47 protein-coding genes (2 of these 47 running past the window's edge) are annotated in these 57,174 nt (G+C 66.4%); 28 read left to right on the top strand and 19 right to left on the bottom strand.

The window, feature by feature from the left end; genetic code table 11:
- From N911_RS0109310 to N911_RS0109300, 3 genes are all read right to left on the bottom strand, one after another.
- A protein-coding gene (locus tag N911_RS0109310; RefSeq protein WP_029896486.1) for a malate synthase G crosses the window boundary here: on the bottom strand, nt 1–1,697 show its 5' portion. 472 nt of this gene lie to the left of the window's left edge; the window shows 1,697 of its 2,169 coding nt (coding positions 1–1,697); the start codon lies at nt 1,695–1,697; its stop codon lies beyond the left edge, outside the window.
- A gap of 984 nt (nt 1,698–2,681) precedes the next feature.
- A complete protein-coding gene (locus N911_RS0109305) occupies nt 2,682–3,059 on the bottom strand; it encodes a gamma-glutamylcyclotransferase family protein (RefSeq protein ID WP_029896484.1) in 378 nt (125 codons plus the stop codon).
- Nucleotides 3,056–4,648, bottom strand: a complete 1,593-nt coding sequence (locus tag N911_RS0109300; protein WP_051694138.1) for a glycosyltransferase — start codon at nt 4,646–4,648, stop codon at nt 3,056–3,058. The genes N911_RS0109305 and N911_RS0109300 overlap by 4 nt, the downstream gene beginning before the upstream one ends.
- A gap of 139 nt (nt 4,649–4,787) precedes the next feature.
- Between N911_RS0109300 and N911_RS0109295 the strand changes: the two genes are divergently transcribed.
- From N911_RS0109295 to N911_RS0109280, 4 genes are read left to right on the top strand one after another with little or no spacing between them, the layout of a single operon-like run.
- On the top strand, nt 4,788–5,963 hold the full coding sequence (locus N911_RS0109295) for a pyridoxal phosphate-dependent aminotransferase (RefSeq protein WP_029896480.1): 1,176 nt from the start codon (nt 4,788–4,790) through the stop codon (nt 5,961–5,963).
- Between the two features lie 12 nt (nt 5,964–5,975).
- Complete coding sequence (locus tag N911_RS0109290) at nt 5,976–7,427, top strand: sensor histidine kinase (protein ID WP_029896478.1); 1,452 nt, start codon at nt 5,976–5,978, stop codon at nt 7,425–7,427.
- Nucleotides 7,428–7,433: 6 nt separating this feature from the next.
- On the top strand, nt 7,434–8,807 hold the full coding sequence (locus tag N911_RS0109285) for a sigma-54-dependent transcriptional regulator (RefSeq protein WP_029896476.1): 1,374 nt from the start codon (nt 7,434–7,436) through the stop codon (nt 8,805–8,807).
- 7 nt (nt 8,808–8,814) lie between these two features.
- Nucleotides 8,815–11,724, top strand: a complete 2,910-nt coding sequence (locus N911_RS0109280; protein WP_029896475.1) for a DEAD/DEAH box helicase — start codon at nt 8,815–8,817, stop codon at nt 11,722–11,724.
- A gap of 120 nt (nt 11,725–11,844) precedes the next feature.
- Here the strand turns inward: N911_RS0109280 and N911_RS16820 are convergent, their stop codons facing one another.
- Nucleotides 11,845–12,987, bottom strand: a complete 1,143-nt coding sequence (locus N911_RS16820; protein ID WP_035104635.1) for an NAD(P)/FAD-dependent oxidoreductase — start codon at nt 12,985–12,987, stop codon at nt 11,845–11,847.
- 99 nt (nt 12,988–13,086) lie between these two features.
- Here N911_RS16820 and N911_RS0109270 point away from each other — a divergent pair, with 99 nt between their 5' ends.
- A complete protein-coding gene (locus N911_RS0109270) occupies nt 13,087–13,761 on the top strand; it encodes an HAD family hydrolase (protein ID WP_029896473.1) in 675 nt (224 codons plus the stop codon).
- A gap of 3 nt (nt 13,762–13,764) precedes the next feature.
- Here the strand turns inward: N911_RS0109270 and N911_RS0109265 are convergent, their stop codons facing one another.
- Nucleotides 13,765–14,532, bottom strand: coding sequence for an SDR family NAD(P)-dependent oxidoreductase (locus N911_RS0109265; protein WP_029896472.1), 768 nt, complete (start codon nt 14,530–14,532; stop codon nt 13,765–13,767).
- 41 nt (nt 14,533–14,573) lie between these two features.
- Here N911_RS0109265 and N911_RS0109260 point away from each other — a divergent pair, with 41 nt between their 5' ends.
- Nucleotides 14,574–17,495 carry an insulinase family protein gene (locus tag N911_RS0109260; protein WP_029896470.1) on the top strand — a complete coding sequence of 974 codons (2,922 nt, stop codon included), beginning with the start codon at nt 14,574–14,576 and terminating at the stop codon, nt 17,493–17,495.
- A 75-nt stretch (nt 17,496–17,570) separates the two neighbouring features.
- A complete protein-coding gene (locus N911_RS0109255; protein ID WP_029896468.1) occupies nt 17,571–18,593 on the top strand; it encodes a lipid A deacylase LpxR family protein in 1,023 nt (340 codons plus the stop codon).
- 245 nt (nt 18,594–18,838) lie between these two features.
- Here the strand turns inward: N911_RS0109255 and N911_RS0109250 are convergent, their stop codons facing one another.
- Nucleotides 18,839–19,945 carry a LeuA family protein gene (locus N911_RS0109250; protein WP_029896466.1) on the bottom strand — a complete coding sequence of 369 codons (1,107 nt, stop codon included), beginning with the start codon at nt 19,943–19,945 and terminating at the stop codon, nt 18,839–18,841.
- A gap of 296 nt (nt 19,946–20,241) precedes the next feature.
- On the opposite strand from N911_RS0109250, the gene nifH reads away from it, so the two are divergent.
- The 7 genes from nifH to N911_RS0109215 all read left to right on the top strand — a co-directional run bounded on the left by nifH (nt 20,242) and on the right by N911_RS0109215 (nt 26,473).
- On the top strand, nt 20,242–21,066 hold the full coding sequence (gene nifH / locus N911_RS0109245) for a nitrogenase iron protein (RefSeq protein WP_029896464.1): 825 nt from the start codon (nt 20,242–20,244) through the stop codon (nt 21,064–21,066).
- 27 nt (nt 21,067–21,093) lie between these two features.
- Nucleotides 21,094–21,444 carry a P-II family nitrogen regulator gene (locus N911_RS0109240; RefSeq protein WP_029896462.1) on the top strand — a complete coding sequence of 117 codons (351 nt, stop codon included), beginning with the start codon at nt 21,094–21,096 and terminating at the stop codon, nt 21,442–21,444.
- The gene (locus tag N911_RS0109235; RefSeq protein ID WP_029896460.1) at nt 21,444–21,818 is read left to right on the top strand and encodes a P-II family nitrogen regulator; all 375 of its coding nucleotides are present in this window, start codon (nt 21,444–21,446) and stop codon (nt 21,816–21,818) included. The genes N911_RS0109240 and N911_RS0109235 overlap by 1 nt, the downstream gene beginning before the upstream one ends.
- A gap of 30 nt (nt 21,819–21,848) precedes the next feature.
- Entirely contained in the window at nt 21,849–23,507 is a 1,659-nt protein-coding gene (gene nifD, locus N911_RS0109230; protein WP_029896458.1) for a nitrogenase molybdenum-iron protein alpha chain, read from the top strand.
- Nucleotides 23,508–23,524: 17 nt separating this feature from the next.
- The gene (gene nifK, locus N911_RS0109225; protein WP_029896456.1) at nt 23,525–24,910 is read left to right on the top strand and encodes a nitrogenase molybdenum-iron protein subunit beta; all 1,386 of its coding nucleotides are present in this window, start codon (nt 23,525–23,527) and stop codon (nt 24,908–24,910) included.
- 77 nt (nt 24,911–24,987) lie between these two features.
- Entirely contained in the window at nt 24,988–26,115 is a 1,128-nt protein-coding gene (locus N911_RS0109220) for a NifB/NifX family molybdenum-iron cluster-binding protein (RefSeq protein WP_029896454.1), read from the top strand.
- A 43-nt stretch (nt 26,116–26,158) separates the two neighbouring features.
- Nucleotides 26,159–26,473, top strand: coding sequence for a (2Fe-2S) ferredoxin domain-containing protein (locus N911_RS0109215; protein WP_029896452.1), 315 nt, complete (start codon nt 26,159–26,161; stop codon nt 26,471–26,473).
- Nucleotides 26,474–26,560: 87 nt separating this feature from the next.
- Here the strand turns inward: N911_RS0109215 and N911_RS0109210 are convergent, their stop codons facing one another.
- From N911_RS0109210 to aroE, 7 genes are all read right to left on the bottom strand, one after another.
- Nucleotides 26,561–29,740 carry an efflux RND transporter permease subunit gene (locus N911_RS0109210; RefSeq protein ID WP_035104631.1) on the bottom strand — a complete coding sequence of 1,060 codons (3,180 nt, stop codon included), beginning with the start codon at nt 29,738–29,740 and terminating at the stop codon, nt 26,561–26,563.
- A 3-nt stretch (nt 29,741–29,743) separates the two neighbouring features.
- Nucleotides 29,744–30,796: an efflux RND transporter periplasmic adaptor subunit gene (locus N911_RS0109205; protein WP_051694134.1), complete on the bottom strand. Its 1,053-nt coding sequence runs from the start codon at nt 30,794–30,796 to the stop codon at nt 29,744–29,746.
- Nucleotides 30,796–31,407, bottom strand: coding sequence for a TetR/AcrR family transcriptional regulator (locus tag N911_RS16815; protein ID WP_051694133.1), 612 nt, complete (start codon nt 31,405–31,407; stop codon nt 30,796–30,798). The genes N911_RS0109205 and N911_RS16815 overlap by 1 nt, the downstream gene beginning before the upstream one ends.
- 772 nt (nt 31,408–32,179) lie before the next feature.
- Nucleotides 32,180–34,591, bottom strand: coding sequence for a glycosyltransferase (locus N911_RS0109195; RefSeq protein ID WP_029896443.1), 2,412 nt, complete (start codon nt 34,589–34,591; stop codon nt 32,180–32,182).
- Between the two features lie 321 nt (nt 34,592–34,912).
- Nucleotides 34,913–35,482, bottom strand: a complete 570-nt coding sequence (locus N911_RS0109190; protein ID WP_029896441.1) for a flavin reductase family protein — start codon at nt 35,480–35,482, stop codon at nt 34,913–34,915.
- A gap of 25 nt (nt 35,483–35,507) precedes the next feature.
- Nucleotides 35,508–36,014 carry a hypothetical protein gene (locus tag N911_RS16810; protein ID WP_035104629.1) on the bottom strand — a complete coding sequence of 169 codons (507 nt, stop codon included), beginning with the start codon at nt 36,012–36,014 and terminating at the stop codon, nt 35,508–35,510.
- A 450-nt stretch (nt 36,015–36,464) separates the two neighbouring features.
- Nucleotides 36,465–37,289 carry a shikimate dehydrogenase gene (aroE, locus tag N911_RS0109180; RefSeq protein WP_029896437.1) on the bottom strand — a complete coding sequence of 275 codons (825 nt, stop codon included), beginning with the start codon at nt 37,287–37,289 and terminating at the stop codon, nt 36,465–36,467.
- A 1,192-nt stretch (nt 37,290–38,481) separates the two neighbouring features.
- Between aroE and N911_RS0109175 the strand changes: the two genes are divergently transcribed.
- A complete protein-coding gene (locus tag N911_RS0109175; RefSeq protein WP_138774370.1) occupies nt 38,482–38,709 on the top strand; it encodes a hypothetical protein in 228 nt (75 codons plus the stop codon).
- 362 nt (nt 38,710–39,071) lie between these two features.
- On the opposite strand, the gene N911_RS0109170 is transcribed toward N911_RS0109175, so the two are convergent.
- Genes N911_RS0109170 through queA form a run of 5 tightly spaced genes read right to left on the bottom strand, consistent with a single transcriptional unit; the run spans nt 39,072 to nt 42,845 of the window.
- On the bottom strand, nt 39,072–39,623 hold the full coding sequence (locus N911_RS0109170; protein ID WP_425266020.1) for a 2-oxoacid:acceptor oxidoreductase family protein: 552 nt from the start codon (nt 39,621–39,623) through the stop codon (nt 39,072–39,074).
- On the bottom strand, nt 39,623–40,384 hold the full coding sequence (locus tag N911_RS0109165) for a thiamine pyrophosphate-dependent enzyme (RefSeq protein WP_029896434.1): 762 nt from the start codon (nt 40,382–40,384) through the stop codon (nt 39,623–39,625). The genes N911_RS0109170 and N911_RS0109165 overlap by 1 nt, the downstream gene beginning before the upstream one ends.
- A gap of 2 nt (nt 40,385–40,386) precedes the next feature.
- A complete protein-coding gene (locus tag N911_RS0109160; protein WP_029896432.1) occupies nt 40,387–41,448 on the bottom strand; it encodes a 3-methyl-2-oxobutanoate dehydrogenase subunit VorB in 1,062 nt (353 codons plus the stop codon).
- Between the two features lies 1 nt (nt 41,449).
- On the bottom strand, nt 41,450–41,683 hold the full coding sequence (locus tag N911_RS0109155) for a 4Fe-4S dicluster domain-containing protein (RefSeq protein WP_029896430.1): 234 nt from the start codon (nt 41,681–41,683) through the stop codon (nt 41,450–41,452).
- A gap of 34 nt (nt 41,684–41,717) precedes the next feature.
- Nucleotides 41,718–42,845, bottom strand: coding sequence for a tRNA preQ1(34) S-adenosylmethionine ribosyltransferase-isomerase QueA (queA, locus tag N911_RS0109150; RefSeq protein ID WP_425266019.1), 1,128 nt, complete (start codon nt 42,843–42,845; stop codon nt 41,718–41,720).
- Nucleotides 42,846–42,971: 126 nt separating this feature from the next.
- Here queA and N911_RS0109145 point away from each other — a divergent pair, with 126 nt between their 5' ends.
- The 7 genes from N911_RS0109145 (at nt 42,972) to N911_RS0109115 (ending at nt 49,754) form a co-directional block, all read left to right on the top strand.
- Complete coding sequence (locus tag N911_RS0109145; protein WP_138774369.1) at nt 42,972–43,493, top strand: hypothetical protein; 522 nt, start codon at nt 42,972–42,974, stop codon at nt 43,491–43,493.
- Nucleotides 43,494–43,500: 7 nt separating this feature from the next.
- Nucleotides 43,501–44,715, top strand: a complete 1,215-nt coding sequence (gene coaBC, locus N911_RS0109140) for a bifunctional phosphopantothenoylcysteine decarboxylase/phosphopantothenate--cysteine ligase CoaBC (protein ID WP_029896424.1) — start codon at nt 43,501–43,503, stop codon at nt 44,713–44,715.
- A complete protein-coding gene (locus tag N911_RS18285) occupies nt 44,691–45,470 on the top strand; it encodes a hypothetical protein (RefSeq protein ID WP_138774368.1) in 780 nt (259 codons plus the stop codon). The genes coaBC and N911_RS18285 overlap by 25 nt, the downstream gene beginning before the upstream one ends.
- Nucleotides 45,471–45,511: 41 nt before the next feature.
- Nucleotides 45,512–46,855 (top strand): NfeD family protein, encoded by a 1,344-nt coding sequence (locus N911_RS0109130; RefSeq protein ID WP_029896421.1) that lies wholly within the window; start codon nt 45,512–45,514, stop codon nt 46,853–46,855.
- Complete coding sequence (locus tag N911_RS0109125) at nt 46,852–47,616, top strand: slipin family protein (RefSeq protein WP_051694129.1); 765 nt, start codon at nt 46,852–46,854, stop codon at nt 47,614–47,616. Before N911_RS0109130 ends, N911_RS0109125 begins: the two co-directional genes overlap by 4 nt.
- Before the next feature lie 129 nt (nt 47,617–47,745).
- Nucleotides 47,746–48,753 carry an NAD-dependent epimerase gene (locus N911_RS0109120; protein WP_029896417.1) on the top strand — a complete coding sequence of 336 codons (1,008 nt, stop codon included), beginning with the start codon at nt 47,746–47,748 and terminating at the stop codon, nt 48,751–48,753.
- A 224-nt stretch (nt 48,754–48,977) separates the two neighbouring features.
- On the top strand, nt 48,978–49,754 hold the full coding sequence (locus N911_RS0109115; RefSeq protein WP_029896415.1) for a ParA family protein: 777 nt from the start codon (nt 48,978–48,980) through the stop codon (nt 49,752–49,754).
- Here N911_RS0109115 and N911_RS0109110 read toward each other — a convergent pair.
- The gene (locus N911_RS0109110; RefSeq protein ID WP_035104625.1) at nt 49,751–50,203 is read right to left on the bottom strand and encodes a hypothetical protein; all 453 of its coding nucleotides are present in this window, start codon (nt 50,201–50,203) and stop codon (nt 49,751–49,753) included. The two genes, N911_RS0109115 and N911_RS0109110, sit on opposite strands and share 4 nt — an antisense overlap.
- Before the next feature lie 103 nt (nt 50,204–50,306).
- Between N911_RS0109110 and N911_RS0109105 the strand changes: the two genes are divergently transcribed.
- From N911_RS0109105 to N911_RS0109080, 6 genes are all read left to right on the top strand, one after another.
- Entirely contained in the window at nt 50,307–51,236 is a 930-nt protein-coding gene (locus tag N911_RS0109105; protein WP_029896411.1) for a ParB/RepB/Spo0J family partition protein, read from the top strand.
- Nucleotides 51,233–52,522, top strand: a complete 1,290-nt coding sequence (locus tag N911_RS0109100) for a PP2C family protein-serine/threonine phosphatase (protein ID WP_051694125.1) — start codon at nt 51,233–51,235, stop codon at nt 52,520–52,522. Before N911_RS0109105 ends, N911_RS0109100 begins: the two co-directional genes overlap by 4 nt.
- A gap of 72 nt (nt 52,523–52,594) precedes the next feature.
- Entirely contained in the window at nt 52,595–52,978 is a 384-nt protein-coding gene (locus N911_RS0109095; RefSeq protein ID WP_029896406.1) for a DnaJ family domain-containing protein, read from the top strand.
- A gap of 196 nt (nt 52,979–53,174) precedes the next feature.
- Entirely contained in the window at nt 53,175–54,968 is a 1,794-nt protein-coding gene (locus tag N911_RS0109090) for an SLC13 family permease (protein ID WP_051694124.1), read from the top strand.
- A 31-nt stretch (nt 54,969–54,999) separates the two neighbouring features.
- On the top strand, nt 55,000–55,962 hold the full coding sequence (locus N911_RS0109085) for a calcium/sodium antiporter (protein ID WP_029896403.1): 963 nt from the start codon (nt 55,000–55,002) through the stop codon (nt 55,960–55,962).
- Nucleotides 55,963–56,020: 58 nt separating this feature from the next.
- A protein-coding gene (locus N911_RS0109080) for a ferredoxin reductase family protein (protein ID WP_029896401.1) crosses the window boundary here: on the top strand, nt 56,021–57,174 show its 5' portion. Its footprint extends 271 nt past the window's final position; the window shows 1,154 of its 1,425 coding nt (coding positions 1–1,154); its start codon is at nt 56,021–56,023; its stop codon lies beyond the right edge, outside the window.

Genomic DNA, 57,174 nt, shown 5'->3' with positions numbered 1-57,174 from the left:
CGCCGCCCGGCCAGCCCGTCCTGCACTTCGGCCACGTCCACCTGGTGATAGTGGGTGGCGTGCAGGGTGGCGGCGGTCGGCGAAGGCACCCAGGCGCAGTCCGCACCGGCCAGGGGGTGCTCCATCTTGGTCTCCACCATCTCCCGCATCTTGGCGGGCTTGGGCCACATGCCCTTGCCGATCTGGGCGCGGCCCTTGAAACCGCAGGCCAGGCCCACGTCCACGTTCCAGTCCTCGTAGGCCTTGATCCAGGGCTCGGCCTTCATGGCCGCCTTGCGCACCATGGGCCCGGCCTCCATCACGGAGTGGATCTCGTCGCCGGTGCGGTCCAGGAAACCGGTGTTGATGAAGATGATGCGGTCGCGGGCCTGCCGCACGCACTCCTTGAGGTTGAGCGTGGTGCGCCGCTCCTCGTCCATGACCCCGATCTTGAGGGCGCCCTCGTCCAGGCCCAGGGCCTGCTCCACGCGGGCGAAGAGCTGGCAAGCGAAGGCGGTCTCCTCGGGGCCGTGCATCTTGGGCTTGACGATGTAGACGTTGCCCTCGGCGCTGTTGGTGTAGCGGCCGTTGCCGCGCACGTCGATGAGGGAGATGTAAGCCGTGGCCAGGGCGTCGAGGATGGTTTCGGAAATCTCATAGCCGTCCGGGCCGATGACCGCGTCTGTGAAGAGCAGCGAGCCCACGTTGCGCACCAGCATCAGGGAACGGCCGGAAAGGGTGAGGGTGGAGCCGTCCGGGGCGGTGTATTCGCGATCGCCGTGCAGGCGGCGAGTTACGGTCTCGCCGCCCTTGGGGAAGGTGGTTTCCAGATCGCCGCGCAGCAGCCCGGCCAGGTTGTCGTAGGCGTGGGCCTTGTCGTGGGCGTCCACCACGGACACCGAGTCCTCCAGATCGAGGATGGTGGTCACGGCGGACTCCAGGACGACATCGCGCACACCGGCGGGGTGCGCCTTGCCCACGGGATCCTCGCGGTCGATGGACAACTCCATGTGCAGGCCGTTGTTGCGCAGCAGAATTGCCGATGGCTCGGCATCGCCGCCCTGGTGGCCCGCGAACTGGGCTGGATCGGCCAAAGCGGCGGTGGAGCCGCTGGACAGCTTGGCCACCAAGTGCCCGTTCTCCACAGCGTAGGCGGTCGCGTCGGCGTGGTCCGCGTCCTCCAAAGGCACCGCCCGGTTGAGGAAAACGGTGGCGTGCTGCATCACCCGCTGGCCACGGGCGGGATTGTACTCCGGCCCCTTCTCCAGGCCGGTCTGCTCGGGCAGCACGTCGGAGCCGTACAGGGCGTCGTACAGGCTGCCCCAGCGGGCGTTGGCCGCGTTGAGCACGTACCGCTCGTTGGTGATGGGCACCACAAGCTGCGGACCGGCCACATGGCTGATCTCCGGATCCACCCGGCCGTTGTCTATCTCGAAATCCTCGCCCTCGGGCGCTAGGTAGCCGATTTCCTGGAGAAACGTCTTGTAGTTGGCCGTGTCCGGGCGGCCGGGATTCTCGCGATGGAACCGGTCCAGCTTCTCCTGGATGGCGTCGCGCTTGCGCAAAAGCTCCAGGTTGCGCGGCCCCAACTCGGCCACCAGCTTCTCCAACTCCAGCCAGAATGTCCCGGCCTCCACCCCGGTGTGCGGGGCGGCCTTGGCGATGACATCATGCAGCGGCTTGGCCACCTGCAGTCCGGCTTCCTGAACGTATTCCATCTCGAGCTCCTGTCCGGTTGCGGTTTGCTACCTGCCCATCAATTGGGCGGACAATAGCACAGCCCAATTGCAACGCAATCGGACCGGAAGGGGGGAGGATTTCGCCCTTCAGGCGACCAGGGGGCTGCGCGCCCCCTGGACCCTGCGGCAAACTCACTTTGCATGTGTATTCGCGGGTGGGCGCGCGTCAGGGGGATAGGCGGGAGCACCCCGGCGCACCTGTAGTTGGTGAACGCGTCTACCAGGGAATCCGCTACGCCGTTTGGCTGCCCATGCGTGGGACGCGAAATTGGGCTGTGGTTTCTCGGCTACCCCGCCGACCATCCTTTATTCACGGAGAAAAGATTTCGCCCTTCAGGCGACCAGGGGGCTGCGCGCCCCCTGGACCCTGCGGCAAACTCACTTTGCATGTGTATTCGCGGGTGGGCGCGCGTCAGGGGGATAGGCGGGAGCACCCCGGCGCACCTGCGGTTGGTGAACGCATCTACCAGGGAATCCGCTACGCCGTTTGGCTGCCCATGCGTGGGACGCGAAATTGGGCTGTGGTTTCTCGGCTACCCCGCCGACCATCCTTTATTCACGGAGAAAAGATTTCGCCCTTCAGGCGACCAGGGGGCTGCGCGCCCCCTGGACCCTGCGGCAAACTCACTTTGCATGTGTATTCGCGGGTGGGCGCGCGTCAGGGGGATAGGCGGGAGCACCCCGGCGCACCTGCGGTTGGTGAACGCGTCTACCAGGGAATCCGCTACGCCGTTTGGCTGCCCATGCGTGGGACGCGAAATTGGGCTGTGGCCCCCTGGCTACAACGTATTCGCTCCTCGCCCCCGAGCGAAGCGAGCGATAAAGAGTTTTGTGGAAGGATGGAGGGAGCTTGGGGGAGGAAGGGAACCACTTTTGAAAAAGTGGTTCCCTTCCTCCCCCAATGCCCTGAACTCTCACCCCCCGGCTGCCACCTCGCATTCCCTTCCACATACCCCCCTCTTCCTACGCCTTGGCGAAGTCGCCGTGCTCAATGAGTTTTCCTTGTGGTTTGGGGAAGAAGTAGACCCAGGCTGTGGTTTTGTGGCCCGAGTCCACGAGGACTGGGGCTGGTTCGCGTTTGTAAACGTTGGGGTGTTCTTCCAGCAGGTCGAGTTCGCGGAGGGTGGTTTCGGTGACGCGGTAGAGTTCCCCGCGCACGCGGCTGACGGGATTGTGCGGATAGAGGTAGGGCACGTCCTCCAGATGGAGGGCGTAGCGGTGTTTGGTGGTGGCGGTTCCCAGGAACTCGGCCTGGACCAGCAGGGGGTGGTTGTGGAAGCCCCGCCGCAGGGTGCCGTAGACGAATACGAGGTGGTGGGCCTGGCGGTCGCTGGCGGTCATAGCTCGTCGAGTTTCTTTCGCAGGTCGGCCCAGGCGCGCCGCATGTCGTCCTCGGCCAGGTCGCGGAGCTGCTGGTCGGTGAAGAGGCCTTCCAGCTTGACGCGGTTGCCCAGCACGTTGCCCACGGCGGTGGGGCTTTGCGATTTGGCCAGGGAGGAGTGGCCCACGTGGGGCACGGCCAGGGAGCCCTCGAAGAAGGCGGGCTGCCCGGCCAGGCAGGCGCGCATGTCGCGTTCCAGGTCGTCGAACTGGGTGGGGGTGAAGCGCACGTCGAAGCGGCCGGTTTCCTCCAGGGCGCTGGTGCGCAGCAGGTGGCAGCAGCCGGACACGGAGAGGCAGGGTCGGGCGTATGTGAACAGCCCCAGGTCAGGTTGGCCCGAGGCATTGTCGAACACGGCGATGCGCTCCTCGCCCGCGTCTGGCCGTGGCGAAAAGAGGTGGTAGTCCGCGGATTGCAGGCTGGCCGGCGGCGTGGCGGCCACAATGCGGCAGCCGATGGCCGAGGCGTCCGGGTTGTCGCGGGCCGCGGCCAGCAGTTTGGGCAGCCAGTCCTCGGGGGGAAGCACGTCGTCGTCCAGAAAGGCGGCGAAGCGGCGGGCGCGGACCTCGGGCAGGGAGAGCAGCCAGTTGCGGGCCGCGGGCGCGCCCACGTTGACCGGCAGTTGCACCAGCGTGACCCGGTCCGGGCCGAGCCGCCGGGCGAAGCGGTTCATGACCTCCCAGGTGTCGTCGGTGGAGCCGTTGTCCAGCAGGGCCACGTGGGCTTCGCCGAGCTCGCACGCGGCCAGGGCGTCCAGGGTCTGGGAGAGCAGTTCCGCCTTGTTCCAGCAGTAGAGCAGCACGGCCGCGGCGTCGCCGTCCGCCAGGGAGGCCGGAGCCCGGCGCGGGAAGCGCAGCTCGTGCAGCAGGTGGGGAAAATGGGGGTGTCCCGGCAGGTCGCGGCACAGGGATTCGGTCAGATCGGCGGCCTTGTCCCGCTCGCCCAGGCCGCGCAGCAAATGGGCCTCCAGCCAGCGCCGCCAGGGGTCGAAGGCGGGGTGGGTGCACTCCCGCACCACGGGCAAAGCCTCTTCCGGAGGCAGGCACAGGGCGGCCCACTCCGCCCGCAGCCGGGCGGCCATGGGCTCGGCTTCCGCAGGGAAGGGGGTCTCGTCCAGCAGGGCGCGGGCGGCCGGGGTTTCCTCCAGGGCCAGCAGCAGGGGCCAGGCGCGCAGCAAGGGGCCGGGGCCGCTTTCCCGAACAGCCGGGATGAGGGCGCGGGTCAGCAGCCGCACGTCGGCCGCTTCCAGGGCCTCTTCCAGGTCGGACCGCGCGCCGGGGGGTTCGGGCTGGCAGTCCCGGGCAAGCCCAGCCGCCGGGCCGTCGGTGAGAAGTTCAGCCGCCTCGGGCCGCCATGGCCGCCGCTGCCAGGCCCACCAGGCCAAGCCGTCGGCCGCGCCGGTCAGCCCCAGGCCGCGCATTTCCGGGGATTGGGCCAGGGCGCGCATGGCTCGCACCAGGGCCAGTTGGGCGCGGGGTTCCTCGGCGCCAAAGACCCACACGGGCAGCCGGGCGGCCAGGGCATCGAGCAAATGGGGGGAAGCGGGCATGGGCGCTATGGTACGGCCTCCCCCGGAGCTTGGCAACGGGCGGGGCTGTTGCCGTCCGGCGGAAAGTGTTCTACACAAGCCCAGCTTCACAAGGAAACAGCCACAACCCCGCAAGACCCGCAACCCAAGGGTTCCCGTCATGCGACTCGCCAGCCGCCTTTCCCGCATCCAGCCCTCCGCCACCCTGGCCATCAACGCCAAGACCCAGGCCCTGCGCGCCGAGGGGCGCGACGTTGTCTCCCTGGCCGTGGGCGAACCGGACTTCGACACCCCGGACCACGTCAAGGAAGCCGCCAAGCAGGCCATGGACGCGGGCAAGACCCGCTACACCCCGGTGCCCGGCCTGCCCGAACTGCGCGACCAGGTGGCCCGCTACTTCGAGCGCTTCTACGGCGCGTCAGCCGAGCGGGAGAACGCCATCGTCACCAACGGCGGCAAGCAGGCCCTGTTCAACCTCATGTTCGCCCTGCTGGAAGAGGGCGACGAGGTGCTGCTGCCCACGCCCTATTGGGTGTCCTACCCGGACATGGCCGCCATGTGCGGGGCCTCCTGCGTGCAGGTGCGCGCCACGGCCGAGGCCGGATTCAAGGTCACGGTGGACGACCTGGAGCGCGGCCTGTCCCCCCGCACCAAGATGCTCGTCTTCAACTCGCCCTCCAACCCAACGGGCGCGGTCTACTCCCAGGCCGAGGTGGACGCCATCGCTGAGTGGGCCGTGAAGCGGAACGTCTTTGTCGTCGCCGACGAGGTCTACGACCGCTTGGTCTTCCCCCCGGCGGAGCACGGCACCTTCGCCCCCTGGTGGCAAAAGGCGCCGGAGCACATCGCCATCGTGGGCGCGCTGTCCAAGACCTTCGCCATGACCGGCTGGCGGGTGGGCTTTGCCCTGGCCCACGCCGACCTGGTCAAGGCCGTCTCCAAGATCCAGGGGCAGTCCACCTCCAACGTCTGCTCCATCGCCCAGCACGCCGCCCTGGCCGCCTTCACCGGCCCCTGGGACCTGGTGGACGAAATGCGCGAGGCCTTCGCCCGCCGCCGCGACCTGGCAGTGGGCATCATCTCCGGCTGGAAGGGCGCGGTCTGCCCCCGTCCCGAGGGCGCCTTTTACGTATTCCCGGACATCTCCGCCATGTACCGCGAGGGCATGGCCGACTCCCAGGCCGCCTGCGCCAAGGTGCTGGACGAGGCCCAGGTGGCCCTGGTGCCCGGCTCCGCCTTCGGCGACGACGGCTGCATCCGCGTCTCCTTCGCCGTGGCCGACGACGTGCTGGAAAAGAGCCTCGCGGCGGTTGGCCGCGTGCTGCTGGGGAGCTGACCGGCGGAGGCCATGAGCAGGGAGAGCGCTTCCTCCGGGCCCTTTCACGCGGCCAAGCTCCTGTCCTGGAGCATCTTCGTCATCATCCTGGGCACCAACCTGGTGCTGGCCGTCTTTCTGGCGGACTACGCCCGGCGGTCGCTGCTGGAAAAGCAGGAACAGTACGCCCTGCTGCTGGCGGAAAACCTCAACCACCAGATATTCCAGCGCTTCACCCTGCCCACGGTCATGGGCTTCGGGGAGATCGACCTGGACGACGAGCGCCAGTACGAGCAGTTGGAGAAGGTGGTCAAGACCACCATCCATTCCTTCAACGTGCTGGACCTGCGCATCTACGGCTTCCAGCGCGACGTGGCCTTCTCCCTGGATGAGGGAGAGGTGGGCGACCTGGAAATGGCCGGGCAGTCCGTGGAGCGCGCCCTGGAGGAAGGGCAGAACTCCTACGAGCTCGTCTCCCGCTACTCCTCCTGGACGGCCCTGTTCGCCTTCGATTTCAAGCCGCAGAGCGTCATCCTGCGCACGGTCTACTCCCTGCGGGCGGACCGCCGCATGGACCCCGCAGACCCGCGCGGCCCCATCACCGGCGCGCTTGAGATCACCCAGGACATCACCGAGGACTACCGCAAGGTCATCAATCTCGAGCGCCTCATCATCCTCTCCTCCACCGTCACTTCCCTGGCGCTGTTCTTCGTCATCATCGTGGTGCTGCGCCGGGCGGACCGCATGGCCGCGGAGCGCGCCCGCGAGAAGGAGCAGCTGGAGCGGGAACTGATGCAGTCGGAGAAGCTGGCCTCCATGGGCCGCATGGTGGCCGGGGTGGCCCACGAGATCCGCAACCCCCTGGGCATCATCCGCTCCTCGGCCGAGCTGCTGCTCTCCAAGCTCAAGCGGGAGGAGAACCCGGACTCGGCCAACGTGCGCATCCTGCAAGCCATCTTCGACGAGTCCAAGCGCCTCTCCCGAACGGTTGGGGACTTCCTGGACTACGCCAGGCCCCGCCAGCCGCGCCAGGACCCGGTGGACCTCTCCCGCGTCCTCAACCAGGTCGCGGTCTTTTTGGAGTCCACCGCCCGCGAGCGCGGCGTGACCCTGGAGACGGATCTGGACGAAGGCCTCACGGTCCAGGGCGACTCCGACCTGCTCTACCGCGCCTTCTACAATCTGGTTGCCAACTCCCTGGACGCCCTGGCCGAACTTGACGGCGGCGGCCAAGAGCATACCATCACCGTGGCGGCCCACGGGGCCGAGGACGGGGTGAGCGTGGTGGTGCGCGACACCGGGCCGGGCTTCCCGGACGAGGTGCTGGAGCAGGCCAAGGACCCCTTCTTCACCACCAAGGAGCACGGCACCGGGCTGGGGCTGGCCATCACCGACACCATCCTCCAGAGCCACGGGGCCAGCCTGGACCTGGAGAACGACTACGAAGGCGGGGCGCGGGCCACCGTCGTCTTTCCCGGAGCGTAAGACCGCATGGCAGACCACATCCTCGTCATCGACGACGAACAGAACTACCTGCTCATCCTGGAGGCGCTTCTCCAGGACAAGGGCTACCACGTGACCGCCCTCAACGACCCCGAGACCGCGGTGCAGTTTCTGGACGAGTCCGAGGTGGACGTGGTCATCACCGACATGAAGATGCCCAAGCTGTCCGGCCGCGAGGTGCTGGAACGGGTGCGGCGCGACCTGCCCCACGTGCCGGTGCTCATCATGACCGCCTTCGGCTCCATCGAGGGCGCGGTGGAGGCCATGAAGATCGGGGCCTACGACTACATCACCAAGCCCTTCTCCAACGAGGAGCTGCTGCTCTCGGTCTCCAAGGCCTGCCAGTACGCCGCCGCCCAACGGCAGAACCGCCTCCTGCGTGAATCGCTGGAGGACCGCTACGGCCTGCACAAGATCATCGGCAAATCGCGGGCCATCTCCAAGGTTATGGACATGGTGGACAGGGCGGCGCCCTCCAAGTCCACGGTGCTCATCACCGGCGAGTCCGGCACGGGCAAGGAGCTGGTGGCCCGGGCCATCCACTACGCCTCCCCGCGCCACGAGTCCCCCTTCGTCTCGGTGAACTGCATGGCCTTCAACCCCGGCGTGCTGGAGTCGGAGTTGTTCGGCCACGAGAAGGGCAGCTTCACCGGCGCGGTGGCCCAGAAGCGCGGCCGCTTCGAGATGGCCGATCAAGGCACCCTCTTCCTGGACGAGATAGGCGAACTGTCCCACGACCTGCAGGTCAAGCTGCTGCGGGTGCTGCAGGAGCGCACCTTCGAGCGGGTGGGCGGCTCGCGGTCCATGGAAGTGGACATCCGGGTGGTGGCGGCCACCAACAAGGACCTGGTCAAGGCGGTGGAGAACGGCGAATTCCGCGAAGACCTCTACTACCGCCTCAACGTCATACAGATCGAGCTGCCCCCCCTGCGCGAGCGGCGCGAGGACATCCCCCTGCTGGCCTCCCATTTCCTGGACGTGTACGCCACAGAGAACCAAAAGAAGTTCGGCGGCTTCAGCCCGGAGGCGCTGGAGTATCTGCAGGCCTACGAGTGGCCGGGCAACGTGCGCCAGCTGGAGAACGTCATGGAGCGGTGCGTGGTGCTGGCCGACCGCGAGACCATCGAGGTGGACGACCTGCCCCCGGAGATCCGCGACGAGGAAAGCCAGTACAAGAGCGCCGTGGACCTCTTGCCGGAGCGCATCAACCTGCCCGACACCATGGAGAAGATCGAGTCCGCCCTGATCCGCCGCGCCCTGGTGCGCTCGGAGTTCGTGCAGACCCGGGCGGCCGAGATGCTGGGGGTCTCCAAGTCCAATCTCCAGTACAAGCTCAAGAAGTACAACATCGCCGGACACTAGAGCGACATTGAACACCGTCAGCCGCTACGTGGCGGAGATCAAGGACTCCGAGGTCCTGGGGCCGCAGGTGGCCCACCACGAGGTGCTGCCCGCCCTGCCGCCCCGCTTCGCGGAGACAGCCCGCCCCTGGCCGCAGTCCCTGGCCCACGGCATGGAGGCCGCGGGCATAGGCCGCCTCTACTCCCACCAGGCCGAGGCCATGGACCTGGCCCGCATGGGCCGCCACGTGGTCACCTCCACACCCACGGCCAGCGGCAAATCCCTGGTCTACACCCTGCCCATCCTTGAGGAATGCCTCAAGAACCCGGACGCCTGCGCCCTGGCCCTGTTCCCCCTCAAGGCCCTGGGACGCGACCAGTTGCAGGCCTTCCGCAAGGCGGCCGCCCTCATGCCTACGGGCCGCCCCATCACCGCCGAGGTGCTGGACGGCGACGTCAAGTCCCACGCCCGGGCCAAAATGCGCAAGGAGCCGCCCAATTTCCTGGTCTCCAACCCGGAGATGGTCCACCTCTCGCTTCTGCCCTACCACGCCTCCTGGGCCCCCCTGCTGGCCTCCCTGACACACGTGGTGGTGGACGAGGCGCACACCTATCGGGGGGTCATGGGCTCGCACATGGCCATGGTCTTCCGCCGCCTGCGCCGCGTCTGCCGCTTCTACGGCGCGGACCCGGCCTTCCTCTTCTCCTCGGCCACCCTGGGCAACCCCGGCGAGTTGTGCGAGGACCTCACCGGCCTCAACGTGGACACGGTGGCCGAATCCGGCGCGCCCCAGGGCAAGCGCCACTTCCTGTTCGTCAATCCGGAAGGGTCGCCCTCCACCGCGGCCATCCGGCTGCTGCGGCAGTCGCTGGAGCTTGGCCAGCGGACCATTGTCTACACCCGCTCCCGCCGCATGACCGAGCTCATCTCCATGTGGGCGGCGGAGCAGTCCGGGGAGTTCAAGGACAAGATAAGCGCCTACCGCGCGGGCTTTCTGCCCGAGGAGCGGCGGGAGATCGAGTCGCGCATGGCCTCGGGCGAGCTGCTGGCCGTGGTTTCCACCTCCGCCCTGGAGCTGGGCATCGACATCGGCGGCCTGGATGTCTGCATCCTGGTGGGCTACCCCGGCACGGTCATGCAGACCCTCCAGCGCGGCGGCCGGGTGGGGCGCAAGAACCAGGAGTCCTGCGTCTGCCTGGTGGCGGGGGAGGACAACCTGGACCAGTACTTCATGCGCCACCCTCAGGACTTCTTCGCCCGCCCGCCGGAAAAGGCCGTGGTCAACCCCTATAATCCGCAGATCATGGCCCGCCACCTGGATTGCGCCGCAGCCGAACTGCCCCTGCGCGACCAGGAGCCATTCCTGGCCGAGGAGCCTCTGGCCCAGCGCGCGGCTGAATTGGAACGCGAGGGGCGGCTGCTGCGCACGGCGGACGGCGCGGAGGTCCACTCCCGCCGCAAACGCCCCCACCGCGAGGTGGACCTGCGCGGCTCCGGCTCCACCTACACCATCGAGACGCGCAAGGACGGCGCGGTGGTGGGGCAGGTGGACGAGGGACGCGCCTTCAAGGAGACCCACCCCGGCGCGGTGTACATCCACCGAGGCCGCATTTTCGTTGTGGACGAGCTGGACATCCCCGGCCGCAAGGTGATCGTCAAGGAAGAGCGGGTGGGCTACTACACCCGCATCCGCTCGGAAAAAGTCACCGAGATCATCCAGACCCACGACACCACAACCGCCTGGGGCGCGGACGTGGGGCTGGGCAAGCTGCGCGTCACCGAGACCATCACCGGCTACGAGAAACGCCGCACCCGCGACGGGCGGTTGTTGACCATCGTGCCCCTGGACCTGCCGCCCATGACCTTCGAGACGGAAGGGCTGTGGTTCGCCCTGCCGCGCGCCGTGCACCAGGAGGCCGAGGATGCCCGCCACCACTACATGGGCGGCATCCACGCCGTGGAGCACGCGGCCATCGGCATCCTGCCGCTGCTGGTGCTGGCCGACCGCGACGACCTGGGCGGCATCTCCACCCCCCTGCACCCGCAGATCGGCCGTTCCGCAGTCTTCATCTACGACGGCCACCCCGGCGGTGTGGGCCTCACCCGGCAGGCCTTCCTCATGGCGGACGAGCTGCTGGACACCACCCTGCGGGCGGTGGCGGACTGCGAATGCGAACTGGGCTGCCCCTCCTGCGTCCACTCCCCCAAGTGCGGCTCCGGCAACCGGCCCATAGACAAGGACTCCTGCCTCTTCGTGCTGCGGGCCTTGCGGAACGCCCAGCCGGAAGGGCTGGACAGCAACCCCCAGTCCCCGGCGCACCGGGATGCGGCCGCCCGCAACCCCCAACAACGACAACCCAACGAAGCGACCATCCACGCCCCTTCTCCGTCCGAAAAGCCCGCTCCGCAGGCATTCGGAGTCCTCGACGTGGAGACCAGACGTTCCGCCACCGAAGTCGGTGGCTGGCACCGGGCGGACCGCATGGGCGTGGCCTGCGCCGTGCTCTACGACTCCCGCGACGACGGCTTTCACGTCTTCGAACAGGACCGCATCGTCGACCTCTGGAAACGGCTGGCCGAGCTGGATCTGGTGGTCGGCTTCAACATCCAGCGCTTCGACTACAAGGTCCTCACCGGGGCCGCGCCCTTTGACCACGCCTCCCTGCCCACCCTGGACATGCTGGCCCACGTCCACTCCCGCCTAGGCTACCGCCTCTCCCTGGACTGCCTGGCCCAGGCCACCCTGGGCACGGCCAAGACCGCGGACGGTTTGCAATCCCTGGCCTGGTGGAAAGAAGGGCTGGTGGACAGGATCATCGACTACTGTAAAACCGACGTGGCCGTGACCCGCGACCTCTACCTCCACGGCCGCTCCCACGGCCACCTCCTCTTCACCAACAAGGCGGGAAGCCTGGTGCGGCTGCCGGTGGAATGGTGAGGAGCGCAGGGGGCTGGGGCTATTGGGCTTCCCCCGCCCTGAACAAACACCAGCCTGCCGCCTTCCGTTCCCCTCGCCATTCGTCAGGCGGTCTCGCCGCGCGGCCGGGGCCTCGCTGCCCTATTTCCCGAGTACGGCGCGCAGGATGTGTTGCGGCAGGTCGTGTTTGAGCTTGGTGTTGAACTGCTTGTAGGTGCGGTGTCCGGCCAGGATGCGGATGTATTCGTCCAGTGTGGGCGGGTGGGTGAGCATGGTGCGGAAGAGGGGGGTGGGCGCGTAGCGCAGGGCGTTGACCAGGTTGAGGGCGTGTTGGAGTTCGATGCGGACGGGTTCGCAGAGATTGGTGTGGGTGGCGGCCACGTTGAGGTCCTCCCCCCGGGGGAGGTGCTCGGCGCAGGCGTGGGCCGCGGCCTGGCCGGTGCGCACGGCGTGGCAGATGCCCTCGCCGAGGAGGGCGTCGGCGAAGCCTCCGGCGTCTCCGGCCAGCAGGACGCGGCCTTTGCCGATTTTCCGGGGAGTGCCGCCCATGGGGATGACGTGCCCCTGCACGGTTTCCGGCTGGGGGATGTTGTTGAGGCGCAGGAAGCGGTTGAAGTCGTTTTTGAGGCGTTTGCGGTTGCGGCCCAGTTCGCCCAGGCCCACGGAGGCGTCGGCTTCGCGTGGAAAGGCCCAGCCGTAGAGGATGGGGGCCACCCCGAAGTGCAGCAGCAGGGGTTCACCCGCGCGGGCCGCGCCCTGGTCGGCGGGTACGTCGGCGCAGGCGCAGAAAACGAGGTCGTCCGGCGGATCGGGCGGGCGGACGAACTGCTTGAGGCGTCCGGTGGCGCCTTCGGCCACCAGGGCGATGCGGGCGCGTTCGGTGGTCTTGGCGGTGCGCACGGTGACGCCGCGCAGGTCCTCCTCCAGGGAGAGGACGCGTTCTCCGTGGCGGAACTCGGCTCCGGCCTCGGCGGCGCATTGGGCCATCCAGGCGTCGAACTCGCTGCGCAGGACCAGGGCGCCGGCCTGTTGGCCGATGGAGCGGTCGAGCCGGCCGTTGTCAGCGAAGCGCAGGCGTCCGCCGGTGAAGAATCGTTTGGCCAGTCCGGGGGGCAGGTTCCGGTCGAGCTGGCGCAGGGTCTGGGAGGAGAGTGCGCCGCCGCAGGGTTTGTGGCGGGGGAATGGATCCTTGTCCAGGAGCAGCACGTCCAGGCCGTGCTTGGCGGCTTCCAGGGCGGCGGCGGATCCGGCTGGCCCGGCTCCGGCGATGATGAGGTCGCGCATGGGGATCGTCCGGCTGCGGTTTTTCCGGGAGTGAGTACCCCAAGAGCGCGGTTTTCGCCAGTTCTTGACCGGACCCCGGAAATGATGGAAGCGGACGGGATGCCCTACACCGCCGTGTTGTTCGATTTCGACGGCACCCTGGCCGAGACCAGGGTGGATTTTCCCCTCATGGCCCGCAAGGTGGAGGCCCTGGCAGGGGCCTACCTGGACCCGGTGCCGCCCAACGGCCACGGCCGTCCGGTGCTGGAGCGGCTGGACGAGCTGGCCGGAGCGGTTGAGGCAGAGCATGACGCCGAGACGGCCCGCGAGTTCCACACCCGGGGGCGGTTTTTGATCATGGACATGGAGCTGGCCGGGGCGCGGGCCGGGAGGCTGTTTCCCTTCGCGCGGGGTCTGCTGGCGGATTTGCGCGGGCGAGGCGTGTTGACCGGAGTCGTGACCCGCAACTGCACCCCGGCGGTGATCGAGCTGTTTCCCGACGTGGCCCGGGAGGCGGACGTGTTTCTGGCGCGGGAGGACGTGGCCCGGCCCAAGCCGGACCCGGCGCACCTGCGATTGGCGCTGGAACGGTTGGGGGTGGAGCCGGGACGCGCGGTGCTGGTGGGCGATCACGCCCTGGACGCCCAGTCCGCGAGGGCCATGGGCATGGACGCCTGCGGGGCGGCTTCGGGTCGCCTGAGCGAGGCGGACCTGGCCGAGGCGGGCGCGCGCTTCACCGCCGCCGACGCGGCCGCCTGCATCGATCTGCTACGCGGCCAGGGGCTTCTGCCGTAGCCGCTATTCCTCTCCGCCCACCTGTCCTTCGCCCCAGCGGAAGGTCTTTCCGGTCAGTTTCCCCGGGTCCTCGCCGATGAGGTCCAGCACGCCCTGGGCGGCCTGTTCCGGGGTAATCAGGCGGCCCTCCTCCTTCCAGCTCCTGAACAGCTTATGCAGCTCCTCGGCCGCGCCGCCCTGGGCCTCGCGAGCCTGCTCCTGCATGCGGGTCTCCACCACGTGCGGGCGGTAGACGAAGGCGGCCACGCGCGGGGCCTCCGCCGCCAGCTGGCGGCAGAGATGCTCCTCCGCGGCCTTGGCCGCGCAGTAGGCGCCGATGCCCGGCTGTACGATCTCCGCCGCGCCGGAGCCGAAGAAGCAGGCCAGCCCGCCCCGCCGCTTAATCAATTGCGGCACGGCGGCCCGGGTCATGGACCAGGCCCCCTTGACGCTGGAGTCCATGATGGCGTCGAAGCCCGCCTCGTCCAGCTCCCACAGGTAGGGGCCGGGGGAGAAGACCCCGGCCACGTGGAAGAAGCCGGAGAAATCGCCGCAGTCCAGGGCGCGGTCCACCAGCCGCCGGGCCACGTCCGGGTCGGCGATGTCGCCGGGCACGCTGTTGGCTCGCACGCCGTGTTCCACGCAGGCGTCCTCGGTCTCCTCCAGGAGGCCTTGGCGGCGCGCGTTGAGCACCACCGAGGCCCCACTCTCGGCCAACCGGATGGCCAGGGCGCGTCCGATTCCGGACGAGGCTCCGGTGACAACGAAGGTCTTCTGTTTTACATAGGGCATTTGCGCCTCCCAAGCATCGAATCAGAAAGGAGTTTGACCGCATGGCGATCAATGGATTCAGCCTCCTCCGCGAGGAGGAGATTTCCGAATATCAGACTGTCGCACGACTCTACCGGCATGACAAGACCGGGGCGCGCGTGCTCTCCCTGGCCAACGATGACGAGAACAAGGTTTTCGGCGCGGCCTTCCGCACCCCCCCGCGCGACTCCACCGGCGTGGCCCACATCCTGGAGCACTCCGTGCTCAACGGCTCCCGCAAGTATCCGGTCAAGGAACCGTTCGTGGAGCTGCTCAAGGGCTCGCTGAAGACCTTCCTCAACGCCTTCACCTTCCCGGACAAGACCTGCTACCCGGTTTCCAGTTGCAACCTCCAGGACTTCCGCAACCTGGTGGACGTCTATCTGGACGCCGCCTTCCATCCCCTCATCACCCGCCACATCTTCATGCAGGAGGGCTGGCATCACGAGCTGGACGACCCGGACGGCCCGCTGAAGCGGCGCGGGGTGGTCTACAACGAGATGAAGGGTGCCTATTCCTCGCCCGACTCCCTGCTGCACGAATACTCCCAGCAGGCGGTCTTTCCGGACCAGACCTACGGGCTTGATTCCGGCGGCAATCCCAAGACCATCCCGGAGCTGACTTTCGAACAGTTCCGCGAGTTCCACGAGACCTTCTACCACCCGGCCAACTGCTGGTTCCTTTTCCACGGCGACGGCCCGGAGGAGGACGAGCGGCTGTCCATCCTGGCGGAATACCTTGACGGCTTCGGCCCGCTGGAGCCGGAGTCGGAGGTGGCCCTGCAGCAGCGGTGGAGCGAGCCGCGCAGGGAGCGCAAGACCTACGCCTGCTCCGAGGACGGCGAGGACGAGCGCGGCTACGCCACCCTGGGCTGGCTGCTCTGCGAGACCGCCGAGGTAGAGGAGAACCTTGCCCTGCGCGTGCTGGAGGAGGTGCTGGTGGGCATGCCTTCCTCGCCCCTGCGCCAGGCCCTCATCGACTCCGGCCTGGGCGAGGACCTGGCGGGCATCGGACTGGAGGAGGAGCTGCGCCAGATGTACTTCTCCATCGGGCTGAAGGGCATCAAGGCGGACGGCCTGGAGGACACGGCTGGCCGCATGCAAGGCCTCGTCACGGACACCCTGCGCGACCTGGCGGACAACGGCGTGCCCGAGGATGTGCGCGAGGCCGCTCTGAATACCATTGAGTTCGACCTGCGGGAGACCAACACCGGCTCCTTCCCTCGCGGGCTTGCCCTTTGGCTGCGCTCCCTGACCACCTGGCTGTACGACGGGGACCCCCTGGCCATGCTGGCCTTCGAGGAGCCGCTTGGCCGCCTCAAGCAACGGCTGGCCGACGGCGAGCCGGTGTTCGAGAACCTCATCCGGCGCTGGTTCCTGGAAAACCCTCACGCCTGCCTGCTGACCCTCGCCCCGGACCCGGAGCTGGGCTCCAGGCGCGAGCGCGAGGAGAAGGAGGAGCTGGCCCGCGAACTGGAGGGCATGGACCAGGCCGAGCGGGAGCGCATCATGGCCGAAACCCGCGAGCTGCGGGAGAAGCAGGAGAAGCCGGACGACCCGGCGGACTTGGCCCGCATCCCCGCCCTGGGCCGGGAGGACATGCCGCCGGAGAACCGCGAGATCCCCTTTGCCGAGAGCGAAGAGCGCGGCGCGCTGGTCATGCGCCACGAGCAGCCCGCCGCGGGCATCGTCTACTTCGACGCCGGCTTCGACCTGAGCGGCATGGACGAGAAGCACCTGCCCTGGCTGCCGCTGTTCGGCCGCGCCCTGGTGGAGATGGGCACCAAGAAGCGCTCCTTCACCGAGCTGACCCGGGCCATCGCCGCCAAGACCGGCGGCATCGACCCGGCCATGATGCACTCCACCGATCTGGAAGGAACGCCGGTCTCCTGGTTCTTCCTGCGCGGCAAGGCCACCTCGGAAAAGGCCCAGGACATGGCCGAGCTCATGACCGAGGTGCTCACCAGCGCCGACTTCTCCGACGCCGAGCGGTTCACCCGCATGGCCCTGGAGGAGAAGGCCAGGCTGGAGCAGCGCGTCACCCCGGCCGGGCACCTCTTCGTGCAGAACCGGCTGCGCGGCTCGCTGACGCGGGCCGGACGGCTGGCCGAGCGCACCAGCGGGGCGGAGTACCTCTTCTTCCTGCGCGAGCTGTGCTCCCGCCTGCCGGATGAATGGCCGGAGATCCGCCGCTCCCTGGAGGCGGTGCGCGACCACCTGCTGACCCGCTCCGCCCGCGCGGCCAACGTCACGGCCACGGCCGAGGATCTGGCGGCCTTCGATCCGCACCTGGACGGCGTGCTGGCCGGGCTGCCGGGATTCGGCCCCGCCGAAGCGGTGGAGCGGCCGCCCATGCACGGCCAGGACGAGGCCCTGCTCATCCCGGCCGCGGTCAACTACGTGGGCAAGGCGGTCAATTACGCCGAACTGGGCATCGACCCCGGCCCGGCGGCCATGGCCGTCTCCCGCTGGCTGCGCATGGGCTATTTGTGGGACCGCATCCGCGTGCAGGGCGGGGCCTACGGCGCCTTTTGCGCCCTGGACGACGTGGAGGGCACCCTGGGCATGGTCTCCTACCGCGACCCCAACTCCGCCAATACCCTGGCGGTGTACGACGGCGCGGCCGACCTGCTGGCCTCCCTGGAGCTGGACAAGGCCGAGCTGGACAAGGCGGTGGTCGGGGCCATCGGCGAGATCGACGCCCACCACCTGCCCGACGCCAAGGGCTTCATCTCCCTCACCCGCAGGCTGACCGGCCGCACCCCCCAGTGGCGGCAGGAGAAGCGCGAGGCCGTGCTGCGGCTGGGCAACGAGGACTTCCGCCGCTTCGGCGAGGCCGCGCGCGCCCTGGCCGAGCACGGACGGGTGGTGGTCATGGGCCCGGAGCAAGCCGCCGGAGAGATCGAGGAGACCGGCCGCAAGCTGGAACGGCTCCGCATCCTGTAAGCGAAACATCGCGGGCGGCCGGGTTTTGGGCCCGGCCGCCTTTTCTTTTTCCCCGCCCGGAGCTACACCCTGTGCATGCGCGTCCTTCTCGCCCGACTCCCGCTCCTTGCCTGCCTGGCCGTCCTGCTTCTGTCCCAGCCAGCGCGCGCCGCCGAGACCGATTCCATGCTGCTGGTCTACTGGGAGAACGACATCTTCGCGGGCACGGACCAGTACTACACCAACGCCGTCCGCATGACCTGGCTGTCCGGCGACCTGGCCAGCTACGCCGATGACGAGCGGCTGCCGCAGTCCGTGCGGGAGTGGCTGGCGAGTCTGCCCTGGCTCAACCGGGAGGGGTTCGGCTACAACGTCGGCCTGTCCATCGGGCAGAACATGTACACCCCCACGGACATCACCACTCCGGACCTCATCGAGGACGAACGGCCCTATGCGGGTTGGCTGTACGGCGCGGTCTCCCTCAACCGCAAGAGCACGCGGTGGCTGCACGCGGTGGAGGCCTCGGCGGGCATGGTGGGACCGGCCTCCCTGGCCGAGCCCACCCAGAAGTTCGTGCACAAAGTGGTGGACTCCCCGGACCCCAAGGGCTGGGACAACCAGCTGGACAACGAGTTGGGGCTGATACTGACCTACCTGGCGGTCAACCGGCTGTGGAGCGTGGGCGGCGACGGCCTGGGCGCGGCCTTCATGCCCCATTTCGGGGCCACGGCGGGCAACGTCATGACCTACGCCAACGCCGGGGCAGAAGCGCGCTTCGGCTGGAACCTGCCCGCGGACTTCGGCTCCTCCCGCATCCGCCCCGGGGCCGGGGTGACGGCGGACGTCGCGCCCGGGGAGTCGCGCCCCTTCTTCAGCCTCTACCTCTTCGCCACGGCGGACGGGCGGGCGGTGGCCCGCAACATTTTCCTGGACGGCAACACCTTCGAGTCCAGCCACTCCGTGCCCAAAAAGAATTTCGTGGCCGACCTCAGCGCGGGCGTGGGCCTGCGATTGGGCGACCTCTTCGCCTCCTTCCAAGCCGTCCACCGCACCCCGGAGTTCTTCGGCCAGGACGAAGGGCAGAGTTTCGGCTCGGTGAACGTCGGCTGGACGTTCTAAACGCGTCTCCGCAAGCTCCCTACCAGGAAGGCCCAACTCCCTACCGTCGAAGGTAGGGAGTTCCCCTAAATCGCCGCATCGGCGACACAAAACCATGCAAATGGGGGTTTTCCCCCATTGAATACCTGTTCGGACGTGGAGTAGGTTTCGCCCACTTCCCCTCGAAACCGGGGGTGGCCCACGCGGAGCATATGGCACGCCGGGCCGCCCCCGGTTTCACTTTTTTCGGCTCGCTGTAAATTCGTTCAGCAAGCTCTCGCGGCCAACCGGGCCACCTCTCCGTCGTCCAGAACGCGGCCCATCCGCAAGGATTCGTCCCGCAATTCCGAGGTCAACCGCTCCAGATCTTCCGCCTCCGGAGCCATGCCCAATTCCTCCAGCTTGCGGCGCACCGCGGCCCTCCCGCTCTTTTTGCCCACGGCGGCGCGGCGGGCGTGGCCGGTCAGGGCCGGAGCCCACGGTTCGTGCAGGCCGGGGGCCTTTGCGGCTGTGTCCGCGTGCAGCCCGGACTCCACCCAGAAAAGCCGCTCGCCCACCACCGGGGCGTGGCCCGGCACCTCCATTCCCGCGGACCGGGCCGCCACCCGGCAGGCCTTCGTGATGGCCTCCAGGGCGTAGTCCCCGCGTCCGTCCAGGTTCAGCCGCATGGCAAGCCGCTCCGTGGCCGCGATTCCCGCCCGTTCGCCCAGGCCCAGGCAGGCGCAGTCGGCCGCGTCCGCCCCGCTGTCCAGGGCGGTCAGGGCGTTGGCCGTGGCCAGGCCCAGATCGTCGTGGCAATGCACGGCCAGGTCCAGGCCGGGCAGTTCGCTCCGGAACCGCTCAACCAGCCTCGCCGTCTCCAGGGGGGAGAGCGCGCCCACCGTGTCCGAGAGCCGCACCCGCCGCGCGCCGCCGTCGCGGGCCGCGCGCGCCACGGCCAGGGCGAATTCCGGATCGGCCCGGCTGGCGTCCTCCAGACCCACGGACAGATAGGCCACGCCCAACTCCTCCGCCTGGATGAGCAGCCTTTCCAGTCGGTGCACGAGTCCAGCGCGGGAGATGCGCAAGCGCTTTTCCAGGTGGGCGTCTGCCACGGGCAGGCCCAGGCAGACGCGGTCCGGCCGCAGGGAGGCGGCCAGCTCCAGGTCCGCCTCGGCCGCCCGGCACCATACGGATATGGCCTGCCCCTGTCCGGCGCGCTCCCTGCCTCTGGCCACCAGGCCGGGGGTGTCCGGGCAGCGTCCGGCCACACCGCATTCGATTTCCTCCACGCCAGCGGCCAGCAGGCTGTCCAGAAGCGCCAGCTTGGCCTCCGCGTCAAAGTAGACCCCGTATCGCTGTTCCCCCTCGCGCAGGGTGGTGTCGATGAGCATGCCGTTGGCCCTCCTTTTCCAGGCTTGTCGCCGGGGAAGGCAGCAAAATCCGGGCCCGCGCCGGATTCCGGGGGCTTTGGCCCGCCGCAACGCACACAAGCTACGAAAATGTAGGCCCGGACCTTTCACAAGTGTAGCCGCCACCCTTGCCGCGCCATGCGTGCCATGCGCCCATTTCGAGCAATTTCAAATTGTTAGACTGGATCTGTGGTTCTGGCACGCACCTTGCCCAAGTCATGTCCAGGGCGCGGACGTCGCGCCGGATTGCAAGCCACCAAACCCAATGGAGGGACACCATGCGAAAGGTAGCGATTTACGGAAAGGGCGGCATCGGCAAGTCCACAACCACGCAGAACACCGTGGCCGGCCTGGCCGAGATGAAGAAGAACGTCATGGTCGTGGGCTGCGATCCCAAGGCCGACTCCACCCGGCTGTTGCTGGGCGGGATGAGCCAGAACACCGTGCTCGACACCCTGCGCGAGGAGGGCGAGGACGTGGAGCTGGAGGACGTGTGCATCCCGGGCTACGGCAACGCCACCTGCGTGGAGTCCGGCGGCCCCGAGCCGGGCGTGGGCTGCGCCGGGCGCGGCATAATCACCTCCATCAACCTGCTCGAGCAGCTGGGCGCCTACAAGGACGACAAGGAGCTGGACTACGTTTTCTACGACGTCCTCGGCGACGTTGTCTGCGGCGGATTCGCCATGCCCATCCGCGAGGGCAAGGCCCAGGAGATCTACATCGTGGTTTCCGGCGAGATGATGGCCATGTACGCGGCCAACAACATCTGCAAGGGCATCGTCAAATACGCCGACGCGGGCGGCGTGCGGCTGGGCGGCCTCATCTGCAACTCCCGCAATGTGGACAACGAGGAGCCCATGATCGCCGAGCTGGCCCGCCGCCTGGGCACCAGGATGATCCACTTCGTGCCGCGCGACAACCAGGTGCAGCGCGCCGAGATCAACCGCAAGACGGTCATCGATTTCTCCCCCGATCATCCCCAGGCCGAAGAATACCGGACCCTGGCCCGCAAGATCGATGAGAACGACAACTTCATCGTGCCCACGCCGCTGCCCATCGAGGAACTGGAGCAGCTTCTCATCGAATACGGCATCGCCAACTAACCCCGAAGCCACCAAGGAGATAAACCCATGCTGAACATGATCCGGGCCATCGTGCGCCCAGAAAAAGCGGACGACGTGCTGGCCGCCCTTATGGACGCGGGCTATCCCGCCGTGACCAAGTTCTCCGTGGCCGGGCGCGGCAAGCAGCGCGGCATCAAGATCGGCGAAGTCACCTACGACGAGATCCCAAAGGTCATGCTCATGATCGTGGGCCAGGAGAAGGACCGCGACTTCGTCATCAAGACCATCATGGAAACGGCCCGCTCCGGCGACAAGGGCGCCTTCGGCGACGGCAAGATCTTCGTGGCCCCGGTGGAGGAGATGTACACCATTTCCTCCGGCGTGCGGGAAGGCGCGGAGCCGGCGGAGGTGGCCTGATGAAGGAAATCATCGCCGTCATCCGCATGGACAGGATGAACCGCACCAAGAAGGCCCTGACCGAAGCGGGCGTGGACGCCTTCTTCGCCCAGGAGTGCCAGGGCCGGGGCAAGGGCCTGGTCAACAGCCAGCTGCTGGAGGGTGCCGAGTCCGGCATCGAGGAGGCCGCCGAGATGCTTGGCGAGAAGGGCCGCCTCTACCCCAAGCGCATGGTCACCGTGGTGGTGGCCGACGACGAGGTCGGCGACGTGGTGGAGACCATCATCGAGACCAACAGGACCGGACGGCCCGGTGACGGCAAGGTCTTCGTCATGGACATCCCCGACGCCGCGCGCGTGCGCACCGGCGAGACCGGGACCAAATCCATCCAGTAAGCAACCGCGATCCTCGCGAGGGAGCCACTCATGGCAGTCAAGAAGAAGAAGGCGGTCTCCATAGACCCCACCGACGTGAAGCAGGAGCTTCTCAAGAAGTACCCGCCCAAGGTCGCCCGCAAGCGCGCCAAGCAGATCATGATCAACGAGGGCCAGGGCAGGACCCCGCCAGAGATCTCGGCCAACGTGCGCACCATCCCCGGCATCATCACCATGCGGGGCTGCACCTACGCCGGCTGCAAGGGCGTCATCCTCGGGCCCACCCGTGACATCGTCAACATCACCCACGGCCCCATCGGCTGCGGTTTCTACTCCTGGCTCACCCGCCGCAACCAGACCGACGCCACGGGCGACGAGAAAGAGAACTACATGACCTACAGCTTCTCCACCGACATGAACGAGAACGACATCGTTTTCGGCGGGGAGAAGAAGCTGGCCCAGGCCATCCAGGAGGCTTACGACGCCTTCCATCCCAAGGCCATCGCCGTCTTTTCCACCTGCCCGGTGGGCCTTATCGGCGACGACGTGCACTCCGTGGCTCGGGAGATGAAGAAGAAACTCAATGAGCAGAACCCGGACAACCCGGTGAACGTCTTCGCCTTCTCCTGCGAGGGGTACAAGGGCGTCTCCCAGTCCGCGGGCCACCATATCGCCAACAACCAGATCTTCACCCACGTCGTGGGCGAGCAGGACAAGGGCGTGGAGGGCGAATACCGCATCAATCTCCTGGGCGAGTACAACATAGGCGGCGATGCCTTCGTCATCGAGGACATCATGGAGCGATGCGGCATCACCCTGGTCTCCACCTTCTCCGGCAACTCCACCTACGAGCAGTTCGCCCGGGCTCACACCGCCGACCTCAACGCCATCATGTGCCACCGCTCCATCAACTACGTGGCCGAGATGATGGAGGAGAAGTACGGCATCCCCTGGATCAAGGTGAACTTCATTGGGGCCGAGGCCACGGCCAAGTCCCTGCGCAAAATCGCCGAGTACTTCGGCGACAAGAAGCTGAAGGACCGCGTCGAGGAGGTCATCGCCGAGGAGATGGCCGCCGTGGAGAAGGCTCGCGACGAGGTGCGACCCCGCACCGAGGGTAAGACGGCCATGCTCTTCGTGGGCGGCTCGCGGGCCCACCACTACCAGGAGCTGTTCGCAGAGATCGGCATGAAGACCCAGGCCGCGGGGTACGAGTTCGCCCACCGCGACGACTACGAGGGCCGCCGCGTCATCCCGGACATTAAGATCGACGCCGACTCGCGCAACATCGAGGAGCTGGAGGTCTGCCCGGACGAGCACCGCTTCCAGCCGCGCAAGTCGCCCGAGGAAATGGCCGAGCTGGAGAAAAGCGGCGAGTTCTTCAGGGAATACGAGGGCATGATGGCCGACATGGAGAAGGACACCCTGGCTGTGGACGACCTCAACCAGCACGAGGCCGAACGGCTGGTGGAGATCTACAAGCCGGATCTCTTCTGCGCCGGCATCAAGGAAAAGTTCTCCATCCAGAAGATGGGCGTGCCCATGAAGCAGCTGCACTCCTACGACTCCGGCGGCCCCTACGCCGGGTTCGAGGGCGCGGTGAACTTCTACCACGAGATTGATCGCCTGGTGAACTCCAAGGTCTGGTCCTTCATGAAGGCCCCTTGGGAAGAAAACCCCGAACTGACCGGTTCCTACGTCTGGGAATAACCGGCTGGAGCGACGACATGACCCTGCTCAGACATACACCCGAGGAATTCATCGAGCGCAAGGCGCTGACCATCAACCCGGCCAAGACGTGCCAGCCCATCGGGGCCATGTACGCCGCCTTCGGCATCAAGGGCTGCCTGCCCCACTCCCACGGCTCCCAGGGTTGCTGCGCCTACCACCGCTCCACCCTGACGAGGCACTACAAGGAGCCCGTGGTCGCCTCCACCTCCTCCTTTACCGAGGGAGCCAGCGTGTTCGGCGGCCAGGCCAACCTCCTGCAGGCCATCGTCAACATCTTCAGCGTCTATGAGCCCGACGTCATCGCGGTGCACACTACCTGCCTGTCGGAGACCATCGGCGACGACATCTACCAGATCGTTGACAAGGCCCGCAGCGACGGCAAGATCCCAGAGGGCAAGACCGTCATCGGCGCGCCCACCCCGTCCTACGCGGGCTCGCACGTCACCGGCTACGCCAACATGGTCAAGGGCATGGTCAAGTGCCTGGCCAAGCGCACCGGACAGAAGAACGGCAAGATCAACATCATCCCCGGCTTCGTGGAGCCCTCGGACATGGCCGAGCTGAAGCGGCTGGCCGGGCTGATGGGCGTGAAGCACATCCTCTTCCCGGACACCTCCGGGGTGCTCAACGGCCCCCTCACCGGGGAATACGACGTCTTCCCCAACGCCGGGGTCACAGTGGACGAGCTGGCCTCCACGGCCGACTCCGCCGGAACCCTGGCCCTGGGCGAATGGGCATCGGCCGAAGCGGCCCGCTACCTGGACAGCGAGTACAAGGTGCCCTGCAAGGTGCTGGACCTGCCCATCGGCTTGGCCGCCACCGACCGCTTCATCGACGCCCTGCGCCAGATAGCCGGGGCCAACGTTCCCGGAGAGATCGACTTCGAGCGCGGCCAGCTGGTGGACCTCATCTCCGACATGCACCAGTACTTCTTCCACAAGAAGGTGGCCATCGCCGGGGACCCGGACCAGGTCATCTCCCTGGTGGAGTTCATGCGCTCCGTGGACATGCTGCCCGTGCACATCGTCACCGGCACGCCGGGCAAGCGCTTCCAGAAGCGCATCGACGAGATCATGGAGGCCACGGACATGCACGCGCCCTACAACGTCAAGGCCGGCGGCGACCTCTTCCACCTGCACCAGTGGATGAAGGCCGAGCCCGTGGATCTGGTCCTGGGCAACACCTACTGCAAGTACATCGCCCGCGACGAGGACACTCCGCTGGTGCGCCACGGCTTCCCCATCCTGGACCGCCAGGGCCACCAGTACTTCCCCACCGCGGGCTACAAGGGCGGCATCCGGCTGCTGGAGCAGATCCTGAACGCCCTGCTGGACCGCATGGACCGCGATTCCACCGAGGAGTCCTTCGAACTGGTCTACTGACGCCATCCAACGGGACGGCCCCGCGCCGGGGCCGTCCCCCTCCTTCCAGGCAAACCACCCGCGCCAAAGGAAGAACCATGCCCGACACCCGCCACCAGTGCGCCACCGCCAAGCCTTGCTCCCGCAGGCCCCTGCGGCTGCCCGTGGGAGTCCGCGCCCTGGCCGGGCCACGCTACGCGGCCCGGGACGAGCCGGACGGCGAGGCCGCCTCCCCAAGCCAGGCCGTGGCCCTGGCCGAGGCCTCGGTGAACATGGGGGCCCCGCCCTCGGTGTTCTCCCTGGTGGGACCCGGCGACCCCCTGGCCGACCCGCAGCGCACCCTGGACACCGTGCGCGCCCTGTGCGCCATCTATCCGGACGTGCCCGTGTCCCTCTTCACCTGCGGCCTGGGCGCGGCCGAACTGGCGACGGACCTGGCCAGCGCCGGGGTGAGCCAGGTGGGGCTGGCCGTGTCCACCCGCCGCGCCGAGACCTGCCGCGCCTTCCACAACTGGATTCGCCCAGCCAAGCGCAACCTGCACCTGGACGAGGCCTGCCCCCTGCTGCTTCGGGCCCAGGACGAGGCCCTGGCCGCCCTGACAGGGGCGGGCATCGCAGTGAAGGTGGACATGGTGCTGGCCAAGGGCGTCAACGAGGACGAGGCCGGGGAAGTGGCCGCCTGGGCCGCCGAGGGCGGGGCCAGCGCCATGGCCGTCCACCCGGCGCGCTCCGGCGAGGGCGAGGCCGATCCAGGCCCCGAAGCCCTGGAAACGGCCAAGGCCGAGGCCGCGCGGCACATCGACCTCATGGAGCCGGACTTCTCCCACGACAGCGGCCGGGAACCCCTGGCCCCGGACGAGTCCACCCTCTACGACGCCTCCAAACCCCACCTGGCCGTGGCCTCCTCCGACGCCTCGGCCGTGGACACCCACCTGGGGCAGGCCGAGCACCTGCTCATCTACGAACTGGTGGAGAACATGATCACCCTGCGGGAAAAACGGACCGCCCCGCCCCGGGGCGGAGGCGACCGGCGCTGGCAGACCCTGGCCGAAACCCTGGCCGACTGCCGCGCCGTGGTGGTGGCCTCGGCCGGGGAAAACCCCGCCCGCGTGCTGGGCCGCAACGGCGTGCCCGTCCTGGTCGCCCCCGGACCCATCGAATCCGCCGCCGCCCGCGTATTCGGCGTTACGCCCAACGCGGGCAAACTGCCCAAATCCATGCGCTGACCCGCGTCATCCACCCTCACACCCAGCCAAATAAGGAGCGCCCATGGCCACCAAGCCCACCTACCACATCCTCCTCTGCAATTCCTTCCGCGCCAAAGGGGAACCCAAAGGCGTCTGCCACAAAAAGGACGCCGTGGACCTGGCCCAGTACATCGAAACCGAAATCCTCGACCGGGGCATCGACGCCCTGCTCACCACCACCGGCTGCATGAAGCAGTGCGACGACGGCCCCGTCATGGTCGTCCAGCCCAACAACTGGTGGTACAAGACCGTGGACTCCGAAGAGACCGTGGACGAAATCCTCGACGCCCTCGAAGACAACGAACCCTGTGAGGACCGCCTGCTGTTCGAGGCGTAGGGGGAATGGTTGGAGCGGCACCACGGCGCTCCTCCAGCGAAACGGGGAAACCGGCGGTGGACGGGTACGGCCCGTTCACCGCCGGTTTCACGTTTCGTCGCCGTGCTCCTCCCCTCTGGTCTTGGAGCCGAAGCGTTCGGCCAGGCCGATGAGGAGGTCCCATTCGATGGGCACGATGAAGAGGGTCAGGAAGGTGGCGGTGAAGAGGCCGGTGACGAAGGTGGAGGCCATTGTGCCCCAGGTGGTGGAGTAGGTGGGGATGCCGATGGCCATGGGCAGCAGGCCCAGGGAGGTGGTCAGGGTGGTCAGCAGGATGGGCCGCAGCCGCACGCGGATGCCTTCGCGGATGGCTTCCTTGCGGGAGAGGCCGGAGCGGTAGCCCCGGTTGATGAAGTCCACCAGCACCAGGGAGTCGTTGACCACCACGCCGGTGACGCCCACGGTGGCGATGAAGGAGTTCACGGTGAAGAGGCCCTGAGTGAGGAATTTGCCGAAGACCACGCCGATGAGGGAGAAGACCACGGCCGAGAGGATAATTGCCGGCTGCAGGTAGGAGCGGAACTGGGTGGCCAGGATGAGGTAGATGGTCAGGATGGCCACGCCGAAGGCGTAGAAAAGCGAGGTGAAAGAGCGCTGGGTGGACTCGAATTCGCCGGCGAAGGAGAGTTCCGCCCCGGAGTAGTCCTGTTTTATGCTCTGGAAGTGCTCCCGGCAGGCGTTGACGATTTCCGGCGTGGACACGGGCGAGCCCTCCGCCAGGTTGGCGGAGATGGTGATGGCCCGGTTGTTCTGGTAGCGGTTGAGCTTGTTGGGCTCCTCGTATGTCGCCAACTCGGCCACGTCGCCCAGGCGCACCGGCCCCGAGGGGTGCTGCACCAGGGGGATGTCCAGGGCGCGCTGGGGCTGGGGCAGGAAGCGCTCGTCCACCTTGAGGCGCAGGTCCACGTCCTCGTCCTCGGCCCGGAACTCGCCCACGAACCTCCCGTCCAGGATTGACCCGGCCAGCGTGGCCACCCGGCCGGTGGTCAGGCCGTACTCCCTGGCCCGCCGCTCGTCCACGCGGAAGCGCAGTACCCGGGTGGGCTGTCCCCGGTTGTCGGTCAGGTCCACCATGTACTGGTTGAAGTCCGCCTCACGCAGGAAGCGTTTCATCTCATTGGTCAGGGCGTCCACGTTGTCCGGGTTGGGACCCACCACGCGGATGGTCACGTCCTTGCCCGTGGGCGGTCCGGCGGGTTCCGGACGCACGCGGATGTCCCACCCGCCTTGTTGCAGCGGGGCGAGCTTGTCGCGCATGTAGTCCAGGTGGCGGCCCACGTCGTTTTCCGGATTGTCCGGAAAGCGCCACTGGGCCTTGCGGGGCAGTTCCACCGCGATGTGGCCGAGGTTGGAGCCGAATACCTGTTCGTAGTCCTCGTCGGTGTAAAAGCCCGCCAGGGCGGTGGCGGAGACCCAGGCGCTCCCCTTGTCCCCCTCCATGATTTCGCGGGAGAGCCGCTTGAGCTTGGCCGATGTCTGTTCGGTGGAGGCGGTGGTGGGTCCTTCCACGTCCACGAAGTAGACGTAGTACTCCTCCGGGAAGAACTCGATGCGCACGAAGGACGCCTTGCCGGTGATGGACAGTACCAGCATGGCCATGGCCACCACGAAGGCCACCAGGACAACCCCCAGGGAAGTGAAGCGGAAGCGGGTGACGAAGGCGGTGATGCGGTCCGTGGCGCGGGAGAGAACGCGCATGATCCAGCGCCGTTTCTCCCCGGAGTGCTGCTCCGCCTCGCGCTGGGCCCACTTGGCCCCGGGCCAGTCCACAAAGTGCGGTGGCAGCACGATGAGGCACTCGAAGAGGGAGGCGGCGATGGCCACGGAGACGGCTATGGGGATCTGGGCGAAGAACTCCCCGGTGGAACCGCTCATCATGAGCATGGGCATGAAGGCGGCCACGGTGGTGGATGTGGCCGCCAGAACCGGAGCGGCCACCTCGGAGGCACCGCGCACCGCAGCCTTGCGCAGGGACAGGCCCTCCTGCAGGTGGCGGTAGATGTTCTCGATGACCACGATGGCGTCGTCCACGATGATGCCCGTGACCAGGACGAAGGAGAAAAGGGTGATCTCGTTGAGGGAGAAGCCGCCCAGCCACATGAAGATCATGGTCACCAGGAAGGCGAAGGGGATGCCCACCACGGTGAGGATGGCGTTGCGCAGCCCCATGAAGGCGAAGATGAGGAGAAAGACGAGCAGGATGCCCAGCAGCAGATTGTTGCCCAGGGTGGACACGGCGTCGTCTATCTGCACCCGCTGGTCGCGGGTGAGGACCACGTCCACGCCTTCCCCCTCCAGGCCCGGCCGGAAGCGCTCCACCACCTCCTCCACCTTGGGCACGATGTCCAGGGCGTTGCCGTCCCTGGTCTTTTTGACGGTCATCCGCACCGCGTCGCGGCCGTTGACCGAAGTGACCACGAAGGGCTCCCGGTAGTCCATGCGGGCGTCGGCCATGACGTCGCCCACGGTGAGGAAGGAGCCGTCTCCGTCGCGGCGGATGACGGTCCCGGCCACTTCTGAGCGGGAGCGGAAGCGCTCGTCCACCCGCACCACGAACTGCCCGCCATCGTTCTCGTAGTCGCCCGCGGGCACCGAGAGGTTGGCCGCCTCCAGCGCCCCGGCCACCTCGTCGAAGGTCACGCCGAACTTGTCCAGCCTGCGCGGGTCCAGGGTGACGTGGAACTCGCGGGTGTAGTCGCCCTGGATTTCCACTTCCTCCACGCCGGGGATGCGGCGAAGCTCCAGCTTCATCTCCTCGGCCATGAGGGACAGCGCCCGGTTGGAGCGGTCACCCACCAGGTTGACCACCACCACGGGCAGCCACTCCGAGACGTCCACGTAGGTGAAGGTGGGCGGGTCGATGCCGTCGGGCAACTCGTTCATGTTGGACAGGACCTTCAGGCGCAACTCGTCGTACAGCGCCTGGTAGTCCGAATCGTCGATGAACTTCACCGTGACCATGGAGCGTTCGCGGTGGGAGACGGACTGGATGAACTCCACCTGCTCCAGGTCCTCCAGCGATTCCTCGATTTCCCGCGTGACCAGGGATTCAATGTCGTCGGGCGAGGCGCCGGGCAGGATGGTGGTGATCTGCACCTTGCCCATGGAAACATTGGGATAGCGCTCCACGGGCAGGTCGAAGAGGGCGATGCCCCCCACGATGATGCACAGCACGAAGAGCAGGTTCACCAGGACGACCTGGCGGAGGAAGAAGCGGAAGAAGGCCACGGCCTAGAACTCCGGATGGACCTGGAACGACCTGTCCGGCGTCAGGCGGCCGCCGTTCTCGGTCCGCACGCGCACGGTGCGGTCAGGCCCGGGGCCGAGCAGGAAAACCTGCACCCGCCGGCCGTCCGCGCCCAGCAGCCAATGCTCCTCGTAGCGCTCCACGACCGAGGCGGCCGGGACCAGCATGGTGCCGGATGGGTCGGGCATTTCCAGCTCCAACTCGGCCCGCAGCCCTCCGCGCATGCGCGGCAAGCCCGAAACGGCCAGATCTACGTTGATCTTGCGGGTCTCGGGGTCGAATTCCGGGGAAACGCGCTCAATGCGGGACTGGATCCGCAGCCCGTCCTCGCCCAGGTCGGGAAAATACAGCCCGGGCGCTGAATCCATGCCCATGAGGCGCTGGTACTCGCGGGGGGACAGGGCGTAGGGCACCAGCAGGGTGGAGTAGTCCCCGGCGCGGCCAAGAACATCGCCGGTCCGCACCCAGGTGCCCGGCTCCACGCCGCGCATGACCACCTTCCAGCCCTCGTGCCCCCGCACTACGGAGCGTTCCAGCCGCTCCCGCAGCTCGGCCTCGTCCTGGCGCAGGGACTGCAGGTTGTATTCGGCCTGCGAGGCCTCGGAATGCAGCCTGTCCAGGTTTGACTGGTCGGAGAGGTCCTTCCGCACCAGATCGGAATAGCGGGCCACCTCCTTGCGGAGGTACTCCAGGTTGGATTGCACGCGTTTTTGCTCCGCGAGGTTGCGGCGCAGGGAAATCTTGATGAAGGTGGTGTCCAGCCGGGCGAACACGCCTCCCTCGGGCAGGGCCTCGCCCACGTCGGCAGTCACCTCGGCCACCCTGCCCTGCTCCTCGCTGGTCAGGTCCATGACGCGGCGGGCGCGGGTGTAGCCGGTCAGGCTGGTGCGGCGCATTGCCGGACGGGGCGAGAAGGTCTCACCCTCCACCCACGAGGGTAGCGCCTGTTCGCGCGCCAGGGCGTCGCCGCCCGCGAACAGCGCCAGGCAGACCGCGCACAGCAGCGCGGCCGGAACAAGGTTCCTCGTCCTCCGCATCAGGCCTCCACGCCGATGAGGTAGTCGATGACGCCGCGCACCAAGTCCGGCACCTCATCCGGCTCCACCATGCGCAGGTTGTCGTTCATGCGCAGCGAGGCCAGGCCGTGCAGGCCGGACCACATGGAGATGGCCGTGGTGCGGGCATCGCTGCGGGGCAGGCCGCCCTCGGCCATGGATCGCTCCACATCCTCCACCAGACGGTTGAATGCCCGCATGGGCGGCAATTCCGGGTCCTCGATCCAGGGCACTCCCGGCGTGTTGAACATGAGGTGGTAGTAGTCCGGGTATTGCCGGGCGAACCGCAGATACGCCTCGCCCTGCAGGTGCCACCTGGCCTCCCACCCCATGCCGTCGAATTCACCCCGGTCCACCGGAGCCATCACCGATTCATAGAACAATTCAAAGCCCTGCAGGCACAACTCCCGCACGATGGCGGACTTGTCCTCGAAATACCTGTAGATCGTCCCCGGACTGTACTCGATGCGCGTGGCGATGCCGCGCATGGACAGGGCCTTCATCCCCCCCTTGGCGAACAACGCCAAGGCAGCGTCCAGGATTTTCCGCCTCATCCGCTCCCGATCCCGCATGCGCCTCTTCGTGGTCTTCATCAGCATCCCATACGGAACACCCACAAGGTTGTAAACACCGTTCAGTGAATTCGATCAATCACCAAAAAACAAGAAAACTTGCCAATCCCGGATCTCTCGTGAAACCGGTATTGGCTGAACAGGGATTAGAGGTTGCAGGCGAGGCGTGGATGGATGGTGGCCGCAAGCACCACAGCCCAAGACCGAGCTTTACGCTTGGCCGCCGGAGGCGAAATGCTTTTACCGCGCTGGTAGCCCGAAGGACGCATCCCCTTGTCCAACGCATCCGAGGCCAGACGGTCAGGGCGGGGTTTTACCGGGCGAGACAGCCCAGCAATCACGGGTACGCCGGAGTGCCCCCTATCCGCGTCCAACCGAGCGCCATCCCGCGAACACACATGCAAAGGTAGTTTGCCGCAGGGTCCAGGGGGCGCGCAGCCCCCTGGTCGCCCGCAGGGCGAAACGCTTAGTAGAAATAGCAATCCAATCCCGCGTCCAACGCATGGCTAGCTAAACGAATGGGCCAGGTTTTACCAACTGAGATAGCCCCGCAATGGCGGGTACGCCGGAGTGCCCCCTATCCGCGTCCAACCGAGCGCCATCCCGCGAACACACATGCAAGGGTAGTTTGCCGCAGGGTCCAGGGGGCTGCGCGCCCCCTGGTCGCCCGCAGGGCGAAATCTTCCCTTCCCTCCCTTTCTCTTCTCCTTCCATAAAGATATGCGTGGCCGGGCGGAGATATCGCCGCCCGGCCACGCGCTCGGGAGGTGGATGGAGGAGGTATATGAAACTGTCAGCCGGCTTTTTTGTAGAAGTCCCAGGTTTGGTTGAAGGCTTTTTCGAAGGAGCGTCCGTTCATGGCGTGGCGGGCGTTGCGGCCCATGTTTCGGCGTGTTTCGGTTTGGGTGGCCATGGTGTGCATGGCCGCCACGAGAGCGTCGAGGTCGTCGGCGCGGGTGACGAGGCCGGTTTCGCCCGGGAGCATGTTCTCCATGGGGCCGCCGGAGTCGGTGACGATGACGGGCAGGCCTGAGGCCTGGGCTTCCAGGACCACGTTGCCGAAGGTGTCGGTGGTCGATGGGAAGACAAAGGCGTCGGCCGAAGCGTAGCAGGCGGCCAGGTCCTCGCCGTCCAGGCAGCCGGTGAAGCGGGTTGGAGTGTCCGCCAGGTCGCGTTGCATCTCTTCCAGGTAGGGGCCGTCGCCCACGATGACCAGGTTGGCCTCGGGCGCGCTGGCCAGGAGGCGCTTGTAGGCGCTGGAAAGGAGGTGGAGGTTCTTTTCCTTGGACACACGGCCCACGTAGAGGAAGGAAACGCCGCTTTCCACGCCCAGCTTTTTGAGGAAGCCGTTGCGCTTGGCCGGGGTGTAGAGGTCGGTGTCCACGCCGCGCGGGTAGACGAGGATGCGGTGCGGGGCCAGGCCGCGTTCCTCCAGTTCGCGCGCGGTGGCCCTGGAGGGCGCGTAGACCCGCTCCATCTGGGAGTAGTACCAGATGGTGAAGCGCCAGGTGAGGTCCTCCATGCCGGAGTCGCCGGTGAGTTTGCGGGCGTACTGGGGGATTTGGGTGTGGTAGGTGCCGTAGATGGGTAACTTGAAGAGTTTGGCGATGAGCAGGGCGGTGAGGCCGATGGGCCCGGGCGTGGCCGAGTGGATGTGGGTGAAGTCGCTGTTTCCGGCGAAGCGCAGCATGTCCAGCACGGGTGGGTAGAAGATCTGCAGCTGCGGATACTCGGGCAGGTCGTAGACGCCGATGGGCTGGAAGTTCCGCACGCCGGGCCGCCGGGTGTCGTATTCCGGCGAGGGGTTGCAGGTGATCATGGTCAGGTCCTTGCCGGTGCGCTGGGCCAGGTCCACGGAGCGTTGCAGGGTCTTGGCCACGCCGTTGACCTCGTAGAAGGTGTCGGTGAAGTGGCCCACCCTGGGCTGGCGCTGGCGCGGCGGCTTGCCGGAGAGGCGGTCTTGAACCGCCCGGGCGAAACGGCGGTCCTGGGCGTAGAGGGTGTAGGAGACGAAGTAGGGGGCCAGCAGGGTGTAGAGCGCCCCGGCCGAGCCGAGGGTCTGGAAGATGTCGAAGACGTTGCCGCCGGAGGCCTGGCCCAGGATGGTGTTGGCGAAATGCCTGAGGACCTTGTTTGAGGCCCCCTCGGTGAAGCGGTACCAGAGCTTGCCCTTGGCCCGGGGCAGTGAGGCCCCCTTGGAGATTTCCCGCAATTTGTCGTCGTCGTGGATGAGCCGGGCGGCCTCGCGGCGGCAGATGTCCTGCACCTTGGCCGAGGACCCCGCGCCCTTGAGGTAGCGGCGGGTGGACCAGTGGGCCTGGAACCGGTCGATGAGGCTGGACTTGCGGGCGGGCGTCTCCTCCGCGCCCAGAAAGCGGTCCACCACCCGCAGGAAGATGTCCTTGTTGACGTATTTCTCCAGGCCGAAGCGGTTTTTGTAGTACTGGTAGGCGATGGCGTAGAGGTTGTGGGCCATGGTCTCGGGGATGGCCGGTTCGCCCAGGGGGCGGCAGTTCCCCCGCTCGATGCCGTCCAGGAATTCGCGCAGGCTGGCCGCGCCCGGCACCTCGGTGTGGATGCGGGCGATGTTCAGGGCGGAGTGGTCGTCCGAGCCGCCGGTGATGTTCTTCTTCCACGGCTCGGGATAGCCCGGCTCCAGGTTCCACTTGTCCGTCAGCTGGTCGATGATCTCCGGGGTGAGCATGGCGGCCAGCCCCTTGAGCACCTCGTTGGGGGCGTTGTCCCGCGCGCCGTTGACCTCGAGGTTCTTGAAGAGCAGCAGCAGCCGTTCCACGTGGTCCTCGGTGAGGCGGTCGTTGACTCCGAAGAGGGGGTGGGCGCAGATGTGGGTGATGTTGCGCTCGCGCAGGCAGGGTACAAGGTCGAAGATGTTCTCCCGCGCGGCCTGGATGTCGCGGAACTGGTCCTCGTCGATGTCCAGGGCCAGGACGTGCGCCTTGCAGCCGTCCTCGGGGAAGTAGGTGGTGATTTCCACGGAGATGAAGGCGTCGTCCAGATGGGCGATCTCCAATGCCCCGTTGATGGTGTTGTGGTCGGAGATGGTGACTAGGTCCATGCCCAGCCGCTTGGCTGTGCGGTAGAGCTTCATGGGGTCGGTGAAGCTTTCCGGGCAGTTGAGTTTTTGCAGAATCCACTGGGAGGGCCTGGTGGAGAACCTGGAATGGACGTGGGGATCGACCTTCATCCGCCAACCTCGCTTGTAGGAGAGTGCAAAAACGAAGCGGCGGGGCTCCCGTGGTGTGTGGGGAGCACCCGCCGCTTGGGCGCGTTCCGGGCCGGTGCCCGGAGTATTCGGCGTTCGTTCGGCTGCTTCATGGCTGCTCATCCCGCGCGGCGCTTCTTGTTCGCGCCGATTGACGTACGCCCGCCCTTGTACCCGCCGTGCGGGGGGATGGTCGTTACGGGACGTCAGCCGTGTGTGACGATGCTCCTACGATTTGGTTGCGGGCCGGGGGAAGCCCGAAACATTCCCGGGGGAACCAGGGGTGCGGCCGCTTCGGATAGGCTAGTCCAACCGCTTGCGGCCCACCTTGAAGGCCCCGCCCACGATGTCGCCCACCCGGGCGTAGCTCTTGGCCACGCCGGTCAGGTAGACCAGCGGGTCGGCCAGCACCGGGTCGGGCAGCCCGTCCTTGAGGATTGACGAGGAAGCCAGGGTCTCCTTCACATTGCCGATGACCAGCGTGTGCGAGCCCAGCTCCACGAACTTCTCCACGTGCAGGGCAACGTTGATGGGGCACTCCATGGCCAGGGGGGCCTTGGGGGCCAGCTCGGAGTAGCCGGAGGTGAAGAACTCCGACTTGTCCGTCTTGGCGCCGGTGGCCACGCCGCAGGCGTCCGCCTCCTCCACCAGGGCGGTGGAGGGCACGTTCAGGGAAAACTGGCCGTTCTCGCGGATGCCGCGCATGGTGTGGCGCTCCTCGCGCACGGCCACCGAGAGCATGGGCGGCTTGGAGCAGGCCACCTGGGCCCAGGCGGCCACCATGAAGTTGGGCTTGCCGTCCACCAGCGCGCCAACCAGCAGCGCGGGCATGGGGAGAATCAGCGGCGAGGCGCCGAGGGAGGTCTTTTCCATGGGGGTATCTCCTGAAAAACAGGGTTCAGTAGGATGAGAGAGCGGTCTCGCTGCCGAAGAACAGGCGTCGGTCCTCCACCTTGGCCCCGGCTTCGTCCGGCGGCCCGTCGGCCAGGGTCATGCGGTAGCCGAAGGTGATGCGCAGGGGGCGTTCACTGTCAGCGGGGTCCATCTCGAAGGAAAACGGCAGCCCTTTCTCCAGGGCCAGCGGACCGGGCAGGTAGGTCCGCCTGTCGCGGGCCAGCACCTCGCCGCCGGCATCGGCCACGTAGGCCCCCAGCCACAGATCGTCTATCCAGTCCGCCCATCCGGGCAGCGCGTCTTTCGCGGGATAGGCCCGGCCGGTGACCAGATAACCGTCCACGCCGTTGGTTCTGGGCTCCATGCGATACTCGAACCGCCAGTACTTCAGCGTAACCTCCTGCTGCTGTCCCATGACCCAGGGGTTCATCTGCATATGTCCCACGGACATGCGCGAACAACCGGCCAGCACCGGCAACAGGACGAGAAGTAGAAAAACGAGGCGACGCATGGCGAATCCTTCAACCTTTCAGGCACCCCGAATACCACACCTGAACGCGGCATGGAACCGGGAAGAACGGAGAAGGCGGGATAGGAGGACGAATGCTCTGCCGGCCCAAACCTGTACCGCGTGGTCCCTTCGGCCTTGGAGCGGGGCCGATACGGCCGGGGGATCGCGGCTCGATGCCGCCTTTTACACGCGAGTGGCCAAACGGCCGCATCCTATGGCGCAAGGGAAGCAGTTCACGCATCCACAGCTTCGCCGGAGTGTTTCCCGCGCAATGACCACGCACGGCAAGCGAGGGAAGTCCCCCCGCCGCTGCATCGTACGGATGGGTTTTGGTCGGGAAATCCGGCCATGAGGCCGGACGAGCGCGATTCGAGGGGACCTGGAGATTGGAACCGGGCACTGCCATCTCCTGGCCACATGCGGGGGCCTCTTGCTTTTCCCTGTCTTTTCTCAGCTTTCCAGGGCGGCCCGGACGACGATGCGGGCGTGTTCGAGGTCCATGTGGTCGGTGGTCCAGAGGTGGAATTGTTCGGCGGCTTGCCGGATGAACATTTCAAGTCCGCCGACGGTTTCGGCCCCGGCGGCTTGGGCGTCCTGGAGGAAGCGGGTTTGTTCGGGGTTGTAGATGAGGTCGCAGGCGGTGACGCCGGGGTGGAAGGCGTCGGCGGGGTAGGGTGACAGCTCGAGGTGTTTGCCGGTCATGCCCAGGGGGGTGGCGTTGACGATGAGGGTGGCCTCGGTGGTGTGGCGGTCGTCCCAGGGGACGGTTCGGCAGCCGAGGTCTCGGCTGATGGATTCGGCTCGTTCGGCGGTGCGGTTGGAGACGAGGACGGTGGGCACGCCGAGTTCCTGGAGTCCGGCCACGGCGGCTCTGGCCGCGCCGCCCGCGCCGAGGACCAGGGCGGTTTGCGGGGTTTCCAGATGGTGGATGGAGTCCATGAACCCGGTGACGTCGGTGTTTTCGCCCAGGAGGCGGTCGTCGCGCCAATGCAGGGTGTTGACCGCGCCGACGCGCCGGGCGCGGTTGGATATGCCGTCGAGGTGTTCCATGACGGCTTGTTTGTGGGGGATGGTCACGCTGACGCCGGTGATGGGCAGTGTGCGGACGGCGGTGACGAAGTCGTCCAGCTTCTCTGGTTCAAGCGGCCAGGCCATGTAGACGAAGGAGAGCTGACGGAGGGCGAAGGCCTTGTTGTGCAGCAGGGGGCTGAGGGAGTGCCCGAGGGGGTGGCCGATGATGCCGCAGAGTCGTTGGGGGACGGCGTAGGCGAACATGGATGCATTGTGCGCCCGCGCTGGTGAAGAGGCAAGGGCAAAGGAGGAGCGCTGTTTGTGTAATAACAAGACAGAATGGACGGAAAACGGGCTTTGTGCCAAATCGGCGTAAATGTAGCACCTTGCGCATGGCGTGTTTCAGCGCAGACACTTCTGCCTTTGAAATACGGCCTCCTGCAGGAAACGAGAAAGAGTACCCCGAAATGATGAAAAATGACGAAGATGCGAAGGAATGCGTGAACCGGTCAATGGCCTCGTCGAACCCGCGAGTTGCCGCAAATCGGAACAGGAAATGAGGGGAATACTGATGCGATATCTTTAATCCATATCATGCCACGCAGTGTCGGTTATATGAGGTTGAAATTTGATTGCCTAATTAAATCATGTACATCCGATTGCCCCACGGTTGTGGCGAGCATGCGAACTGTTTTTTGGCCTGTTTTCCGCATGTATTTGTAGTGCGGTTAGGATAGCTAAGAGTTAGCATGTATGGTTTGCTATTTGGTTCACTGTAATTGGATTCATTCAGCAAATGTTCAATCCATGCCAGACCGTATTTTGGAATGTAATGTTAAAAAATTTGATAACAAAATTTAGTCATAGTTTGATTGTTTTTTTGGGTATTTTTCCTATGTCTAGGCTTTTTATAAAAAATGCCGAATGCTTCGCTTGAGTAATTTTTACATGTTTAATCAATTATATAAGTATTTGCCTCTTTTTGAAATCGGTTAGGCGCTGTGGAGGATTGTCACGAAGGGGTGCCCGGGTGGCCGCCGGAACATCTCAAATTCCGTGCTTGGATTTGAACTGTTCGAGACATGAAATGCATCGCATCAAGCCACCTGAATTGACTTGAATAGATAGCCAAACAGACCAGGAGTGGAAGTGCGGTGCACTGCTACCCGTCCTCCTTAGCTTGAATGTATTACCCGAACTACTGGTTTCATATTTTGGCTCAAAATTAGCGCTTTTTCCTCCAATCTAAAATATGTACAAGCCAGCGAATTTTAGAAAATAATTCCTCGCGATATTCCAGTCTTTTTTGGTATTCGAGTCGTCTCAATAGGGCTCTACGCCAAGCTCTGTGCATATGGCTAATCCAGGTTGACTTGCATTCCATCTGGATATGAAGCAAAAATTCGACCTACGGCATATTTTGATTGGACAGGGAGTATACGAAATGGATCGCTTGATGAAAACGGCCCGTGTCTCGCCGCAGCTTGGCGGGCTGAGCATGGCCAGGGTGGTGGGGGCCATCGAGGACTACGTCTTTCAGTTGGAGAGCGTGGACTTTCTCCGTTCGCAAGGGCAAGAGAAGGCGGCCGCCACCCTGGAGGAAAAGGTCGTACACGACCTCGGCAAGAACATCGCCGCCATCGTCAAGGACGGTTTCGGCAAGAAAGGCAAGGCCAAAGGGTAGGCGGTCCGGCCAGACCGCTTCCCGGCTTTGCCGGTTTCAATTGGTCAAGGACTTGTTTTCGACGAGTGAGAGAGGGCCGTGACGCTCCCTGGAGAGGGGCGAATCCACTCTTCGCCCTCGGCAAAGGCTTTTTATTCCTTCTTTCTCGAATGATTCCGGCCTGTTGGCCGAGGCCTTTGCCCGCAGGCTTGGCGAAGGGCTTGCCGCGATACGTCCTTTCGATTTTCTCTCTCCCCTTCCCGCAAGCCATTCTTGCGTTTTTCCCTGATATTCCAAAGGGATACGCCCCCAGGAACATCCGTTCCAGGGGGCGCTGTGAAGCAAGGCGGTTCGCCCGGTTGCGGGCGATGCGGTCTTTCCGGCTAGGCGGCTACCTTGGCGGCGTGTTCCGCCCCGGCCTTGAGCGCCTCGGCGTTCTTGGGAATGAGATGGGAGTAGTGGGCGGAGATGACGTGCTCCAGCGAGTCCACCACCGAGTCCAGGGGCAGCACGCCCGTGGCCTCCACGTAGGCCCCCAGGGCCACCATGTTGGCCATGCGGGTGTTGCCGATGGTATCGGCGATCTCGTTGGCGGGCACACCCAGGGCCTTTATGCGCTGGCTGTCGGCCAGCTCCATGTCCACCAGGGAGGAGTTGATGACCGCCAGCCCGCCGTCCCGCAGCCGGGGCTGGAACTTGTCCAGTGAGGGGCGGTTCATGATGATGCAGCTCACCGGCGAGAGGATGATGGGCGAACCGATGTCCTCGTCCGCGATGACCACGGTGCAATTGGCCGTGCCGCCGCGCATTTCCGGCCCGTAGACCGGGATGTAGGTCACGTTGAGCCCGGCGTGCATGCCGGCGTAGGCCAGCAGGTTGCCGATGAGCATGACGCCCTGGCCGCCGAATCCGGCGATGATGCAGTCCTGATACATCAGCAGGCCTCCCGGGTTTGGCTCTCGTCCTTGTACACGCCCAGGGGGAAGACCGGAATCATCTCCTCGGCGATGCGTTCGTTGGCCTTGGTTGGAGTCATCCGCCAGTTGGTGGGGCAGGTGGCCAGAAGCTCGACAAAGCCGAACCCCTGCCCTTTTGCCTGTACCTCGAACGCCTTGCGGATGGCCTTTTTGGCCTGGGTCAGGTGCTTGACCGTATCCACCGCGGTGCGGGCGCAGTAGACCACACCCTCCAGGGGAGCCAGCATCTCGGCCATGCGCAGGGGCGCTCCCTGGCTGGATGGGCAGCGGCCCGCGGTGCAGGTGGTGGTCTTCTGCCCTGCCAGGGTGGTGGGGGCCATCTGGCCGCCAGTCATGCCGTAGACCGTGTTGTTGACGAAGACGATGGACAGCCGCTCGCCCCGGTTGGCCGCATGCACGATCTCGGCCAGGCCGATGGAGGCCAGGTCGCCGTCGCCCTGGTAGGCGAACACGAAGTTGTCCGGCCGGGCGCGCTTGACTCCGGTGGCCACTGCGGGAGCGCGGCCGTGGGGCGCCTCCACGGCGTCCACGTTCAGGTAGTTGTAAAGGAACACGGAGCAGCCGATGGAGCTGGCCAGGATGGTCTTCTCCGTGAGCTTCATCTCGTCCAGCACCTCGCCCACCAAGCGGTGTATGACGCCGTGCTGGCAGCCTGGGCAATAGTGGGTGGCCCGGTCGATGACCGATTCGGGCCGGGAAAAGACGGTCTTCTCTGTCATGGCTACGCTCCCTGACCGAGATGGTTGCGGATGGGCTCCAGGAACTGGTCCGGCGTGGGCAGTTCACCGGGCATGACGCCGTAGAAGGCGCTGTCCGACTTGGGCAGCACGGACAGGCGGACGTCCTCAACCATCTGGCCCAGGTTGTGTTCGATGGTCAAAAACCGCTTGCCCTGCTCGGCCAGGTTGGACAGGACGGCGGTGGGGAAGGGGTAGAGGGTGATGGGCCGGAACAGCCCCACCTTGTGTCCCTCCGCCCGCAGGGCGCGCACGGCGCTCTTGGCGATGCGGCCGATGGAGCCGTAGGCGCAGATGACCAGGTCGGCGTCCCCGGTCTCGAACTCCTCGTAGCGGATTTCCGAGACCATGGACTCGTATTTGGCGGCCAGGGCGCGGTTGTGCCCGGCCAGGGCGCCCTCTTCCAGGTGGAGGGATTTCAGCAACCGCTTCTCGCGGCCCTGGGCCCCGTCCAGCCGCCAGTCGGAGGCCTCGTCCGGATCCGGGGCGCGGTCCTCACGGGGGGTGATGGGTTCCTTCATCTGGCCCAGGATGGCGTCGCCCAGGATCATGACCGGGTTGCGGTACTTGAAAGCCAGATCGAAGGCGTCGATGGTCAGGTCGTAGGCTTCCTGGCAGGTGGCCGGGGCCAGCACCAGGGTGCGGTAGTCGCCGTGGCCGCCGCCCTTGACCGACTGGAAGTAGTCGCCCTGGGAGGGGCCGATGTCGCCCAGCCCGGGTCCGCCCCGGTTCATGTTGACGATGACCGCGGGCAGCTGGGACCCGGCCAGGTAGGATATGGCCTCCTGCTTCAGCGACACGCCGGGCGAGGAGGAGGAGGTCATGGCTCGCACGCCGCAGGCGGCGGCGCCCAGCAGCATGTTGGCCGCGGCCACCTCGCTCTCGGCCTGCACGAACTCCCCTCCGGCCTCGCACATGGCGGTGGAGAGGAATTCGGGAATGTCGTTCTGGGGGGTGATGGGGTAGCCGAAGTAGCAGCGGCACCCGGCGGCCAGGGCCCCCCGGGAGATGGCCTCGTTGCCCTTGATGAAGATGCGCTCGGCCATCCTAGCCCTCCTTTGCCTTCTTCGCGGTGCGGTAGACGGTGATGCAGCAGTCCGGGCACAGCTTGGCGCAGGCGGCGCAGCCGGTGCATTCCTCCAGACGCTCGGGGTCCGCCTCGACCACCTTGTAGCCCATGGCGTTGAAGCGGTCGGCCTGGCGCAGCAGGTCGACGGGACAGGCCACGGTGCACAGCAGGCAGCCTTTGCAGCGGTCTTCCTGAATCTCGATGCGGGACATCCGGTCCTCCTGACGAAACGGCCCCCGCCGGGGCCTATCTGATGAGCATGGCGTCGCCGTAGGAGAAAAAGCGGAAGCCCGAGCGCACGGCCCGCGCGTATGTTTCCAGAATCCGCCGCCTCCCCGCGAACGCAGAAACTAGTAGTATAAGGCTTGAGAAAGGTAAATGGAAGTTGGTCAGCAGGCCGTCCACCACCTTGAACTCGTAGCCCGGCCGCATGAAAATGTCCGTCTCGCCCCGGAAGGCGCCGACATGCCCCAGGGCTTGATGCATGCCCTCCAGCACCCGCGCGGAGGTTGTGCCTACGGCCACCACCGGGCGGCCCTCCGCTTTGGCCCTGGCCACGGCCTCGGCCGTCTCCGGCCCTACCTCGATCCACTCGGCGTGCATGTGGTGCTCCCGCAGATCCTCCACCCGGATGGGGGAGAAGGTACCGTAGCCCACGTACAGCGTCACCGAGGTCCAGCCGAAGCCCGCCTCCACCAGCCGCTCCCGCAGGTCCGGGGTGAAGTGCAGCCCGGCCGTCGGGGCCGCCACGCTGCCAGCCCGGGCGGCGTCGGCGTATACGGTCTGGTAGCGCTCGCGGTCCATGTCCTCCGGGGCGCGGCGAATGTAGGGTGGCAGGGGCACGGCCCCGGCCCGGGAGAGCACCTCCCCCAGGTCCCCTCGCCAGGTGAGCCGCAGGGCGTGGCGGCCGAAATCGCCGCGCCGCAGCACCTCGGCGGTCAGCCCCTCTGGGAAGGTCAGCACCTCGCCCTCGGGGATGCGCTTGGAGGCCTTCAGCAGTCCCTCGGCCTCGGCCGTGCGGGAGCCGTCGGCCGTTTCCCCGGGCTGGAGCAGGGGAGGCGGGGTGAGCAGCAGCAGCTCCACCCGGCCGCCGGTGGGCCGGGTGCCGGCCACCCGCGCCGGGACCACGGCCGAGTCGTTGGCCACCAGCAGCGCGCCCGGCGGCAGCAGGTCCGGCAGGTCGGCGAAGGCGGCTTCCGAGGTCTCGCCGCTCCGCCTGTCCAGGACCATGATCCGCGAGGCTCCGCGCTCCCGGGGCGGGTGCTGGGCGATCTGCTCCTCGGGCAGCTCGAAGCCGTAGCTGGAAAGCAGCAGGTCGGGATGGGTCGGACCCGCGCCGGAATGTTCGTCCATGTGGTTGTGGGAAGCGGACATCTTGTGGTTTGATCTTGAAAGGTGTACCTCGTGCTGAATGCCCGGAGGCGGACGCCCTGCATAGCCCAAGCGGGCGCGGGGCGCAAATCCGGGCGATTCCCCTGTGTTGCAAGGAGAAAAGACCCCATGCGTGCGACTATCCTGTGGACGATTTGTCTGGTTCTGTGCCTCGGCCTGATGGGCTGTGAATCCCTCAAGAGCACCGGCGGCTCGGAAGCTGGCGGCGGAGGCGGCGCCGACTCCCCGGACGGGAGCAGGCAGCAGTACGAAGAGGTCCACTACTACTACGACTTCGACGACGTCCTCATCCACAAGGACCTCAAGTACGACGACTCCAAGTCCGTGGTCATGGAGACCCCGCAGTTCAAGATCGGCTCCCAGATCTTCGACGGCGACATCGAGCATCTGGATTTGGTCAACTTCTTCATCAAGAACATGGAGAAGGACAACTGGCGCATGGTCAACATCCTCAAGTCCGACCGCTCCGTGCTGGTATTCGAGAAGTACCAGAAGGTCTGCATGATCAAGGTCACGGACGAGTCCTTCTCCAACACCCACGTCGAGGTCTGGCTGGTGGACCTGAAAACCTCCGGCTCCGGCTCCAAGTCCATGCCCGGCGGCGTGCAGGAGCAGAGCCTCGGCGAATAGCCAGCCCATGCTCAGACCGGCTGATTTCCGCCACTTCACCGGCCGCCGCGCCCACCTGGGCCTCAGCGGCAGCGTGGCCTGCCTCAAGGCGGCTTCCCTGGTGCGGGAGCTAATTGGCGCGGGCGCTTCGGTGGGCGCCACCCTGACCCGCGCCGCCTCCCGCTTCGTCACCCCCCTCTCCCTAGAGGCCCTGGGCGCGGCTCCGGTCTACGGAGCCATGTATCCCGAGGCGGGCGACCCACCCGCGCCGGACATCTACGGCCACCTGGAGCCCGCCCAGAACGCGGACTGCCTGGTCATCGCCCCGGCCACGGCCAACGTGCTGGCCAAGCTGGCGCACGGCCTGGCGGACGACATGCTTTCCGCCCAGGCCCTGGCCTTCGGCGGCCCGGTGGTGGCCGCCCCGGCCATGAACCCCCGCATGTGGGACGCCCCGGCCACCCGCGAGAACGTGGCCAAGCTGGCCTCGCGCGGCGTCATCCTTGTCGGCCCCGTGGCCGGAGGGGTGGCCTGCGGCGAGGAAGGAGCGGGCCGTATGGCCGAGGTGGAGGCCATCGCCTGGACCGTCCTGCGTGCCATGGCGAGCCGCGACCTGGACGGAACCCGCGTGCTTTTGACCATGGGGCCCACCCGGGAGTGGTTCGATCCGGTCCGCTTCTGGTCCAATCCCTCCAGCGGCACCATGGGCGCGGCCCTGGCCGTGTCCGCCTGGCTGCGCGGGGCGCGGGTGACGGCCGTGTGCGGTCCGGGCTGCCCGAGCCTGCCCGAGGGCATCGACCGGGTGGACGTGGAGACGGCGCGCGACATGCACAAGGCGGCCACCGACCTCTGGCCCGAGGCGGACGTGGGCGTCTGCGCCGCGGCCGTGGCCGACTTCCGTCCCCGTCCGCATGAGGGCGGCAAGCTGAAGAAGGCCGGGCGGAGCGAGCTGGAACTCACCCTGGAGGCCAACCCCGACGTGCTGGCCTCCCTCGGCGGTTCGCGCCGGGAGGGGCAGAAGCTGGTCGGTTTTGCCGCCGAGTCCGGGGATCCTGCGGCCGGGGCGCGCGACAAGCTCCAGCGCAAGGGCTGCGACATGGTGGTGGGCAACGCCGTCTCCGCTTTCGGCTCGGCGGACAACGCCGTGGTTCTGGTGGACGGGCATGGCCGCGTCGAGCAATGGCCCAGCCTGCCCAAGACCGAGGTTGCCTGGCGCATATGGGATCACGTTTCGCTTCTCTAGACCTGCCCGAGCACCTGCGTCCGTGGCTGGAGCAAGGCGTGCGCTTTCTCTACCGCGAGGAGGGCTGGCCCGCGCCCAAGCCCGCAAGGCAAGCGCGCCAGCGGGCGTCCCAGCAACGCCCCGCCCCACAGGCGCGCCAAGCCGAGCGCCCCGCTCCCGGTGGGCAGCCCACCCAGGCCAAGGCCGCTCCGGACAGGGCGCGGAAATCCCCTGATCCGCAACTATCCGCAAACCGTTCCGGATCGCCCTCCATGCAGGCCTATCTGCAAGGAACACGGACGGATGCGAACCAGACCTGGCCCGCTCCCTGGGACACCTATCTGCAACGCCTTAATCCCAACGCCAAGGTGGTATTCACCTATTTCGAACTGTGCCGCGACCTGGGCGGCGAGCCCAACCGGGAGCGGGGCGACATTTGGCGCAGGCTGTTGACCAAGCTGGCCTGGCCCAAGGGCTTCTCGACCTTTTGGCCCGTCAGCCAACCCCGGGCCGACTCCCCCGCCAGCCAGCCCACGGCCAAGCCGGCGCTGTTCTGGCGGGGCGCGTCGCGCGCCAACGTCCACACCCTGGCGGTATTCGGCAAGCGGGCGGCCATGATCCTCTTTCCGGAACGCCCCTACCGGCACTGCCGCTTCACCTTCCAGGGGCTGAACATCCTTTTCCTGCCTTCCCCAGCTCAACTGGTGGACCAGGACGTGAGCTCCATGCGCACCACCTTCCAGGCGCTGTCCTCCATCTCCACTGACGTTTCCTGACAGCCCTTGCCGCGCCACCGCCCCTGGGGTAGAAAGGCTGTATGGTCGGCAAACTTTCCCTGGCCGCGCTTCTGGCCGGACTGCTGCTTCTGGCTGCTGGTACCGCCGTTTCCCAGCCTGACGGAAAGGCGGGAGGGGAGCCGTTCGAGGTGGTTTCCGTGCGCATCGAGGGCGGCATCAGCCCTGCGCAGGACGGCCTGCTGGGCCAGGCCATAGCTGCCGCGGCAGAGCGCGAGGCGGACATGGTGTTGGTGGAGCTTGACACCCCCGGCGGCACGGCCAAGGCCATGCGCGACATGGTGCAGCGCATCCTGGGCTCGCCCGTGCCGGTGGCCGTGTGGGTGGGCCCGTCCGGCTCGCGCGCCGCCTCGGCCGGGGTCTTTCTGGTGGCCGCGTCCTCCCTGGCGGCCATGGCCCCGCAGACCACCATCGGCGCGGCCTCGCCCGTGCCCGTGGGCGGCGGGGAGATGGACGAGACCATGGCCCGCAAGGTGAAGAACGACATCCTCAGCTTTGTGCGCGGTGTGGCCGAGTCCAGGGGGCGCAACGTGGAGTGGTACGAGAAGGCGGTTGAGGAAGCCGTCTCCATCACCGCGGAGGAGGCGGCCATGCTCAAGGTCATCGACATGGTGGCCGACTCCCCGCGCGACCTGCTGGAGCAGGCGGCGGCCAAGGGGGTGCCCTTCGGCGGCGAGATGCTGCGCTTCGATCCGGAAAGCGTGCGCATCATCCCCCTGGAGCCCTCCTTCCGCTACAAGGCCCTGGCCTGGCTGCTGGACCCGCAGATAGCCTATTTCCTGCTGCTGGGCGGCATGGCCGGACTCTTCTTCGAGCTATCCTCCCCCGGGGCCATCTTTCCCGGTGTGCTGGGCGGCTTCTGCCTGCTGCTGGCGCTGTACGCCCTGTCCATCCTGCCCACCAGCGCGGCCGGACTGGCCCTGCTGGTCTTCGGGCTGGTGCTGTTCCTGCTGGAGGTGCACGTCACCAGTTACGGCCTGCTCAGCGTGGCGGGCGTGGCCGCCCTGCTGGTGGGGTCGATCATCCTTTTCCCGGAGGGCTCCGGCGGGACGCCGCGCCTGCCCCTGTCCACCATCGCCGTCACCGTAGGCGGGCTGGCCGTGTTGCTCGGCCTGGCCGTGTTTCTGGCGGCCAAGGCGCACATGGCCGCGCCATCCGGCGGGCTGGAGGCCATGGTGGGGGAGCTGGGCGTGGTCCGCTTCTGGCGGGAAGGCGCGGGGCAGGTCTCGGTGCGGGGCGAGCTTTGGAGCGCCACGACGGACTCGGGCCAGGCCCTTGAACCCGGGGCCGTCGTCGAGGTGGCCGAGGCCAGCGGTCTGAAGCTGGTGGTCCGGCCGGCAACCAACCACAAGGAAAATCTGACATGACCACCTTTCTGCCCATCCTGGCCGTCGTCATCCTGCTGCTGTTCGTCGCCATCAAGGTGCTCAACGAGTACGAGCGCGGCGTGGTTTTCCGCCTGGGGCGGGTCATCAAGGCCAAGGGGCCGGGGCTCATCATCCTCATTCCCGTTGTGGACCGCATGCTGCGCGTCTCCCTGCGAATCCTCGCCATGGACGTGCCCAATCAGGACGTCATCACCCGCGACAACGTCAGCGTGAAGGTCAACGCGGTGGTCTACTTCCGAGTGGTGGACCCGGTGAAGGCCATCATCGAAGTGGAGGACTACATGTTCGCCACCTCCCAATTGGCCCAGACCACCTTGCGCAGCGTCTGCGGCTCGGTGGACCTGGACGACCTGCTTTCGCGGCGCGAGGAGGTAAACCAGCAGGTCCAGTCCATTCTGGACGAGCACACCGATCCCTGGGGCATCAAGGTCACGGCGGTGGAGTTGAAGTACATCGACCTGCCCCAGGAAATGCAGCGGGCCATGGCGCGGCAGGCCGAAGCGGAACGCGACCGCCGGGCCAAGGTTATCAACGCCGAGGGCGAATACCAGGCGGCCAACCGGCTGGCCGAAGCGGCGGAGATCATGTCCGCCCATCCGGCGGCCCTGCAGCTGCGCTATCTGCAGACCATGAACGAGATGAGCCAGAACTCCCATGCCTCCACGGTCATCCCCATCCCGTTGGAGTTCTTCCGGCTGGCGGCTGCCGTGGCTAAAGACACGGACGGGGAGAAGGCGTAACTCGCGGAGACCCGCCCGGGGTAGCCATCCTGGTCCATTTTCGCTATATCCGGCACGCGCGCCCGGGCGGGAACGTCCGGGCCGATGCAATCCGCAATCATCTCCAATACAATGCCACAAGGACGGCGCATGAAGATCCTCGTCACCGGAGCCGCCGGATTCATTGGCTTTCACCTCTCTCGAAGACTGCTGGATGAAGGCCACGAGGTTGTGGGTCTGGACTGCTTCTCCGACTACTATTCCGTTCAGCTCAAGCGCGACCGCATCAAGCGGATCGACGGCCGCGAGGGCTTCTCCCTGGTTGAGGAGGACATGAATGACCAGGCCGCCATGGAGCGGCTCTTCAGCGACCACTCCTTCGACGCGGTGGTCAACCTGGCAGCCCAGGCAGGGGTGCGCTACTCCCTGGAGAACCCGAAATCCTATGTGAATTCAAATATTTCAGGGTTCCTGCACATCCTCGAGGGCTGCCGGCACAGCGGGGTGGGGCACTTGGTATTCGCCTCCTCCAGCTCTGTCTACGGCTTGAACACCACTATGCCTTTCTCGGTGCACGACAATGTGGACCATCCCATTAGCCTATACGCTGCCTCCAAGAAGGCCAACGAACTGATGGCCCACAGCTACGCCTACCTCTACGGCATCCCTTGCACCGGCTTGCGGTTCTTTACCGTGTACGGCCCCTGGAGTCGGCCGGACATGGCGCTCTTCCTTTTCACCAAGGGGATATTGGAAGGCACGCCCATCAACGTATTCAACCACGGCAAGATGAAGCGAGACTTCACCTTCATCGACGACATCGTCGAGGGCGTGGTGCGAGTCGTCATGAACAAGGCCGCCCCCAACCCCGAGTGGGACGGCGCAGACCCCGACCCCAGCACATCTCCCGCGCCGTACCGCATCTACAACATCGGCAACAACAACGTGGTGGAGCTTGAGCGGTACATCGGGGCCCTGGAGCAGGAGTTGGGCAAAAAAGCCATCCGCAATTACATGGACATGCAGCCCGGAGACGTGCCCGCCACCTTCGCCAATGTTGACGATCTGGTGCAAGATGTCGGCTTCAAGCCGGATACACCCATTGAAGATGGCATCAAAAAATTCGTTGAGTGGTACCGCTGGTACTTTTCTGAATAGCCGCGCGTTCTTCCGCTACTTATGAACAGCCCGGGCTTCGGCCCGGGCTTTTTTTGTGGTGTTGCCAGGTCTTTTCATTTCATTCGATTCCATGTAGCAATTGCCAAATCGCAGTGACCACATGTTTCACGTGAAACAACCATGGGCCGGGAGCGGCCATTGTTTCACGTGAAACATCCTGGGGCAGACCGCGTGCCTGTTTCACGTGAAGCAATGGAGGCTGCATGACCAGACAGATTGTCGTTGCCAACCAGAAGGGCGGGGTGGGTAAGACCACCACGGCTGTGAACTTGGCGGCTTGTCTGGCCGCCATGGAAAAAAACGTCCTGCTGGTTGATTGCGATCCCCAGGCCAACGCATCCAGCGGGCTCGGCTACTACCCCGAAGAAGGTGATCTTGGTCTGTATGATGTCTTTTTTCAATCGGAGCGGGTGCAAGACGCCATTCGCGGCACAGATCTGCCGTATCTTTCCCTGTTGCCGTCCTCGCAGGATCTCGTAGGGGCGGAACTGGAGCTGGCCGACAAGCTCGGCCGTGAATTTTATCTACGCGACATGCTCGAGAGCGTTTCCGGCAAATATGACTATATCTTTCTCGACTGCCCGCCGTCGCTCGGTCTGTTGACGGTCAACGCGTTGTGCGCTGCCACGGAGCTGATGGTTCCCTTGCAGTGCGAATACTACGCGCTGGAAGGAATCGCCCAGCTACTGAAAACATATACCTTGGTGAAAAAGCGGCTCAACCCGAGTTTACGTTTTCTCGGCGTGGTGCTGACCATGTACGACAAGCGCAACCGGCTTTCCAGCCAAGTGAAGAACGAAGTGAGGCGGACTTTGCCGGACCATCTGTTCGAAACGGTGGTCCCGCGCAACGTCCGCCTCTCGGAAGCGCCCAGCTTCGGCAAGCCCGTCATCTCCTATGACATCCGCTCGCCCGGCGCGTCGTCGTACTTGGCCCTGGCCCAGGAGGTGGCCAGCCGTCCTCCGGGGAGGAGGGCCTAGGTGAAGTGGGCCCGGTTGCCGTGGTACACGGCGTTGAGTTTCGGGTCCTTGGTTTCCTTGTGAGGCTGGGTCTCGGAGGTGATCTTGTCCTTGAAATGCTTCTTGATGATCCTGGACTTGCACGCGCGGCAGTGGAACGTGACCTGCCCGCCGAGTCCGGCGCTGGTCATCAGGAACTTGCGCGGTTCGTCCTCCCGCCAGTTGGAGGTTGACTCGCCGCAATGACCGCACTCCACCTCGTAGTTGACCGGGTAGTTGAAGTCCCAATACTGGGTGAGCATGTCCCAGTCCTGCAGTCGCTCGGTGGGTTCCGGCTCGGGCTGGTCCGCTTGCCGCGAGGGAAGGTGCGGCCGGACGTGCGGCTCGATCTTCTCCCAGAGCTCGGGGCTGATGAACACCCCCTGGAAGTTTTCCGAATCGTCGAAGAGAAAAAGGGCAGGCGCTTGCACAGGCGTCTCCTTGGTTCTGGTAGCAAAGCCGTCCCGGAGGTCTCCGGGACGCCATTTCAAATGAGGCCTTGGCCGCGATCTGTCAAGGCGGAGGGAGCACGACATGCCTGAACCCCGAGGACTCGGCAGAGGACTGGAGGCGCTGCTCGGCGGCGATTCCGACCACACGGAAGTCGAATCCCAGGCCAGCGGCGACGTCCGCAGCCTGCCCGTGCGGTCGGTGGAGCCCAACCCCACCCAGCCCCGCCGCTCCTTCGATCAGGAGGCGCTGCGCGACCTGGCCAACTCCATCCGCCATCAGGGCGTGCTGCAGCCCATCCTGGTGCGGCGGGTGGAAGGCCGCGACAAATACGAACTTGTGGCGGGCGAGCGCCGCTGGCGCGCCACCCAGATGGCCGGGTTGACCAAGATTCCCGCCCTGGTACGCGACCTCGACGACAACGAGGCACTGGCCATCGCTCTTATCGAGAACCTCCAACGCGAAGACCTCAACCCCATTGAAGAGGCGCGCGGGCTTAAGGAATTGCAGCAAAGGTTAAGCCTGAACCAGGAGAAGCTGGCCCAGCGGGTGGGCAAGAGCCGATCCGCCGTGGCCAACACCCTGCGGCTGCTCAGCCTGCCGGAGAGCGTGCAGGGCGACATGCTGGAGGGCGGGCTGACCGCTGGCCACGCCCGGGCGCTCATGGCCGTCACCGACCCCGACGCCCAGCGAACCCTCATGGACCGCATCATGAACCTCGGCCTCTCCGTGCGCCAGGCCGAGGCCCAGGCCGCCTACTACCGCACCGAGGGCGATTTGCCGGAGGAGGGGGCCACCGTGCGCGTACGCAGCTCCTCGCCCAAGTCCTCGTCGCCAAAGGAAAAAGACCCCCAGCTGGACGAGGCCGCGGACAAGCTCGCCCAGGCCCTGGGGGTCAAGGCCACCGCCTCGGGCAGCCGGGAGAAGGGGCGCATCAGCCTCTATTTCGAGTCCCCGGAGCAACTTGCCGAGCTGGTGGAGCGGTTGACGGACGGGATGGCGGAGGCGGAGTGAACACCGCCCCGGAGCGGTTGGCGGGGCGGCTTAAGCACCTCATCGCCGCCTCCTGGCGGCTGGCCGAGGTGGACTCCCGCCACCAGCTCCTTGAAGAGCTGCTCGACCTGGCCCAGGAAGTGGTGGAGGCCGAGGCCTCGGCCATCCTCCTGTACAACCCCAGGCGCGACCTGCTGGAGTTCGCCCACGCCCGCAACGACGTTCTGGGCAGGGCGGCCGAGGACGTCCTCAAGCGCAACATAGCCCTCAAGCCAGGCGAGGGCCTGGCCGGATGGGTGGCCCAGAACCGCCAGCCCGCCCTGGTGGCTGACGCGGCCTCCGACCCCCGCTTCTTCACCGGCGCGGACTCGTCGACCGGCTTCGTCACCCGCTCCGTACTCTGCGTGCCCATCCTGCACGACGAGGAGCTGCTCGGCGTTCTGCAGGTCATCAATCCCAAGGCCGAGTCCGCCTTCACCGATGAAGACCTGGAAATCCTGTCCAGCTTCGGCAACCTGGCCGGGGTGGCCATCATCCGCTCCCGCCTGCTGGAGGACCGGCTGGAACAGGAGCGCATGCAGGCCCAGCTGGACGCGGCCTCGCGCATCCAGACCCAGTTCTGGCCGACCCTGCCCGAGCTTCCCGGCGACAGCCACGTTTACGCCGCTACCATTCCAGCGGTTTCGGTTGGCGGCGACCTCTACGACTGCATTTCCCTGGCCGACGGCAGCCTGCTGGCCTACGTGGCGGACGTGGCGGGCAAGGGGCTGCCCGCAGCCCTGGTCATGGCCGCGCTGTGGTCCCGGTTCCGCAGCGAGGCACGTCCCGAACGCGGTCTGCCGGACCTGTTGGCTGCCCTGAACCGGTCCATGCATGAGCTGCTGCGCGGTTCGCTTTTTGTGACCATGGCTGCGGCCCGCTACCATCCGTCCGTCGGTTCCTGCGAACTGGCCGCCGCCGGGCATGCTCCGCCGCTGTATTTTCGGCACGGCATGATCGCGGAGGTCGTGGGCATCAGGGGGATTCCGCTGGGTGTGCGGCCGGATGAGGAATACGGACGGACCAGCGTGCGGCTTGAGACGGGTGACAGCCTGCTTTTCTGCACAGACGGCGTGAGCGAAGCACGAAACGATGCGGGGGAGTTGTTCGGCGAGGATCGCATCCAGGCCCACGCGGCCAACCTCGGCCGTCCGCCCTTCGGTCCCGGACTGGTGGAGCGGGCCCGTATCTGGCAAAGCGGAGACAGGGCCCGCGACGACCTCACCGTGCTGGAAATCTGGCGGGGACTTGCCAACGAGCCCGGCTGATCGCACTATCGAGAGTGAACGCGGGAGGGCGCATGGTGCGCGCTCCCGCAGGCAACCCGGCTTGACCAGATCATGTTTGATCCCATCCAGACCATCGCCGAAGAACGCATAAGCGAGGCCGAAAAGCGGGGCGAGTTCGACAATCTCCCCAAGCGCGGCCGCCTCAATCTCGACGACTATTTCCGCGTTCCCGAGGAGTTGCGCATGGCCTACACCGTGCTCCGCAACTCCGGCCACATCGACGAGAGCAAGGACCCCTCCAGGGACATCCAGACATCCCGCGACCTGCTGGAGCACCTGGACGACGAGGGCGCCAAGCAGCGCCAGTTGCAGCGTCTGGACGTCATCGGAAATAAAATCGGGCAGATACGAGGCGAGCCCCTGCGCGTTGACGAGGACTCGGGCTACTACGCCAAGGTCACGAGCCGCGTGGAAGTGCGCAAGAAGGGAAAGTAGTTCCCAAGACGTCGGGTTGCTGACGCTTTTTCCACGTAACCCCTTGTCATAACAGATACCATGCGGCGGACCAGGCTGACGCCGGACAAGGCCCGCCCGTCGATTGACCCGGCGCGGAACAGCCCCGCGCCCTGTCCCCGTCCCATCCCTTCGCTTCATTCGGTGATTCTGCTATGCAGGGGGCGGGAGAATCCGCATGTCCGATCCCTCGTTCACTTTCGAAATGGCTCTGACCTTCGGCGTTGTGGCCGTGGTGGTCCTGCTGTTCCTTTCGGACAGGCTGCGGGTGGACGTGGTGGCGGTGCTGGCCATGCTCTCGCTGCCCTTCCTGGGCCTCATCCCGCCGCGCGAGACCTTCCAGGGACTGGCCTCCAACGCGGTGGTGTCCATCATCGCGGTCATCATCATGGGCCGGGGGCTGGACCACACCGGCATCATCAGCCGCACCGTGCGGCCCATCATGCGGCTGGCCGGGGGGCGCAAGCGGCGCATCGTGCTCATCTTCTCGGTCACGGTGGCAATCATCTCCTCCTTCATGCAGAACATCGGCGCGGCCGCGCTCTTTTTGCCCGCCATCCAGCGGCTTTCGCGGCAGGCGGCCATCCCCATCTCGCAGATGCTCATGCCCATCGGCTTCGCGGCCATTTTGGGCGGCACGGTCACGCTGGTGGGCTCCAGCCCCCTCATCATGCTCAACGACCTGCTGCGGCCGTACGACCTGGCGCCCTTCAATCTCTTCAGCGTCACCCCGGCCGGGCTGCTGCTCATGGGCGGGGGCATCCTCTTCTTCATGCTCTTCATGGGGTGGGTGCTGCCCAAGAGCAAGGACGGCGAAGTGCGGGAGCAGGTGGACCCGCTGCATTTCTACCCCGAACTGAACACCTTGCGGGAGATGGTCTATCCGGCGGACGCGCGCAACGCCCTGCGGGTCATGGACCTCTGCGACGTCTACAACATCCACGTGGTGGCCCTGCGGGAGCGGGAGGAAAGCGGGGTGCTCCTGCCGCCGGACAGGGAGATGCACATCCCCCCCGGCGCGGTATGCGCGGCCTACGGCACGGAGGAGAAATTCGCCGAACTGGCCAACGACCTGGGCTTCACCGTGCGCGAGCCGCGCGAGCTGGCCAGGGAGTTTTCCAGCGACCTGGCGGGCGTGGCCGAGGGGGTGGTCTCGCCGCACTCCGCCTTCCTGGGCAAGACCCTGGCCCAGGTGCGCTTCCGCCACAGCCACCGGCTGGCTCCCCTGGCGCTGTCACGGGGCGAGGAGGTGCACTACACCGGGCTGGGCCGCATGGTTCTGCGGCCGGGCGACACCCTGCTCATGCACGGCGCGTGGGAGAGCTTCAAGGCCATGCGGCCCAAGCGCGACGTGCTCTTCGTGCAATCGCTGGACTTCGAGGTGCTGCACCCGCGCAAGGCCCTGGCCGCGGTGAGTTGCTTCGCCCTGGCCACCCTGCTGGTCATTTTCTCCGGCCTGCCGCTGTCGGTGAGCCTGATGACGGGCGCGCTGGGCATGGTGCTCACAGGCGTGCTGACTATGGAGGAGGCCTACAGGGGGGTGGACTGGCGCACGGTTTTTCTGTTGGCGGGCCTCATCCCCCTGGGCGTGGCCATGCAGCGCACGGGCGCGGCGGCCTGGCTGGCCTCGTCCCTGTTGGGGCTGGCCGGGCAGCCGCCGGACTGGCTGTTCTTCTTCCTGCTGGGGCTCATCTCCACGGTGCTCACCCTGGTGGTCTCCAACGTGGGTGCGGCCGTTCTGCTGGTGCCCCTGGCCGTGGACATGGCCACGGGCCTGGGCATGGACCCGCGCCTAGCCGCCCTGGTGGTGGCCCTGGCGGCCTCCAACTCCTTCATGCTGCCCACCCACCAGGTCAACGCCCTGTACATGGGGCCGGGCGGCTACCGGGCCGCGGACTTCATGAAGGCGGGCGCGCCGCTCTCCCTGGCCTTCCTTGTCCTGCTGACCCTGTACGCCGTGGCCGTTTCCTGAACCACAACAGACACGCAACGGAGCAGGCTCCATGTTCTTGCCGCTTGTGGCCGTCCTGGCGGGCCTCGTCATCCTGGTTTTCAGCGCGGACCGCTTTGTGGCCGGGGCTTCGGCCACCGCTGGACACGCGGGCATGTCGCCGCTGCTCATCGGCATGGTGGTGGTGGGATTCGGCACCTCCGCGCCGGAACTAGTGGTCTCCGCCCTGGCCGCCTCCCAGGGCAATCCCGGTTTGGCCCTGGGCAACGGCTTCGGCTCCAACATCGCCAACATCGGCCTCATTCTGGGGCTCACCGCTCTGGCCAGGCCGCTGACCATGCACTCCAGCGTGCTGCGCAAGGAACTTCCCATCCTCCTCGGCGTCACCGCCCTGGCCCTCATCCTCCTGGGCTACAACAACGCCCTCACCAGGGCGGACGCAACCGCGCTGCTGCTTGTGTTCGCCGGACTCATGGCCTGGACGATCCTCGCCGGGCTGCGCTCGCGCGGCGACAGCCTGCGCGACGACGTGGAGGCGGAGAACCTGACGCGCATGCCGCTGAACCGGGCGGTGTTCTGGCTTGTGGCCGGGCTGCTCCTGCTCATCGGCGGCTCGCGCGTGCTGGTCTGGGGCGCGGTGGAGGCGGCCCGCTACCTTGGCGTGGGAGAACTGATCATCGGCCTGACCATCGTGGCCGTGGGCACCTCCCTGCCGGAGCTGGCCTCCTCCCTGGCAGCGGCGCGCAAGGGAGAGAGCGATCTGGTGCTGGGCAACGTTCTGGGCTCCAACCTCTTCAACACCCTGGCGGTGGTGGGGTTGGCCGGGGGCATCGAGCCGCTGGGGCTGTCGCCGGAGTTTCTGGCCCGCGACGGTTCCGCGGTCATGCTGTTTACAGCGGCGCTGTTCCTCTTCGGCTGGCGTTTTGGCGGGCTGGGACGCATCACCCGCATGGAGGGAGGACTCCTGCTCATGGGCTACATCGCCTACACCCTGGTGTTGCTGGGCACGGCCTGAGCGGGGGAGGGGCTCCACCGCCTTGCCGTAGAGCGGCATTGCCGGTACACCTGCCACAATGCGGAACTATGCGCGATCCAACCGGGCCGTCTGGCTGGCGGCCCTGACAGCCCTGCTGGTGCTGGCCGTGTGGCTGACCGGCAAATGGCTGCACCAGGACTGGTTCGACAACCCCTGGAAATACCCGGCCAAGGCCGCTTCACTGACCTCCACCACCCTCATGTGCTGGGCGCTGCTTCTGGCCACCCGTTGGCGGCCGCTGGAGCACTGGCTGGGCGGTCTGGACAAGGTCTACCGGGTCCACTCCAAGCTGGGGCGCTGGGCCTTCTACATTATCCCAATCCACCCGTTCTGCCTGGCCATGGACCGGCTGCCGGATGGCGGAGCGTTCCTGTCCGTGCTGCTTTTCCGCGTTCCCCAGGGCGACCGCTATCTCTGGGGACAGAACGCAGGGGCCGTGGCCTTTCTGCTCATGGCCCTGCTGGTGGCGCTCACCCTCTGGTGGCGGCCGGCCTACCACCGCTGGAAGAAGAGCCACGAGTTCTTCGGGCTGGTCATCGGGCTGGCGGGGCTGCACGTCTGGCTGGTGGACGCGGACGTGGCCGCCTATCCAGGGCTGCGCTGGCTGTTCTGGGGAGTGCTGGCCGTGGGACTGGCCTCTTTCGTTTCCATCCGCTTGCTCTATCCCCGTTTCGGGCCGCGCTACCGGTACCGGGTGCAGCACGTGGACCTCATCGGCGACGTGCTGGACATCACCTTCGCCCCAAAGGGCCGCATGATGGACTTCCTGCCCTCGCAGTTCGTCTACCTGGTGGTGGACAAGCCGGGCATTCCGCCGGAGCCGCATCCGTACTCCATCGCCTGCGGCTACAATCTGCAGGCTCGGTTCAAGCTGGGCATCCGCATGGTGGGCGATTACACCAGCACCCTGGACGCGCTGGGCAAGGGTGACGAGGTCACGGTCTACGGTCCTTACGGCCGTTTCTCCGAACCCTTCCTCTTCGATCATCGAGACTGCGTGTTCATCGCCGGGGGCATCGGCATCACGCCGTTTCTGGGCATGTGGCATGTGGCCCTGCACTCGGAGGAAGGGTTGCTGGACGGCCAGGCCCCGGAGATTCTGCGCCGCCACCATCCGGAGCTGGTGCGCACCTGGCGGTGCCCCCGGGTGTCGATGTTCTACGTGTGCCGGGACGCGGAACAGGCCAGCTT

Origin of the sequence: Desulfohalovibrio reitneri, assembly GCF_000711295.1 — a bacterium.
GTDB classification, from domain to species: domain Bacteria; phylum Desulfobacterota; class Desulfovibrionia; order Desulfovibrionales; family Desulfovibrionaceae; genus Desulfohalovibrio; species Desulfohalovibrio reitneri.
Note: the sequence above shows the minus strand (reverse complement) of the source record. Positions and strands in the feature narration are given on the sequence as shown.

What these genes read in the sequence shown, in the direction of transcription:
- N911_RS0109260 (WP_029896470.1), top strand. Translation starts at nt 14,574, where the DNA reads ATGGCGATCAATGGATTCAGCCTCCTCCGCGAGGAGGAGATTTCCGAA.
- N911_RS0109105 (WP_029896411.1), top strand. Translation starts at nt 50,307, where the DNA reads ATGCCTGAACCCCGAGGACTCGGCAGAGGACTGGAGGCGCTGCTCGGC.
- N911_RS16810 (WP_035104629.1), bottom strand. Translation starts at nt 36,014, where the DNA reads ATGCGTCGCCTCGTTTTTCTACTTCTCGTCCTGTTGCCGGTGCTGGCC.
- queA (WP_425266019.1), bottom strand. Translation starts at nt 42,845, where the DNA reads ATGTCCGCTTCCCACAACCACATGGACGAACATTCCGGCGCGGGTCCG.
- N911_RS0109285 (WP_029896476.1), top strand. Translation starts at nt 7,434, where the DNA reads ATGGCAGACCACATCCTCGTCATCGACGACGAACAGAACTACCTGCTC.
- N911_RS0109130 (WP_029896421.1), top strand. Translation starts at nt 45,512, where the DNA reads ATGGTCGGCAAACTTTCCCTGGCCGCGCTTCTGGCCGGACTGCTGCTT.
- N911_RS16815 (WP_051694133.1), bottom strand. Translation starts at nt 31,407, where the DNA reads ATGAAGACCACGAAGAGGCGCATGCGGGATCGGGAGCGGATGAGGCGG.
- N911_RS0109190 (WP_029896441.1), bottom strand. Translation starts at nt 35,482, where the DNA reads ATGGAAAAGACCTCCCTCGGCGCCTCGCCGCTGATTCTCCCCATGCCC.
- N911_RS0109195 (WP_029896443.1), bottom strand. Translation starts at nt 34,591, where the DNA reads ATGAAGGTCGATCCCCACGTCCATTCCAGGTTCTCCACCAGGCCCTCC.
- N911_RS18285 (WP_138774368.1), top strand. Translation starts at nt 44,691, where the DNA reads ATGGGATCACGTTTCGCTTCTCTAGACCTGCCCGAGCACCTGCGTCCG.
- nifD (WP_029896458.1), top strand. Translation starts at nt 21,849, where the DNA reads ATGGCAGTCAAGAAGAAGAAGGCGGTCTCCATAGACCCCACCGACGTG.
- N911_RS0109120 (WP_029896417.1), top strand. Translation starts at nt 47,746, where the DNA reads ATGAAGATCCTCGTCACCGGAGCCGCCGGATTCATTGGCTTTCACCTC.
- N911_RS0109090 (WP_051694124.1), top strand. Translation starts at nt 53,175, where the DNA reads ATGTCCGATCCCTCGTTCACTTTCGAAATGGCTCTGACCTTCGGCGTT.
- N911_RS0109160 (WP_029896432.1), bottom strand. Translation starts at nt 41,448, where the DNA reads ATGGCCGAGCGCATCTTCATCAAGGGCAACGAGGCCATCTCCCGGGGG.
- N911_RS0109205 (WP_051694134.1), bottom strand. Translation starts at nt 30,796, where the DNA reads ATGCGGAGGACGAGGAACCTTGTTCCGGCCGCGCTGCTGTGCGCGGTC.
- N911_RS0109255 (WP_029896468.1), top strand. Translation starts at nt 17,571, where the DNA reads ATGCGCGTCCTTCTCGCCCGACTCCCGCTCCTTGCCTGCCTGGCCGTC.
- N911_RS0109265 (WP_029896472.1), bottom strand. Translation starts at nt 14,532, where the DNA reads ATGCCCTATGTAAAACAGAAGACCTTCGTTGTCACCGGAGCCTCGTCC.
- N911_RS0109170 (WP_425266020.1), bottom strand. Translation starts at nt 39,623, where the DNA reads ATGTATCAGGACTGCATCATCGCCGGATTCGGCGGCCAGGGCGTCATG.
- N911_RS0109115 (WP_029896415.1), top strand. Translation starts at nt 48,978, where the DNA reads ATGACCAGACAGATTGTCGTTGCCAACCAGAAGGGCGGGGTGGGTAAG.
- N911_RS0109145 (WP_138774369.1), top strand. Translation starts at nt 42,972, where the DNA reads ATGCGTGCGACTATCCTGTGGACGATTTGTCTGGTTCTGTGCCTCGGC.
- N911_RS0109235 (WP_029896460.1), top strand. Translation starts at nt 21,444, where the DNA reads ATGAAGGAAATCATCGCCGTCATCCGCATGGACAGGATGAACCGCACC.
- N911_RS0109175 (WP_138774370.1), top strand. Translation starts at nt 38,482, where the DNA reads ATGAAAACGGCCCGTGTCTCGCCGCAGCTTGGCGGGCTGAGCATGGCC.
- N911_RS0109220 (WP_029896454.1), top strand. Translation starts at nt 24,988, where the DNA reads ATGCCCGACACCCGCCACCAGTGCGCCACCGCCAAGCCTTGCTCCCGC.
- N911_RS0109270 (WP_029896473.1), top strand. Translation starts at nt 13,087, where the DNA reads ATGCCCTACACCGCCGTGTTGTTCGATTTCGACGGCACCCTGGCCGAG.
- N911_RS0109300 (WP_051694138.1), bottom strand. Translation starts at nt 4,648, where the DNA reads ATGCCCGCTTCCCCCCATTTGCTCGATGCCCTGGCCGCCCGGCTGCCC.
- N911_RS0109240 (WP_029896462.1), top strand. Translation starts at nt 21,094, where the DNA reads ATGCTGAACATGATCCGGGCCATCGTGCGCCCAGAAAAAGCGGACGAC.
- aroE (WP_029896437.1), bottom strand. Translation starts at nt 37,289, where the DNA reads ATGTTCGCCTACGCCGTCCCCCAACGACTCTGCGGCATCATCGGCCAC.
- N911_RS16820 (WP_035104635.1), bottom strand. Translation starts at nt 12,987, where the DNA reads ATGCGCGACCTCATCATCGCCGGAGCCGGGCCAGCCGGATCCGCCGCC.
- N911_RS0109295 (WP_029896480.1), top strand. Translation starts at nt 4,788, where the DNA reads ATGCGACTCGCCAGCCGCCTTTCCCGCATCCAGCCCTCCGCCACCCTG.
- coaBC (WP_029896424.1), top strand. Translation starts at nt 43,501, where the DNA reads ATGCTCAGACCGGCTGATTTCCGCCACTTCACCGGCCGCCGCGCCCAC.
- nifH (WP_029896464.1), top strand. Translation starts at nt 20,242, where the DNA reads ATGCGAAAGGTAGCGATTTACGGAAAGGGCGGCATCGGCAAGTCCACA.
- N911_RS0109165 (WP_029896434.1), bottom strand. Translation starts at nt 40,384, where the DNA reads ATGACAGAGAAGACCGTCTTTTCCCGGCCCGAATCGGTCATCGACCGG.
- N911_RS0109250 (WP_029896466.1), bottom strand. Translation starts at nt 19,945, where the DNA reads ATGCTCATCGACACCACCCTGCGCGAGGGGGAACAGCGATACGGGGTC.
- N911_RS0109290 (WP_029896478.1), top strand. Translation starts at nt 5,976, where the DNA reads ATGAGCAGGGAGAGCGCTTCCTCCGGGCCCTTTCACGCGGCCAAGCTC.
- N911_RS0109095 (WP_029896406.1), top strand. Translation starts at nt 52,595, where the DNA reads ATGTTTGATCCCATCCAGACCATCGCCGAAGAACGCATAAGCGAGGCC.
- N911_RS0109085 (WP_029896403.1), top strand. Translation starts at nt 55,000, where the DNA reads ATGTTCTTGCCGCTTGTGGCCGTCCTGGCGGGCCTCGTCATCCTGGTT.
- nifK (WP_029896456.1), top strand. Translation starts at nt 23,525, where the DNA reads ATGACCCTGCTCAGACATACACCCGAGGAATTCATCGAGCGCAAGGCG.
- N911_RS0109215 (WP_029896452.1), top strand. Translation starts at nt 26,159, where the DNA reads ATGGCCACCAAGCCCACCTACCACATCCTCCTCTGCAATTCCTTCCGC.
- N911_RS0109125 (WP_051694129.1), top strand. Translation starts at nt 46,852, where the DNA reads ATGACCACCTTTCTGCCCATCCTGGCCGTCGTCATCCTGCTGCTGTTC.
- N911_RS0109155 (WP_029896430.1), bottom strand. Translation starts at nt 41,683, where the DNA reads ATGTCCCGCATCGAGATTCAGGAAGACCGCTGCAAAGGCTGCCTGCTG.
- N911_RS0109305 (WP_029896484.1), bottom strand. Translation starts at nt 3,059, where the DNA reads ATGACCGCCAGCGACCGCCAGGCCCACCACCTCGTATTCGTCTACGGC.